Origin of the sequence: Spirosoma validum (genome assembly GCF_014699035.1) — a bacterium.
In the GTDB taxonomy this organism is placed as follows: Bacteria; Bacteroidota; Bacteroidia; order Cytophagales; family Spirosomataceae; genus Spirosoma; species Spirosoma validum.
The window spans coordinates 173015-230685 of the sequence record NZ_JACXAA010000008.1; the positions used below are offsets into that span (position 1 = coordinate 173015).

The window sequence follows — 57671 nt, forward strand, 5'->3', positions numbered from 1 at the left end:
CCAGCAGAATGACTTCTTCAGGATTGCAATCGCCGACGAGCATGTCCCGTAATTTCTCCAGATAATCGGCGTTTGTGTCGACATTGAACAGATGCGAGAGAGTATCCGGAATGGGATAAGTAGCCCGAAATAGGGCTGCCAGATACGGCTGAAAGCCATACAGCGACGGAAACCCCTGTAATTCGATTAACTGAGGGGTCAGTTCACCGTCTTCGTTTTTACAGACCGCAAAATCTACCGCCAGGAATTGCGTATGTGCATCCGGTCCGTCGTACGGTTCGTTCGGAACACGCTGTCCATTCGGAATTGCATTCTCCGTCAAAACCATGAAATCTTCGCGTGTGATTACGTCAATGATGTCGTCACAGGCTTGAAGAAGCTTGTCCGTCAAGACTTTTGGCACGAAGACAGGTGTTTCGGCTACACGAAAATCTAACTGATTGGGCAGGTCACTATTAATTTTATCCAAAAAAGCCCGGTAGCGTTCCGGGCTAAAAGCTTGATTAAAAGTTTGACGAACGGGCTGGATCATAGATTTTCTTTGAAATTTCTTAACCACAAAGGCACGGAGAACACAGAGATAAATCCAGTATGCTAAGTACCTCTGTGTTCTCCGTGCCTTTGTGGTTAGTGACTAATTCTGTTCAATGAATTGTTCAGAGGGAGCTAAAGCGGAAATAGCTTGCCGCAGAAAACCGGGCAGAATAACTGATTCGGTAAGGGCTATCTTATCCGGGTCCTGCAAATACGCGACCATGTCGTTGTACTTAGCTTCGCCGAAATTCGTAACAATCTGATTCCGCTTCTCCTCTGTCATGAAGTAACGTAACATACCTTCGTTATCGGCCTCCGGGTGAAACTGTGTACCAATAATTTCCGGCGAGAATCGAATGGACATGATGGCGCGGTCGAGTGGTACGTGTGGACGGATTTTTTCCAGACCCAGGATAATGGCTCCCTGCTCATCCATACGGTCAAGATTGGGCTCCGTGATCTGATAATCCCGCGAATCTACCGCGTAGAATGGATCGGGCAATTTCTTAAGCAGAGGTTCCGAGCAACCTTCGTCTGTTTTATGGACCGGAAAAATACCGAACGAAGTCGATTTACGCTTGCTAAGCACAGCCAGATCCAGATGGCGAACTACCAGCTGAAACGAGTGGCAGATTAGAAAGACAAACTTTTTCCGATCATTACGCTGGTTCCAGGAAAAAAGCTGGTCGATCAACGCAAAGTAGGGTTGTTCCCAGGGCTCGTCTGATTCCAGTGGACTACCAGGCCCCCCCGACGAGATATAAATATCGTACTCCAAACCAGGAATTTCGTTCTTAGCCCGAACATTGAAAACATCAAATGCTAATTCAGCATGATCATTACCCTGTACGTTTCGGATCAGCTGCATAATGCAACGCATACCCTCATTGGCATGCCCATTATTCATATCCAGAACGGCAATTTTTGCTAAACTCATAGGTGTAAAGCGGCTGGAAAGCCGCATTGCTTATTATAGAAATAGCGGCTTTCCAGCCGCTTTACACACAACTACCTGATTCCCAAAGAAGTTTCCTCGACAATGTAATCAACAACGCGTTTCAGGTCATTGTGCTGCTGAAAAACAGCTAATTGACGATCGGCGCCAGTACCCATTTCGAGGATTTTCAGTACGTATTCACACTCCGCACGGCTACCCAGATCATCAACGACGTCGTCAATAAAATTGAGTAGTTCGTGAATAAGCTGGTGCGTCGGAACTTCTTCCTGCTTTCCGAAATCGATCAATTTTCCCTCAATGCCATAGCGCGCAGCCCGCCACTTATTCTCATTGATGAGAATGCGCCGATAGGGCCGAAAATTCAGATTTTGCTTGTGTAGTTTATAAATTTTAGCGACCAACGCCTGCATGATGGCGGCCAGACAAATTGTTTCATCGGCGCGCATGGGTACGTCGCAAATACGGAATTCAATGGTGTCGAAGAACGGGTGTAGCCGAATGTCCCACCAGATTTTTTTGCCGTTATCAATACAACCCGTCTTGACCAATAGCTCAATGTATTCGTCGTACTCAGCCGCCGACGAAAAGAAGTCTGGAATACCCGTACGTGGAAACTTGTCGAACACCTTAGACCGATAGGATTTAAAACCCGTGTTACGTCCCCGCCAGAAAGGGGAGTTCGTCGACAGTGCATAAATGTGCGGCAGAAAATACCGTACAGCATTCATAATCTGAACCCCTTCGTTCCGACTTTCAATCCCGACGTGAACGTGCAGACCAAAAATCAGGTTGGACCGGGCCACATCGCGTAACTCTTCAATAAGTCGGTCGTAGCGTTCATTAGGGGTTATCAGCTGATCCTGCCAGTCCGAGAAAGGGTGCGTGCCTGCTGCTGCAATTTTCAGGTTTTGATTATCTGCCAGTTCAATAATCATTTTGCGGAGATACGTTACCTCCTGACGAGCATCCTGAATATTATTGCAGATATTCGTACCGACTTCAACCACTGCCTGGTGCATTTCGGCCTTTACGCGTTCATGCAGGACAATCTGACCACCATCGACAATCTTTGACATGTGCGACCGTAACTCGCCTGAGCTAGGGTCAATCGTTTGAAATTCTTCTTCGATCCCGAGAGTAAATACTGGCATTGATGGTATGATTTAAGGTGGTCGGGCCACGCAAACGGGCCATAACTACGGGGTAAGATACAGATTTTTTATAAACCGGATGACATTGAGATGGTTTTCATCATGAACAGAGGATTTAAATGGAAAAGAAGGTATGAGAACGCAACGTGAGAAGAAACTGATTACGAAATACTGGCTCTTTGGCGGTGGTGGAGCTATGTTATTAGGTAGTGGATTAGCTGTATTATTGCATGGATCAAAGCTCAGAGAAGTTAACGCAGACTCCTGGTTCTGGGTTAGTACGGGCGGGTTTGCCCTGATCATGTCAGGTCTGGGTTTTATTGGCGATGCTAATCGATTTAGAACACTAGCAGACGTGTTGCGGGAGTTGGATACACGTAGTAAAACCTAAGTCACGAAGCCAGGAAACGTTTAGAGTAAAGCGTTAGTTTGACCGATATGGCTGAACCTCCCAAGCGAACAATTATCGAGACAGTGAAACAGTACGGAAATCGGCTGTCTCGGTTTATTCGTGGGCAAGTGAAATCAGACGAAGATGCGGAAGATATTTTACAGGATGTCTGGTATCAGCTCAGCCGGGTTGTTGATCTCGATGGCATTGAAAGCATAAGCGGCTGGCTGTTTCAGGTAGCCCGAAACCGAATAACCGATACGTATCGAAAGAAAAAAGAAGATGCGTTATCGGATACAGAGTTTGACGATGAGGATGGCAACATCAGTTTTCGGGAGATTCTGCTGGCTGATGCTGAAACCCCCGAAGATCAGTTTTTTAAGGATATATTCTGGGACGAACTAATGCGCGCGCTGAACGAACTGCCTGAAAATCAACGTATCGTGTTTGTTCAGAATGAATTGGAAGACAAAACCTTGCAGGAAATTGCTGATCAATCGGGCGAGAATCTGAAAACGATTATTTCCCGAAAACGCTACGCCGTTCAACACCTCCGAAAACGCCTGCAAACTCTATACGACGAACTCGATAAACTATAAGACAATGAGAACTCCTTACGGACGAAGACGATTCAGGTTTTTTCCGGTGCTTATTCTGCTCGCGCTGGCGTTCATTTCGTTTGTGGTATACTGGCTCTGGAACAACGTATTGGTAGCAGTTACCGGCGTCAGAGCCGTTACGTACTGGCAGGCGATTGGCTTGTTAATTTTATCGAGAATCCTGTTTGGAGGGTTCAAATTCGGTCGACCAACGGGTGGAGGGCCCTATACTGGTAGCGGACTTCACTGGCGTGAAAAATGGCGCCAGATGAGCGAAGAAGAACGTGCGAAATTTAAGAACGAATGGCGAAGGCGTGGGCGAGATGAAGACAGAGCGTAAACTTAGGAAACGATACGTATATATTGTTAAGCAAATAGTGTATACGCCCAGGATTTTTTGCCCATTCACTTATTTGTTTGAATGATTATAGACAAATTGTTTAACAAAGCTTATCAACGGTTAGTTAAAAAATAAGAAAGCAGGAAACTGCTTTTGTTGGCTACGTGTGGTGAAAGCTACAGTAGCCAAATGGTGTGGATAGAATCGGAAAGCCTGGCTGTTATGCGGCCCGGCTTTCTTGTTTGTAGACGTAATTGGTTTCCTGCTTTCTCTTTGTTCATATAAGTTAACACTAGTCTTAAAATTTTTAATGATTAGAATTGACTTACCAGCCAATTACACAACAGGTAATTGACCTAGCTACTTAATGTATTTTCGGTTTTATATATTGGGTAACTTAACTTTGTTTAATTAGACTGTAATAATTATATATAGACACTTTTTTTGTTGAAAATTGACTAAACGGTAGCTTGTATAACTAGTAGAGTAAATAGTACGCGCTAATTTTCTATGTATTTAATCAGTTGGCTACAAGGTAATTTTTGTGAGTGGGAAAAGACGTATAATCAGCTATTGTAACTTTAACGAAACTAAATAGGCTGATTAGTTGAATTATCGACTCAATTGTAGGTAGTAATGGAAATAATGAAAGGCTACTAATCAATCCACTAGTGGGTTGGCTATTTGCTATGTACTACAGAAGCTTCTAAAGGGGTGTTCAGTCGGAGCCGCGCCACGCGTATACCTGACATATTTTTGTGCCACTGAACATAATCACTTAGTGGATCGGACGTAATAACGACCGCGCCCAGATCGGAGGAAGCGTGCATCAAATGAATCCGACCATCGGGGTGACGGACCGCCAGACCGACATGTTTCATATCGAGACCAGGGCGAGAAGCCATGAGCATAATAATATCTCCTTCACGGAGCTGCGCTTCGGCCTGAGCAATGTTTTTCTTCGGGATAAACGAAAAAGACTGTTGACCCAGCGACGCTTCCGTTTGAGCAACCTGCTTATACACATCCGGATTGCTTAACTGAGGATATTTGTACGTAGCTGTGGTCATGTAAGACACCGGCTTGATGACCGACATACAGCCCGACAGCTCCTGAGTTACATCGTTTAACAGCCCTTTCCGCTCATTATCGCGGAGCCAGTCAGAAAAGTAATGCAACCGACTGGCATAGCCATTAATCTGACCGTCCCGATAGCGAAGTTTAGTCAGATACTTCCGAAATGTCTGTTCAAAAAGCGGGGAATTTTGCTTGCCCGGCACATCATGCCAGGTTAGTGAAAGCGCCAGTACCGTTTCCAGATACGTAGTGCAGTCAAATTCACGAACGCTAACGACCAACTGTTCGGTTGGATTGACATCGAGTGTATGCGGAACATAAGGACGACCCAGAAACTGCCTGCCAATAGTGACCGTAGTTTCAGCCGCTGATTTGCCTTCCACAAGCGTCAAGGCTTGTAATTGAGTAAGAATACCATCCTGCGCCTGCCCTAAAAAAGGGGTGAGCAGAAGCAGAAAAAATCCAGTAAAAAACTTTAACATAAATAGGTGGGTACATTTGAGCATAGTCTATAGACGAGACATAGCTCAAAAAGTACCCTAAATCTAGGATTTAATTTCCAGCACACGAACACTTCTTGGTGACAAAAGCAGCGGTACGCCCGCTAAGCCAACGCCATTGACTTCCGTGTTAGTTAGAAAAATATCGGTAAACCAGTACGTATTCAGAGCGTCTAGCCCCATCGCGTCAAACGCCTGACCAGGAATTCGTACAAGTGTGTCGTAGGTATGCTGACTTGAGAAGTTGCAGACAATGAGTAGTTTCTGCCGATCCGTATAGCGAAGGTAACTGTAAATCTGATGTGCGTCATAGCCTGGGCTTTGGCCATTGTCGTTGACGTACTGCAGATCGTAGAAATAACCATTTTGAATCGCGTCAGAACCCGTAATCAGGTAGTTTAGCTGCTGATAAAAGGCCCGTAGGTTCCGTTGTTCGTCGGTAAGCCTTCCGCCGTCGTAGTTTCCTTCGTTAAGCCAGCCCTGCCAGCGGGGTAAACCCCAGTAATCGAAGATAGTTGTTCGCCCATCATCACCGCTAAACCCTTCGGCACCCTCTGCCCGAACGCCTACTTCCTGCCCGAAGTAAATCAGAATAGGCCCTGTATTCATGGTAGCCGTTAGTGTCATGCCGGGTATAGCTGCCCAGGGATCATTAGCGAAAAAGCGAGAGGCAATTCGTTGTTCATCATGATTTTCCAGAAACCGAAGCATGTGTTGCGAAAAATCGCCGGATTCCTGCTGCCACACGCGCGTGAGGCTGTAGCATGAGCCATGCCCCTCCATCAATTCCCGAACCGAATCGTATAAGCCTACCTTGTCGTACAGGTAATCAAAGCCGCCTTCAAAAATAAAGGACCGATACAGCCCCGGATCGTAGATTTCAGCAATAAAAAGCAATCTGGGGTATTTTCGTTTGACCTGACTAGTAGCCCATTTCCAGAACTCGACCGGTACGTAATGGGCCATGTCGCACCGAAACCCGTCGATCCCTTTGTTGGCCCAGAACAAAAGAATATCGAGCATTTGATGCCAGGTAGCCGGAACAGGATCGAAGTGATGACTTCCGTCGAAAACATTAATGCCATAGTTTAATTTGACCGTTTCGTACCAGTCGTTGACGTCGGGCGACGACGTAACGGAGCCGCTACCCGTGACTTTAGCAGGATACTCATGCAATGCATTCGGAGCCTGTTGATTGTTGCTACGTTCCGGCGACACAAACGTTTCACCAGGCAGGTAGAAAAAATTATTGTTGGGTGAAAAACCAACGGACGTATCGTCGTTCTGACCTAAATCAATAACGCCCGCTGGTTTGGCATCGGACTTATACTGTCGAGCCACGTGATTCGGTACAAAATCGATGATTACCTTCAGTCCGTGGGCATGAGTTCGTTGCACCAGCGCGTCGAACTCCACCATGCGATTAGGAACTTCGACGGCCAGGTCGGGGTCGACGTCGTAATAATCTTTGATGGCATAGGGCGAGCCAGCTTTCCCTTTTACTACGGTTGGATCATCGGGAAGAATGCCATAGGCGGAATAATCGGTTTGGCTGGCATGTTCGATGATACCGGTAAACCAGACGTGTGATGCGCCGAATTGCCGGATGGCTTGCAGAGCTGCATTGTTGATGTCGTTGAATTTTCCGACGCCATTTTCATCGCGTGTGCCATGTGGCCGATTCGTTGTATTCTGATTACCAAACAATCGGGTGAAAATCTGGTAGATGATTAATTTGTCTACCACCGGGACAACAGAGGATGTGTACATAGAGTAGGGTTACTTCGGATTACAGCATGTGGCCGGATGTGCTTCGCAAAACTATGGCCTTTTTTTACGAAAATCGTGGGTTATTTTCGCGTTCTTGTTGCATTTTTCCCTGTTTAAGTGATAATTCAACCGATTTATTGTCGACCTATACATGAAAAGAAAATTGTTTACCCTTCTAATTATTCTGCTGACAGTTTTCCGATCAGCCTTTGCGCAACCGGCGCAGATTCAGCGCATCAACCCCACAAACTGGTGGGTAGGAATGAAGAACCCAGCGGTTCAGCTACTTGTGTATGGACCCAACGCCGGAACGCTGGCCTATACAATCAACTATCCGGGTGTGAAGCTGGTGAAGGCGCATACGGTTGAAAATCCAAATTATGTCTTTCTGGACCTAACGGTTTCCCCCACGGCCAAACCGGGTACGATCAATATCGTTGGAAAGCGTGGAAGTCAGACGCTAACGCAGCCATTCTCGCTACGAGCTCGTGAAACAGGACGAAAAGGCGGGGGCGTTACGGCGGCTGATTTTATTTACTTAGCCATTCCCGACCGGTTTACCAATGGCGATGAGAGTAACGACAAATTTTCGGATATGGCCGATCCTAACGCCGACCGCTCCAATCCATTCTATCGCCACGGGGGTGATCTGGCAGGAGCTGCGCGACGGATAAATTACCTGAAAGATCTGGGTGTCACGGCGATCTGGTTTACGCCCGTTCTTGAGAATAACCAACCGCTTACTAACGAGGGAGGATCAATGCGCTCGGCCTATCACGGATACGGATTCACCGATCATTACGCCATCGACCGACGAATTGGTAGGAATGAAGGCTATCTGGCCTTCATTAAAGCGGCTCATGCGGCTGGCCTGAAAGTAGTACAGGATGCAGTGTATAACCACGTTGGCATCAATCACTGGTTTATTAAAGACATGCCCAGCAAAGATTGGGTCCACCAATGGCCGACCTATACCAATACGTCTTACAAACAACAGCCGATTACAGACCCTCACGCGTCGGAGAGTGATCGAAAAGTCACGGTCGATGGCTGGTTTGTTCCCTTTCTGCCCGACCTGAATCAGAGTAATCCATACGTAGCTAATTTTCTGATTCAACACGCGATCTGGACGGTGGAAAACTTTGGGATCGATGCCTGGCGTGTCGATACGTATTTGTATAACGACATGCCATTCATGAATCGCTGTAATCAGGCGCTGATGGATCAGTATCCGAAGATTCTCATTTTCGGTGAGTCGTCCGTAAGCAACGTAGTGGACCAGTCTTACTATGTCCGGAACAAAATTGACTTTCCGTTTAAATCGAATCAGCCCGGTGGTCTCGACTTCGTCGTCTATAATGCCATCACGAACAATGCTCTGAAACAAAAGAACAGTGATGCGTTTCCACTCTATGAAACGCTGGCGCAGGATGCGGTTTACGTCGACCCAACCAAACTGGTTACGTTCCTGGACAATCACGATTTAGACCGTTACTTCTCGGTCATTGGGGAAGATTTCAATAAATACAAAATTGGCCTGACCTGGCTCTTGACAACGCGTGGTATTCCGTCGATGTATTACGGTACGGAGATTCTGATGAAGAATTTCAAAGACCCGTCGGATGCCGAAGTCCGTCGTGATTTTCCCGGTGGTTTTCCTGGCGATAAGGAAAATAAATTTGAGGCCGCCGGACGTAACGATCGGGAAAATGAAGCCTTTCTGTTTGTACGCAGACTGGCTACGTATCGGCGCGATAATCCAGTCATGCATACCGGGAAATTGATGCAGTTTCTGCCGCAGGAAGGTACGTATGTTTATTTCCGCTACGATACTAACAAAACGGTAATGATCGCTACCAACACCGGCGATAAGGAAATTTCGCTTGATACAGTTCGCTTTGCCGAACGGATGAAAGGCTTTACGTCCGCCAAAAATATTATGACCGACGCGACCATGAGCGACCTGAAACTTATTAAACTCCCTGCTAAAACCGCCCTGGTGCTGGAGTTACAGAAATAGACAACGTAACCGCGCTGTAAAACCTGTATTTTTGTGGTTCGACAATCTGAAACCTCATGCTTACAAAAGCGTTTTTATTTGATCTCGACGGCGTTATTGTCGATACGGCTATTTATCACTACCAGGCCTGGAAACGACTGGCGAATGAACTTGGATTTGATATTTCGGAGGAATTTAATGAGCGACTCAAGGGCGTTAGTCGTACCGAATCGCTCGATTTGATCCTGGAACACGGCGGCTTGTCATTACCTGATGAGAAAAAGACCGAACTGGCTACGCAGAAAAACGAATGGTATCTGGAACTGGTTAGTCGTATGACGTCCGACGATATTCTGCCGGGTGTGGCTACGTTCTTTGCGCAGGTACGAAAAGCCGGATTACGAACGGCCCTGGGTTCGGTCAGCAAAAACGCACCGTTGATTCTGGAACGTGTCGGCATGACTGATGCCTTCGATGCTATCATCGACGGTACGAAAATCAGTAAAGGCAAACCTGACCCAGAGGTATTTACGAAAGGAGCCGCTGAACTGGGTGTTTCTCCGTCCGAATGTGTGGTGTTCGAGGATGCCGTTGCGGGTGTTGAAGCGGGTAAACGAGGGGGTATGTTTGTCGTGGGAATCGGCTCGCCGGACGTACTGACACAAGCTGATCTGGTTGCTCCCTCGCTGGAAGCCCTGACGGTAGAAGAAGTTTTGGCAAAAAGTAACGCGTAATCGTTTTCTACAAATTCTTCTTTGGGAAGAAATCGTTGACAAAGCAGCTGTTCATAAATATGGATCGACATCAGCTTTGTCAACGATTTTTTAAGCTGCTTCAGCCAATCGTAAGGGTATGCTCGAAGGGCGTAACGCCTGTAAAATACACATGCAAACCTTCTGTACGCAGGCTGCCGAAGTGCGACGAATAAAGTTCGCCTTCCAGACCCGTTATTTTCGGACGGCCTGAAACGCCCGGTCCAAATTTTATGGAATCCTGCCCAGACCGATATTCCGCTGACCCAGTTTCTAAAGCATAATTATCAGCAGATTCATTCAGCTTCGTTACGCCGGTCAGTGTGCCGCCTTCCTTGAAGCAGAATTCAATGGTTACGTGGACACCGGCTTCGCTTTTTACCTCAAATGTCAGCTCGTTCGACCCGTTCTTTTCGGAAACGGTAATGGTTGTTTCCAGGGTTTTTACGTTGCTCTGGGGTCTATGCTCGAAATCCATTTTATTCCAGAAACGGCCGTCCGTGCTTTGCGAATGCGCATAGTCGCCATTGGCTTTTCTCAGATTGGCGGGTAAAGGCTGATAATACGGAACGTCTAGTTTCTGATGCAATACGTATTTCCCGGATGAATGCGTGATACCCTGACTATGAAAATAACCCGTACTGAAAAAATCGGTTGACAGCCGCATGTACTTCAGAATGGCCGCCCCTTTTCGGAAGCTAAAAAAATTAGGACTGGTCGATCGACCCGATGCAATGATGATGGGAAAATCAGCGCCCCCAAACAACGTAGTGGTCGTTGCGTTACGTCTAATCCGGACGAGATTCGTTTGTTTAAAGAATTCGTCAAAGTTAACCGATGGTGCTTTGGGTGTTGGAACTGGTTTTTTATAAAGTGGATCTTCCAGGTAAGAAACCAACAAATCATTAAGAATCCGGCTGGTAAAACCGGGCAGCGTTTCAATAAACCGGGCGATGGCCGCAAACTCAGGATTGGTATCGTGAATGGCCAGATACAGGTAGTCGTGGTAGAAATTCAGGATCGTAATGGGCGCAAACTGATCCTGCCTCCTCGAATCGACCGTGACCAGCTCGCCGTTCGGTTCGCAATGGTAATACACCAACTCAAGATTTTTTCGAACGGGCTCGAGCAATTTCGGCTTGGAAAGCAGACGGGCCATCGTAACCAGCGCCCGGTCGATAACCGCCGAATAATTCATGCTACGTTCGAGATAATTCCCTTCGTCATCAATAAAAACGCCTTCGGCCAGCCACTCATTAATCCGAATCACGTAGCCCGGATCGGGATATAGGGCGTTAATCTTTGCCAATGCTGCGGATACGACCCAGCGGTGATTGGGGGTATGCACGCCACCTGTTTTGAGAGATTCCCCGGCTTTTACGATAAACTCTTTAAGCCCGGCTTTTACGTCATTCAGGCCAGTGGTGGTATTTTTTTGCAGGATGGTAGCCGCTGAACAAAGCGGTTCCAGGATAAAGGCGGTGTCGGGAGGAGAAGCCAGATTGCCAAAATCGAGGGTACCATCGCTGTGCTGCGCCTTTAAAAGAAAACGGATAATTTTCGACATAAACGGCAGCAGTTCCGCTTTCTGATAATAGCGGGAAGTAGGTTCACAGAAAGCCGCTACCAGATTGGCCAGATCGTAGCCCGATCGGCGTTTCACTTCGGTGATCTCAGGTTCTAAGGCCGTCAGTAATTTGGCAACCTCTTCGTTATTAGCCGCTACTATTTTTTTATAAGAAGTGTCATCGGTAGTTTTTTCATTCCAGGCGTTTGCCAGGAACGGCGAAAACGTAGCCATTGTCGCAAGCCCTGCGTAGTGCAGGAATGCTTTCCTTGAAATGTTTTCCATGTTTTATTGAGCAGTGAAAGGCTTCATACATTTAGTAGCCACAGAGCGCTCCGTGCCGCGACGGTGGAGCGCTCTGTGGCTACTAATCAATAACCAGGATTCTGCGTCAGGGCTGGGTTTACGGTGAAGGCCGTTGTTGGGATGGGGAAAATCCGGTGATTCACATCCGCATCTGTTTTGAAACCCCAGGCTCCTTCATATTTGCCAAACCGGATCATGTCGTTCCGATGCCAGGTTTCCCAGGCAAACTCGCGGCTTCGTTCGGCATAAATACCATCCAGCGTTATACTCGATAAAGCAGTCGTCGTCGTGCGATTTGCGCGTAACTGATTCACCAGCGAAAGTGCCGTCTGTCCCTGTGTCGCCGTTCCACCCCGAAGAATGGCCTCGGCTTTCATCAGAAGAATATCGGAATACCGGAACATGGGTACGTCGTTATTCTGGTTACGCGATGTCGACGTATTATCGGGATAAAATTTAATGTTTCGATAGCCCATGTTCCAGGCAATTTCGTCGTTGCCCAGATCGAATGTCGCTACGTCCTGACGCAGAACGATCTGTGGAGTCAGGTTCACCTGGTAGGTATAGGCAGCCGCTCCGTCCGAGCCCGTATAGGTCTGGTCGTAGCCTTTTTTGGTGGTCGTTACGGTAACGGGCGTCACACCGTCATTCATGTACTGAAGTCCAGTAAGCCATTGCCCATTCCGGACGTCATTAGGATCGTTAAAATTTGCGTAAAACTCTGGGAGCGTGCTTCTGGGCGCACTGGGCGTAAAGGGAAGACTGAATTTTCTGGTTTCCGAGCGGGGAACATCATACCGCGCATGGTACATCATGCCATTCGTGCCCGACATGGCCCCGGCCGCTGGGTCGTATGGAATGGCAAAGATGAATTCTTTCATGGATGGCCCGTTGTTGGGATAAAACATCTGCAGATACGAGGATCGGGGTTCCAGTGCGTAAAAGCCCGAATTGATGACACTATCACAGGCGATTACGGCATCATTGTAGCGCTGCGTGCCCGTGTAATACTCTGCATTCAGGTACATTTTCGCCAATAGAGCAAAGGCCGTGAATTTATTCGCTCGTCCGTAAACAGCCTGCCCGGTCGTCCGACTCAGGTTCGGTAAGGCTGCTTTTACTTCATCTTCAATAAACTTGAATACCTGTGCACGCGGTACGGTAGGATGAGGTGAAAAATCGCCATAGGTCGCTATGATAGGCACATTACCGTACAAGTCCATCATCATGAAATAAGCCAGTGCCCGCACCATTCTTAATTCGGATAGATTCGTTGCCTTGGTAGCCGTCGAAGCCGGAATAGTCTGATCCAGAATGGACAACGACTGGTTTGTAACGCCAATCACAGTCGACAGCCAGCTCCAGGCGCCGTTGGTGGAGCCATGGTCCTTGGTCCAGTTATGGTAGTGGAGCATCCGATAGTTTTGGTTGTCATACCAGTTACCACCACGAGCGGGCAAGATGGCCTCGTCGGAACTCAGGGATTGCATGAACCAGTAATCCAGCGAAAAATTACCCCGAAGAGCCGCATAGGGCGGGCCGGATGCCTGAATGAACTGCGACGAATTCTGCGGAAAAATATCGGGTGTTAGTTCGGTGTTAACCGGTACGTTTATGTCGTGACAGGCTGTGGTCAGGTAAACAAACAGCGCCAGAAACGCGCTGGACGTGAATATTTTTTTCATGGGTAGTTTCGCTAAGGTTTTAGAATGACACATTGACCCCCACCAGAAGCGTCCGGGTTTTCGGATAGAAATTGTTTGCATCAACACCTGGTGCGATTCCGCCCTGGTTGATTTCAGGATCAATGCCTTTATAGCCCGTGATGACGAACGCATTGTTGACGGTGGCGTAGACTCGCAACGATTTCACATACTCGCCGGTGTTCTTAAAATTGTATCCCAACGTAGCATTGTCTAAGCGCACGTAACTCCCATCTTCAATAAACCGGCTGGAGTATTTGTACGAGTTAACGTCGGTAGCTTTTTCGTCGGCTGCGTCGACCAGAATGTTGGTAAACTGTGCCGTACTGGGCCGGAACAGATCGGCGCGGGTAGCGTTGAAGATTTTATTTCCGAATACTCCCCGGAAAAACAGATTGAAGTCGAAGTTTCTGTACCGTAGCGTGTTCGTCCAGCCGAGCAGCAGTTTCGGTTGTGGGCTACCAAGGTATTTGTAGTCGGCTCCAATAACCGGCGTTGTCGTGAGATCGCCTTTCTGGTTCACGTATTGCGAAACGCCTTTTTCATTTTTCCCGGCGTACTGAAGCGAGAAGAACTGACCCAGGGGCATCCCCGCCTTTAGGATCTGTAACGTACTGCCTGTTTGACCGTTGCCTTCGGGCTGGGTAATCCGTACCGAATCTCCCCCAACAAATAGAGGGTTTGTCAGGCTGGTAATTTTGTTGGTGTTGTGAGCCAGATTAATACCGGTTGTCCAACTGAAATTGGTGGTACGAACGGGCGTAGCGCTCAAACTAAACTCAATCCCTTTGTTATTCATGCTCCCGCCATTGGCGATAATGCTACCCACCGGCACCAGCGTCGGGTCAACCCGGTACGAGTAAATCATGCCGGTGGTATTCTTATCATACCATTCAACTGTGCCGCTGAGTTTGCCTTTCAGGATAGTAAAATCGAGGCCGATGTTTGTCGTTGCCGTTTTCTCCCACCGCAAGTCGGGGTTGGCCGCCTGCGTTGGTCCGTAAGCAGCCGTCTGAACGCCATTGTAGTAATACGTACCGAGGCTACCCGAAATGAACTGGGCTGTGTAGGCATTGAATCCTGTTGCATTACCCGTAACGCCATAGCTGGCCCGTAGCTTCAAGTCATTAAAGAGGCTTTGGTTCTGCATGAAGCTTTCCTGACTCACGCGCCAGGCAAATCCAGCTGCTGGAAAATAGCCCCACTGGTTGTTCGCGCCGAATACCGAACTACCATCGCGCCGAATCGATCCCTGAATCAGATATTTGTCTTTGTAATTGTAATTGAGTCGGGCAAAATCAGAGATCAGGCGGTTTTCCTGGTAGATACCGTCCGGACCAAAATTCACCCGGTACGATGAAATGGCATATGGATTACTCAGGGCAAAATTGTTGTAGCCGATGTTGTCGACGGGAAAGTTCGTGCTCGACGTCTGGAAGCCATCGCCCGCTATGTTTCCCTGCCACGAGTACCCGAGCACGGCATTGATCGTGTGATCGCCGAACGATTTATCCCACGTTAGAAACGTTTCCAGGACTTTACGCGTAGTCTGATACGTATTCCGCAACGCCGAGCCGTTTGTGCCGAAATTCAGCAATGAGTGTACTGCCGGTGGATCAGGATTGTTGTAAAAGTTCGCGCTGTTATACTGTGAATAATAACTGTCGTACGATTCTCCATGCAGCGACGTATTGTTTTGGTACGATAAATTCAGATCGTACGAAAGGCCGAACGGCAATTGGACGTGCGTATTGAAGGAGCCAACCAGGTTATTGTACTTCGTATTATCCTTCGCATGGTTGATCATGGCTGCCGGATTGAAATAGCCCGTATTCTGAAAGTTCTCAAAATAACTGCCATCTGGGTTGGTTACGGGCGATACTGGCAGGTGGTTGATCATCTGCAACAGTACGTTGTTCCGCAGCGGAGTGTTGTTGGCGTTGCTATTGGAGTTCGTTACGTTCAGGCTAAATCGTACTTTGTCGTTAAAGGCGTACTGATCGACGGCCAGCCGGGCAATAACCCGGTTCAGCGAGCTTCCTAGCAAAATCCCCTGCTTGTCCAGATAGTTGAGGCTGGCGCTGTACGTACTGTGTTCCGTTCCGCCACTGATCGACAGGTTGTGGTTATGCGAAACCGCCGAACTTTGCTGAACGGCATTTTGCCAGTTCGTATTAGCGCCTTTGTCATCAATGGGCGAAAACGACTGACCATTCTGCGTCAGAAAGGCTCGTAACTGGTCAGCATTCATCATCTTCAGGGTGCTGGAAACGCTTTCAATCCCGGCATAGCCACTGTAGGCGATCTGCATCTGACCGCGTTTTCCCCGCTTCGTCGTCACCATAATCACGCCATTGGCAGCCCGGTTACCGTAAATGGCCGTAGCGGCTGCATCTTTCAGTACGTCAATGGAGGCAATGTCATCGGGCGCGATAATCGAAATGTCAGCGCCGGGTACACCGTCGATCACATAAAATGGACCTTGTGAGCTGTTAATGGTCGATGCGCCCCGCAAAACCACCGCAGCAGGCGCATTTGGATCGCCATTGGCCGAGATGTTCAGACCCGGTACTTTCCCCTGCAATAACTGCCCGACATCACTGATAGCGCCCCGGTTGAGTTCTTCGGGTTTAATGGTGCTAATGGCGCTGGTGAGGTTTTTACGCGACTGGGTACCGTAACCCACCACCACGACTTCGTTCAGTGATTTCTCATCGGCCGACAATCGAACCGTGATGGCGGTCTGGTTGCCGACCCGGATTTCCTGGGGCTGATAACCGACGAAACTAAACACTAGAACCGCCGAATTATCAGGAACTGCCAGCCGAAAATTACCTTGTCCATCGGTGGTCGTTCCTTTGGCACTACCTTTTATCAGTACGTTCACGCCCGGCAGGGCTTCGCCTTTGGCATCGCGCACCGTACCTGTCACAACCTGATCGGCAACAGTCATTTCTTTCGTGTCGGGCGTATCCGCTACGTTGACAGCGATGGCTTGGTCGATGGGAGCAGACGTACCGGCTGGGTCGGTGCCGACTACACGAACGGAGGCCGTATTGTCTTTTTCTTTTCCCGCTTTGGCAGGCTGAATCAGATAGGCATTCTTCTTTACTTTTTTGTAGCGAAGACCTAGCGGCTGTAACAACTGCTTCAGTTCAGTTTCAATAGGACGAGCGAAATCCTGAGCGGTTGTTTTGTAGCCCTCCACAGTTTTATCTTCGAACAGCAGATCGACCTGGTAAGCTTTTTTTAATTGAGTAAGAGCTTCTTTGAGAGACAGGTAGGTTGCTGGAATCGGTTTCTGTAGCGGAGTAGCTCCGCTTTTCTGATAGCGTTTGGCCAGCACTTGTCCCGATGCTGGCCAGGTCTGAAAGGCCAGCAGAAGCACAAAAAAAGGAGTAACAAGTAAGGGATTTTTCATAAATAGGAAGCATTAAGAGGTATTAAAAATGTCAGGGATTTAGCGGCTTGGTGAACGTAATCTGATTGCCTTTCTGGCTGACAGCCACATCCAGCAGATCGGCAATGACCCGGCTCAATTCAGTAGCTGTTCGCGTGCTGAACGTACCCGAGACAGTGCGTTGCGCCAGCGCAGAATCGGCAACGGTAACCTGCATGCCGTAAGTCTTTTCCAGTAGCCCGGCGATTTCGCTCAAAGTAGTCTGATCAAATTCATGCTGGTGTTCCTGCCAGGCCGCGTAGGCATCCGGATGGGGTAGGTGTTTCATCGATAGAAATCCCGACGAATCCAGACTGATCAGATCGCCCGGTTTAAGGGTAATATGTCGGGCCGACCGATGAGCAGTCTGAACAATCTCTACTTTTCCGCGCTGGAGAACCACTTTGGCGCCACGAGGGCGAGAGAAAACGCTAAACACGGTACCCAGAACGATTACGTCCAGATTATGCTCCGTACTAACGACAAATTGAGCCTGGTTACTGAGGTGTTTTACCGCGAAACTGGCCTCGCCCACTAAATGTACCCGGCGCGCCTGATTACCGAATCCGAAACGGGCATATCGTATCGACGAGTTGGCATTCAGAGTGACCGTGCTTCCGTCCGGAAGATCTACCTGGCGTACTTCACCATAGCCCGTATAAACGGAACGATACTCTATATACGAACGGCCTGTGTAAAGCCCTCCCAACAGTAAAAGCCCAGCAAAAACCGCGGCCCATTGCCATACAGAGAGAAATCGGTTCGGACGATTCGGGTCAACCTGAGGATACAAAGGTGTTTGTTCCGTGATTAACCTGCTTACAGATTGCTGAAGTTTGGTTTCCACCTCAATAGCATATTGAGGATTCCGATTTTCCCATTCCTCCAGCCACGCGTAATAATGCTCCTTGTTCTCGGGGTGCTGGAGCCATTCCGCAATCATCTGACGCTGGAGAGCCGTGACCCGATTTGCAAAATGCTCAAAAATCAGTTGTTTGTTGACAAGATTGTCCATACGATAATCAACAGCTAAGTACAGCGATCCGTAACTATTTTAGCGTATCAGGTCGCCCAACAGGAATACAAGCCATATGGAAAAGAGCGCCGTTCGGAGTAGACTCAGCGCTTTCGTAATGTGCATTTCAACGGCCTTCACCGAAATAGATAGTTCATCCGCAATTTCTTTATGCTTTTTACTTTCAAAACGACTCAGTAGAAAAACCCGCTGACACTGAGGAGGCAGCCCGCTCACAACCGTCTGAACCCGGTGGTAGAGTTCCGTGTACTGCAAAATCTGCTGTGGGTCTTCTGTTTCGGCAATGTCCATCAGAAAATCCTCTGTCGGCCGCTGATGTGCAAACTCATCGCGCAAATGATTGTAAATTCGGTTGCGTAAAGCCCGAAACAGATAAGCCCGAATCGACGTAGTGATGTGTAGATGAAGCTGCCCCTTCCAAAAATTGGAAAACACCTCACTCACCAAATCTTCGGCCTGTTCTTTCGATTGAACAAAGCGGACGGCATGATTGCACAGCGGTCGGTAATAACGCCTGAAGAGTAGTTCGTAACCCTCACGGACACTGCGGTCAAATGCCTGCCGAATAAACAGCTCCGAATCGACGACTCGACTTTCGCTGTGGTCGGGATCAGTTACCTTTATTGGTTTTCCCCGCTGATCTGGATAAAGTGGTTGTAGCTGACTCATGGATCGGGCTTAATACATACGAAGACACGAAAACAAACAGATACCCTAGGTGGTAATTTGACTATTTGACGAAAAATTTTAACCGTACGGTTAACCATACGTCAAAGCCAGCTGGAATGTTGCCAGAATTTAACTGGTCAGTCAGTAATAATGTGAATACGGGACTTGATAGGACTCGTAAGGCCGTACCAACGTAGCGTCGCTAACTAAACATGCCAGAACAACTCAATGGACCGAAGGTTGAGCGTTCTGGCATGTTTAGTTAACAGGAATTCTAATCTAAGGTATACTCATCGGCACGAGTCATTAATAGGCCAGAATTTCACAGTTATATCCAAATGAATTAACAGATTCGATGATTTCGTCAGGAGAGAAATTGTCTCCTTCGACACGTAGTACTTTATCGCAATCTTCCAGGTCAAAACTTATTTTGTCTGCCTTAAAGCGGTCAAGAAGTTTTTGAATCAGCATCGTTGATATGGCTACTTCCTGAACATTTGTTTTGAAAACTTCCACCATACGCATCATGGCTTTATCCAATTGGTTTCGATCCTGTGAGGAGTCACAGGGTTTGATTTTTATCGTAATTCACGATCCAGTTTATTCCGAACTTATCGGTGAACGCGCCGAATTTAGCACCCCAGAACATATCAGCTATAGGATCAATAATTTTCCCGCCGGCTGATAACCGGGTAAAGAACGTGGTTAGTTCTTCTTCGGAACTACAATTAATGGATAACGTAATGGAATTGCCTTTGATCAGGCTGGTTCTGTTCATGTCGGAACCCATCAATACAAGATTTCCTTTCGTGAGGCTGGCGTGCAAAATTTTTTGTTGCCATTCGGCGGTCATTTGCGCGGCTACCGGCGACTCACCAACGGTTTGCAAATAGAGTTCACTGTCCAAGCATTCCTGGTAAAATGTCATAGCTTCGCGACAATTACCATCGAAAGTCAAATAAGCATTAATTTGTGTCATATTTTTAGATAAATTTAAGGTTCATTGATTTATTGTTTCGACTAAATAAGTGCTGGTTACTAAGTGATTTTTTGAGAAGATCACTGCAAAAAAAATAGTATTTATCTTCATTAAATGAATTGAGCATTAATTGTGAAAAAAAGCTATTGAAAAATTCATCTAATTAAAAATCCTTCTGACGTTTTTGTCTTTACAAATATAGTTCTATCAATTCTGTTTTATCAGGTGAGAATCCGTCAAAATAGGGGGTTGATTACGACAGCAATTTCCTTTATATTTGACCTATGAAGCATGTATCTATTCTTATACCCGAAGGCCATATTAGTCTTACGAATATCGACGGAACGTATCAGATTCTTTCTGAAGTAAATTCATTTCAGATCGCCATGGGCAAACCGCCACTTTTTGCGGTTCAACTAGTGGGACTGTCCAAGGAAGCGAGTTTACGCAATGGGTTATTCACCATTAAGCCGGACGTCTTGATTGACGAGATCGAAAAAACTGATCTGATCATTATTCCGGCCCTGTTTGGCGAACATGAGCAAAGCATGGCGCTGAATCAGGAGTTTATCCCCTGGATTATTCAACAGCGTGAAAATGGGGCAGAAATCGCTAGTTTCTGTGTCGGTGCCTTCTTTCTGGCGGCTACGGGTTTGCTGAACGGGAAACAGTGCGCAACCCATTGGCGTCTAGCTAATGAATTCAGGGCTGCGTTTCCGGATGTTAATCTGGTCGATGATAAGATTATGACGGAAGAAAACGGGCTATATACCAGTGGAGGGGCTTATTCCTATTTAAATCTTCTCCTGTATTTAGTTGAAAAATATGCGGGGCGCGATACGGCTATTTTAATTGCCAAAGCGTTCATGATTGATATTGACAAAAACAGCCAGTCTCCCTTTATTATATTCCAGGGTCAAAAGACTCATAATGATGAGCCGATTAAAAAAGCCCAGGAATTTATTGAGACCAATTTTCAGGAAAAAATAACAGTTGATCAATTGGCTGATATGCTGGCGATTGGTCGCAGAAATCTGGAACGAAGATTCAAAAAAGCGACGAGTAATACAGTTTCAGAATACATTCAGCGAGTAAAGATTGAGGCCGCAAAAAAAAGCTTCGAAACAGATCGAAAAAATATAAGCGAAGTGATGTACGATGTTGGTTATTCAGATATCAAAGCGTTCCGGACAATATTCAAAAAAATCACGGGACTTTCACCAATCGATTATAGAAATAAGTATACGAAAAAAGTAGAAAAATTAGAGGTAGCTTAAAGTCTATTGATGCACTAATAAATCTGTTGAAATTAGATCTTTGACAAAGTTCAAAATCGCTCCGCTTCGGCGCAGGGCGGCCTGTGCCGTCCGACGGCGGCCCGGTTTGTCAAAGATAGTATCTGGCTACCTGACCTGGAGTGATACGTATCACTCCTTCTTTTTTTGTTGACGGGCTTTATACTCTTGAAAACGCTTATTGTATTCATCCATCTGGTCAGGCTTGTAACGTTTCTGGTATTCGGCGGGTAAGTCGAGCCGTTCGGGAGACAGTAGGGGTGCCTGATCGACGAGCGTATTTTGCCCTTTGCCATTCTTGAGCAGCTCAAATGAATCGTATTTCTCACCCGTCACGGTATACGACTGATACGTCAATTTATCGCCGTTAATGGTGATGGTCTGATAGAGTTGTGTGTTCGATCCCGCCCGATCCATCCAGTTCTGAAGGCCAAGATCGTACATCTTCGGGCCGCTGACCGATACCACGTAAATTGGACCATCGGGATGCTTCCGACTCTTACCCAGCGGCATATTCAGTCCACGCCCATATGTATGGTCATGCCCCTGCAAGACCAGATCGACGCCGAATTTTTTATAAATCGGTTCCATGCGTTCCCGCCACTCATTGTTGTCTCGCCCTTTGGCTGTCGAGTAAATTGGATGGTGATGCGTAACGACAGTCCAGCGATTCGGGTTATTGTTTAAGGTTTGCATGAGCCAATTGGCCTGCGTTGTCATGGCCGATGAGTCAAGCAAAGCCAGTTGTGAATTCAGAGAAATAAATCGAGTGCCCTGATAATCAAAAAAGTAAGCGGTTTCTTCAAATCCCTTCGGACCGTTTTCGGGTAAAATAAAGGACGGACGCCAATGCCTTGAAACACGAGATTTGCCTTGCTCATCTTTAAAATATTCATGATTGCCGGGCGTGGCCAGCGTAGGAACCATTCCGTTGATCCAGCCACCAGCTTCAAACCATTCAGCCCATTGCCAGTCGGCATTCGACGTAGTGATCAGATCGCCTGCGTGAATCATCAGACTAACCGTTGGCAACGTGGAATAAGCGCCACGAATTGCCCGTGACCAGAGAGAGCGTATATCGTTCTGAGCGTCGCCGAAATACAGAAATGAGAATGGAGCCGAATGATCCTTCGCTGTCTTGAACTGGAACCACTCGGTCCAGTGAGTGCCATCACCAACCCGATAGCTGTATTTCGAATCTGGTTTCAGGTTTTTGAAATGAACAGAGTGATAAAGAATCGTTTTTCCGTCAAGTACGATACGTTGGGTAGTCGCCGGAACCAGCGTAGCTTTAGAAACGACATCAGGGGAAGGATCAGCTTCAGCAATGACCCCAGTTGCGTTGACGACGGTTGAATCGGTTCGCCAGTTTACGGACTGCGACGTAGCAGGATTGTCCTGCCAGCCCAGAATTACCCGATCCGGATAAACCGTGGCTGGATAGTCTTTGTGCGTTTGTGCCCAGCCTGAAGCCGTTAGTCCGACCAGAAAAAGAGCGTAAAAAAGAGGTTTCATAAAGCAACAGGGCTTTTAAAGAGTCGACTGCTAACCGCGAACTATGTAGGGTTTATGCGCGGAGTAGGCGAAGACATACAGTCTTGCGACCTTTGCGAATAAACTCAGCGCCCGTTGCGATTAATGATCAAGCGGGAAATTTTCTGCAAAGATTCTGTATCCACGGCATTTAATAAGCCAATCCTGTATTAAGAAAATTTGAATTCCTGACCCCTAACTCGCTACGTTTATTGCAAAGCCAGTCGAATGTGAGCCAGATGGTGCTGCACGTGCCAGGCCGACATAGCCAACGCCTGCGCCTGATTGATCGTGATCTGCCGAACCGGATGGTAGTACGTAATGGCCAGCATGGATTCCGTAAGCGTTTGGGCCAGATAAGCGTACCGCTGATGAACTCCCTCGAACATCATCAACGAATCCGCAACCGGGGCGTCGGTGGCGTCGGGTGTATTGGCCCAGCGGTCCATATCGACCAGCGTAACGACTTTATAATCCGGTTCTGTCAACGCTTTCTTCATCCGCAGGTAGTGCAGGAACTGCATGTCGCTAACATGATGCACTACTTGGCGAATGGTCCAGCTACCTTCCCGATACGTCCGGGTCAGATCGGCTGGTGATAAATGTTCGACCAGCTGACGGTACTGTGTCGGGCTGGTTTTGATAATGTGAATAAAGTGAGCCAGCTCGTCTGCCGAATACGTGTGCTGTAGGGCAAGCGGCCCAATCGGAAATTTACGACTGTCCATATCTACGGTCTGATAAAACTTGCCGAAAGATGAAAACTTTCAGCAAGTCCGCAAAAACTTCATTTACCAACCGGCCCGCTAATTACGCCCAGATAGCGTCCCATCCAATAGGGAAGGAGCCAGATGTCGCCCGCGCTGTGTTCCGACGTACCGTTGCCACGAGCGCGGTCCAGCGTAAACATGTTGCCGTTGTGCCGTTGAATAGGCCGTTCATTGGGTGGTAAGACTTCTTTCGTCGTTTGCTTGCGGAAGTTTTCGGGAACAAATTCGATGTCTTTGCGATGACTGTTCATGATCTGCCAGTCAATTAAATCGAGCGGATATTCCTGCAAATACCAGATGGCCTCGTTCAGATCGAAGGTTTTGGTGCCAGTCAGAGCGGTAAAAATGTTCCAGGCCCCTTCTTTTTCAGGACGTTCAACGGCCCAGTGGTCGATAATGGTCTGTTTGAATTTCGCTTTCAACGTATCGTTTAAGGCGTAGCGATACAGTCCCCAATAGCCCACAAAATACATTTCGTCATCAGAGTGATTCCAGCCGTCCGACATGTGTTTGCTATGCTCATCCGCATCATCGGGTGCCTTTCCGATCACGCTCATCGGTCGCATCAGGTTTTCCAGATAGCCATGTTTTTGCATCAGGTCAAACGCTTTGGCTCTATACTTTTCTTTTTTCGTAAAATGATAAGCCGTCTGAAGCATCGCTACGATGTTGGACGAATTCAGCTTCCGGTCACCAACGTTGATCGGAAAAGCATTGACGTACTTTGGATTCCATTTACCCCACATCGTCGGTTTCCCGTCGAAATCAATCAGATACAGATCGTGGCTAATGATGTGGCTCATGAGCGTATCGATCAACGTAATGGCCCGGCGCTGAAGGTTTTTATCGTCGACCAGTTCGGCCATAGCCCCGAACGCAAACACATGCCCGATCACTTCATCACTGCTCGTGGTCGATTTCCAGTCCCAGCCGGGTTGGGGCGAATGTTGCCAGCGATCTGCATCGTGGAGTTTTGCCATGAGGCCAGCCCGCTCGAATGACCGCGCCGGAAAGCCAGGAACGGGCGTAATGGTATAGAGCCGTTCCATCGCATCGAGCGATTCGCGGCAGTTTTGCAGAGCGTCCTTGTCTTTTGTAACGGTGTACCGGAAAATTTCGCCAGCCAGATACATCGATGTCCACAAACCGTCATTGTCCGAATCGTCCAGATAACCCGTGGCCAGATTGCCTTTTTCCATGCGTTCCAGCGACGAATTGAAGCCATTCCGAATATGCCTGGTACGCACCTGACGATCATAAAACTGCGCTTTTTCGTGCAACGTCATTGGCTTCGTTTCGAGTTTAGCAAGACCTGCTGTTGTCAGAATTAGTACGGCATTTTGAGGCCCGGCTGTAATCTGCGTCACCTGATTGCCGGGCAGCCAGCGTTCGCCGTTGTAGTAATCGAATTTGCCGTCGGAACGTAGTGAGAACGCGCCTTTTGTTGAGCCAAACCAAAGATTATCATTGACCTCCGCCACCGCCGTGATTTCCGGGCAAGGCAAATTTCGGTGTGCTGATCCAATCTGTTTTTTACCGGCCGGATCGAATTCAATATAGCCGTCGTTCGTGCCAATGATGACTTTCTGAGGTTTCGTGGTCAACGCAAACGACGTAAAATCGGCTCCGTCGAAAACTTTGTTAACCTTAAAGTCTTTAGCCGAAAGTGTAGACAACGATTTTTTGCCCAGCAGCCAGAACAGATTGGCGTCTGGCTGAAACCGAATGCCGATCAGGTCATCGTCTGGAACAGTACCTTTCCAGGCAACTTTATTGTCTTTCACTACGTGGATTGCCTTGCCGTCTGAAACCAGGAACGTACTGTTTGTGGCTCCGGCAAACAGTTTTGCCTGAGGAAGCTGGTGTTCGGCGAAGAGTTTCCCCGCCCAGGCGTTGCTCAAAATCGCCCGCTTGTCGAGATAAATAAATTGCCCATCGTAACTGTCCAGGGCCGTTACGGTCATGTCCTGCATTGGGCGATACGTTCGGTCGGAGGGGAGTGTTCCGGGCGATAGAAAATACCCATTGGCCGGACGTAAGAGCCCATTGGATGAAAGCACCTGGATGACACCGTTTCGGTCGCAGGCCAACCCGGTGAGGCTGGCATCCGGTTTGTCAAGGTAGTATTTTACGCTATAAATCTGGTCGAAAGGTTTGTCCTGATAAACTGTCTGAGCCAACGTAACATCGTTGCCAGAAAGAAACGTAACGGTTAAAAAAAGTAAGTAACGGAGTCGTTGCATAAGCATCGGTGATTCAGTTCGGGTTGAGTTTTTGTGGGTCAACAACTACGTATTGAATGGACTTGTGTTGCTCATCGGGATGGTGAGAGTACGTCATGTGCAACAAGCCATCGGTAGTTTGAATAAGTGACGGGTAAGAATATCGGCCCTGATCGACCGGGTGATCCTCAATGCGGATTTTCCAAGCCCAGGTTTTGCCTTCATCATCGGATAAGTACAGGCTAAGCCGATAGCGGCCATCATCAACGTCATTCCCCAAAAACGCCCACCGACCATCCTGAAGAACCAGTGCTTCGACACTGGCTGTATTGGGAATATCTGTTTTCGTGGTTGCCGTCCAGCTTTCGCCCTGATCTGTCGACTCGCTCACCTGGACGCGTATGGGAGCGTCTCCACTGTCGCGCATGTACGCAACCAGGTGCCCATTTTTCTTACGTACCAAAGCCGGTTGAATTGGCCCCCGACCAACGACGGGCAGACCAGGTCGCCAGCTGGTTCCGTCATCGTCAGAGATTGCCATGAGCGACAGGTTAAATCCGTCGGAATAGAGGGGCAAAACAATGCGGTTATTCCCCAGTAATAGCGGTTTGATACGTGTCATCCAGCCGATGCAGCGTTTCCCGGCGTCGCGACTTGCCTCTTTGATCAGATCGTCGTAGCGGGGTGCGTAACCGCCCCAGCCAACCGTACTTTTCGGCAGATCCTTGAATTTGACTGCGATTTCTTTCGCAAATTGCTCATCGGCTTTAAGCAGAATATTATCCTGCCAGGTCCAGACGGGTGGACCACTTTTCAGATAATCGGTAGACGTTCTGAAGCGTAGAATGGACGATTCCCACTGGTTCGCCTGAACCGCAATCCAGACCAGAAACAGTTTGCCCGTATGATTCAGGAATAGAACCGGGTTGCAGTCGGGCAGGTTGGGCGTATCGGCCATTGGGAACGGCTCACTCCAGGCTATTTCGCCTTTTTTTAACCGCGCTCCCATGATTTTGACGTCGTCGGCGGTACGTTCACCACTGCCATAGAACCAGACGGCGAGAAAATCGCCATTTGACAAACTGACCAGACTGCTTCCGTGCACGTGCTTTTCCTGCTCTGGAAAGATCAGCCCTTTCCGCACAACAGCGGGGTTCGTGGATTGAGTAAATCCCGTTGTGCCCAGGTTCAGGAGCGTCAATAGTAAACCAATGGTTTTCAACAAGGGCATATAGTCGATTTCGTTATCATATAAAAAACTCCAGCTGTACGACCCCACCGGGGTCACATATTTGTAGGTTAACCAGAATTCTACAGACATTCGACCCCGGTGAGGTCGGACCTCGCAGCCGATGCAATCGACTGTATCTGATGACATTCTGTTCACTGGTCCACCCGTTTGTCTACAGCAGTCGGTTACTATACGCCATATCAAATGCTTCGGGCTATTCAAAAGGGGGATGAATTTTAATACAGTTACCGAGCCAGGCGAGTTAAGAATCCGGGGTAGAGGTTTTAGTCCTGTTACGCTAAAATGAAATTTATCTATTTTGCGCAAATAGAGGGTAATTTTACGCAAAGTGCGAAAAGGCCAGTAGGAGTAATCTATATATTTGTTTGATAGAGAGAGTGATGTAGTTTGAAAAAATAGATAAGTGAAGTTGAGTTTAGTACAAGGAATACACGTTTTGAGTACGATCCTGAATTGTTAATACAGATATATAAAGTTCATCCGGGTTACGAGGTTTAGGGGTTGAGATAGAGTGGGGGAAGGTGGATTGGAAGACCCGTTTGTCCTGAAAGGGGCACTGAATTCGAGTGAACATACGGCTTACACAGATATCGTTTTTGTACTCACCTTTTCGTTCAACCCCTATGGCCTTTTCTCTATCTATTCTTCTCAATGACGTAATTCAGGGTGATCAAGTTGCTTTTGGTAAGCTATACCGGCATTACCGTACGCCAGCCCTTAAATTCTGCGTCTCAATCCTGAAAGACCAGGAGGAAGCCGAGAATATGGTGCATGACGTATTCATCAAAATCTGGGAAAAACGAGCGCTTATTAATCCAGAGCTCAATTTCAATTCATACTTGTTTACGTGCCTGCGTAACCTGGCGTTTGATTATCTCAAACAGCTCGACAAGAATCAACTGCTTCGGCAACGCTATCTGGAACGCATGGAACACGTGCAGCCAGATGAAACCGAAGATCCGGAAATCCAGTTCAAAGTTCTTCAGACAGCTATCAACTCCCTCTCTGAGAAACGGAAACAGATACTGCTTCTCAACGTAGAAGGCGGAAAATCGTATCAGGAAATTGCCGAGTTGCTCCGTATCTCAAAAAACACAGTCAAGAACCAGCTCGTCAAAGCCAAGCAACTCCTGCGCGAAAAAATCGATTTTGCGTTAGTGTAAAGTATGGTGTACGGAGTGATGTCGGACGTTCGCCCGCAGGCGTTCTCAAACCCGGCAGCACTCTACACAAATAATTAATACGTAGTGAATAGTCCTTTCTCTGCGCGTGCCGGTACTATAGGCGAACTGCCTAAACGATAGGGTGGGATGGCACAACAGCGCAGCAACTACTTAGTCGATCAGCTACTCAGCAACAAACTATCGCGAGCGGAGTTTGACGAATTTTTGGCGGGTCTCCACAATCCAGACGATTTACAGATTTACTCGGATGCGCTGGAAACATATTTCAACGAGCTGGTAAATGACCCCGATCCTCCACCCGACTCCGATGAAAAGACGGAGCCATTCCTGAACGAAGCGAAGACCAGGCTCTGAATTTCCTGTCCTTCACGTACTGCTTACTTCTCTATTGAATCTCTCTTAATTAGCCACGCATGAACACAATCTCTATCATTTATCAACTACGGAAGCACACGCTGGTCGTCACTTTGCTGATGGGCTTATGCGTCACGCACGTCCTGGCCAATAGGTTAGGGAACGCCAAGCCAGCCAAAACCATTACCGGAATCGTTACGTTAGCAGCAGATGGCCAGCCGATTGCGGGTGCCAACGTTCTGATCAAGGGTACACAAATGGGTAGTATTACCGATAAGCGGGGGGCCTACTCCATCTCTGTAAATGGCAACGATGCGGTATTGGTTTTCTCGTTTATCGGCCACAAAACACAGGAGATAACGGTTGGCAATCAAAGTGTCATCAATGTCGCCCTGGTCGAAAATAACGAAGTGCTGGGCGAAGTGGTCGTAACGGCGCTGGGTATCAAGCGGGAGGCTCGCTCGCTCGGATACGCGGTCGGTGAAGTGCAGGGAAAAGACCTGAGCCGGGTGGCGCAGGAGAACGTACTGAATTCGCTGGCGGGGCGCGTGCCGGGTGTTCAGATTAGTTCGACCGGACCAACGGGTTCATCCGTGAGCATGATCATTCGGGGGGCGAAGTCGCTCAATACTGATAACCAGCCGCTGTTCGTGGTCGATGGGGTTCCGATAAACAACTCATTGAATAACGTAAGCCAGATCGGTAGCGACAACCGGGTCGATTACGGCAATGCTATCTCGGATATAAACCCCGAAGACATTGAGAATATTTCGATTCTGAAAGGGCCCAGTGCCGCAGCTTTATATGGCTCACGGGCGGGGAACGGCGTCGTGCTGATTACCACGAAAAGTGGGTCTAAGTCGCAGAAAATGACCGTATCTGTTACGTCGAATACGGTTCTTGATCAGCCGTATCGATACCTGAAAATGGGCAACCAGTTTGCAACGGGGATTCTACCGTTTACGCCCGATAACAACCCCTATCCGGGCGGGGTTCTGATGATCGACGAGAGTTCGGCGGGGGGCGTTGGTCCTGAACTCGACAAAGGCTATAACGCCATTCAGTGGAACAGCCCCATTGGTCCCGATGGGAAACCGATACCGACTCCGTTGGTCTCGCATCCGAATAATGTCCGCGATTTTTTCAGAACCGGCGTTACGACCACGAATGGCGTATCGATCTCGAACAATTCGGAGAAAGTAACGTATCGGTTGTCGTATTCAAACATGAACAGCAAAGGGCTTATTCCAAACTCAGATTTATTTAAAAATACCCTGGCGATCAGTACGTCCTTACGAGTCAATGATAAACTGACGATCAGTACGAACCTGGATTTCAGTCGCAATAACTCCAACAATCGACCAGCGGGCGAGCGGGGGACAAACCCGATGCAATGGGCGTACGCGGTTGGCTCGCACATTGACATCAACGAACTGCGGGATTACTGGGTGCCGGGCAAAGAAGGCTTACAGCAGAAATCGCAGAGCATCGGCAACTACAACAACCCCTGGTTTCTGGCGTATGAGGTCAACAACAGTTTTGTGCGGGATCGGCTGTTTGGCAACCTTAAAGCCGAATGGCAGCTAACCCCCGAAATCAAACTGATGGGTCGCTACGCGCTCGATACGTATTCGGAGCAACGCGAAACGAAAATTGCGAAAAGTTACACCGGCGAACCCAATGGCGCGTATGGGCTGATCAACCTGAAACGCTACGAACGTAACGCCGACTTCCTGGCTACCTATACCAAGCGGTTCAACGCGCTGAGCGTCGTGGTATCGGCGGGCGGAAACAACCGGTACTCACAATCCTCCGACATCAGCAACAGCAGCAAGAACGGAGCTGGGCTAATTATTCCAGGACTGTATACCATCCAGAATATTGCACCGAACAATCTGCAATACAACAATTACCTGTATAAGAAAGCTATTTACAGCGTGTACGGAACAGCCAATTTTGGCTATAAGGACATGATTTATCTGGACTTGACTGCCCGAAACGACTGGTCGAGTACGCTGCCAGTGAACAATCGTTCCTATTTCTATCCGTCGGCCTCGGTGAGTTTGCTGCTCAACGAAATGGTGCATATTTCTAACAGCGTCGATCTGTTGAAACTACGGGCGGGTATAGCCCAGGTAGGGAATGATGCAAATCCATACAGCCTGTATCCGACGCTGGGCGATGCAGGGGCCTGGAATGGCGTAACGCGCCTGAACAAGCCGGGTAGTATTTTGCTGCCCGACCTGAAACCCGAAATTGCTACGTCGTATGAAGTCGGTATTGATTACAACATGTTCCGGAACCGACTCCGGTTTTCGGGCACGTACTACGTATCGGAAAATCGCAACCAGATTCTCCCGAGCCAGATTGCGCCCTCGTCCGGCTTCACGACCAAAAACATCAACGCGGGTCTGCTCGAAAGCCGGGGCGTCGAACTGTCGCTTGGCGGTACGTTGGTTGACAAAGGCGGGTTGCGCTGGGACCTGACGGGCAATTTCACAAAGAATGTAACTCGTATCAAAGAACTGGCCGAAGGTATTCCGTATTACACGCTGTGGACCGACGCCAAGGGTGGTGCCTGGACGTACGTGGGCGATAAAGTTGGCGATATTTACGATACTGAAATCATTACCGTAACCGACCCAACCTCAAAATATTACGGCTATCCGATTCTCGACAATGACGGGTCGTGGCAAAGCCGAAGCGCGACCAACGTAAAGAACAAAATCGGAAACTTCAATCCAAACTTCATTCTGGGCGCGCAAAGCTCGCTTTCGTATAAGGGCTTCACACTCAATCTCTCGCTCGACTGGCGGTCGGGTGGCGATTTTGTCTCGCAAACGTATCGCTACAGTGAATCGGATCTGCGATCGCAACGGTTCCTCGATAACCTGATCAACCCCGGTGGACGAACTGGCGATGTGCTCCGTAACTACCTGGTCGACAATGCTGATGAGTACATCAAAATTCACGGAAATTACTTCCCGATTGTGGGTGGTCCAACGGCGGCCTATGGGGGCTATCCGTTTGAATTCGGCGGAAAAACGTATGCTTACGGTGTGTTCAATCCGGGCGTTATTGCCCAGTACGACGCGCAGGGGAACATCACAGGATATACGGAAAACCTGGGCGGAACAGGTACAAAAATTATTCCTTATGGCGACAATTATCCCTGGAGTTTCACCCGGGCTGCTACGTTCGACGCGTCGTTTGTGAAGCTGCGGGAGGTATCGTTAGGTTACGATTTACCCGCTAAGTTCGTCAAGTCGATTGGCTTGCAGAACGCTACGTTCTCGGTCTACAGCCGCAACATTATTTTGTGGACAGCCGCCAAAATCAATATCGATCCAGAAATGGCATTCCAGCCCCAGGCGGGTCCGCAGGCCGGTACGCAGTTCAAGCAGGGCATCGAGCGCTATAACGTAACGCCCTGGGTTATTCCGGTTGGTTTCAGATTGGGTCTCACGTTTTGAGGCAGAGGGTGATTTGTACATAACCTTTTACCCTATGCCCAACTCCCTCTGCCCCATACTATCACGAAAATCTTTCAACTATGAACATCTTATTTAAAAAGAACACGGTCATCCTCGTTCTCTTTCTCTCACTCTTTTTTTCCTGCAAAGACCTGACGGATCTGAACGTCAACCCCAACGGCGTTCAGCCGGAAACGGTCAATCCGAACCTGATTATGCCGACGGTGCTGAGCGAGACGGCCAAGGCTTTCGTGAATCTTGGCTTTCAGGATATTGCCGGCGTGGTGCAGCATACGCAGAAAGACGCCTGGTTCAACGGACATAACGACTACGACTGGGGGGGCGATCAAAGCTGGACCAGTTACTACGATCTGTTACGTAACAACGATCTGCTCTATCAGCGGTCGGTTGCGCTGAATATGGACTACCAACAGGGCGTCGCGCTTGTCATGAAATCCATGATTTTCGGCCTGATTACCGATTTATGGGGCGATGCACCATACACGAGTGCGCTAAAAGGCGAACAGGGCGGAGTCGACTTCATTGCGCCCAAATATGACGATCAGGGGGCAATTTACTCCGGTATCCTGTCGGATCTGGACAAAGCCGCTACGTTACTTTCCAAACCGAAAAGTGCTTATTCGAGCATTGTAGAAGCCGCCGATTTATACTACGCAGGTGATCCGACAAAATGGCGGAAACTGGCCAATTCCCTGAAACTTCGCTATTTCATGCGGATATCGGCCAAGCAGCCAGACATAGCGAAAGCCGGTATCGAAAAAATCGTGGCTGATCCGACGCAATACCCGATTATCGACGACGCATCCGCCGATGCGACGATGGCGTATGTGGGTAACAATTCGGGCGATGCCTGGCCATCGAATACGGTTTTTGACATCAGCGGCAGCAATTACCGTCGGATCAAAATGAGTGCTACGTTGGTTAAGCCCATGCAGGCCACGAACGATCCGCGGTTGGCAATCTGGGCCAAGAAGGTGGAAATTCCGTTGAAGGTTGATGCTACGTTACCTGCTGGAACGGATAAAATTGTCAGCGGGGTTCGCTACTTATCGCCCGATAAAGTGGGTACGACGCAGATTGATACCGACCCGAATTACGTGGGCCTGCCGCCAAGCGTATCACAACTGCCATCAGGTTATAATTTCAATCCCACGCCGGGGCAAACGTCGGTGAATCCGCACGTATCGTACCTGAACGAAATCTATATGCAGGCTAAAGGTACACTGCTGAAAGCCAGGCTGGTATCGGCGGCTGAAGTGCAATTTATTCTGGCCGAAGCCGCACAGAAAGGCTGGGCCGCGGGCGATGCTAAAACGCGTTACGAAGCCGGGGTGAAGGCATCATTGACAGCCTGGGGATTGACCAGCAGCTACGCTACGTTCATTGCCCAGAAAGGCGTGGCTTACGACGGTACGTTGGCGCAATTGATTGGTCAGAAATGGGTTGCCAGCTGGACCAGCGCGACCGAAGCCTGGTTTGATTACCGCCGGACGGGTCTACCTGCCTTAACCGCCGGACCTGCGGCCAAACGCAAAGCGCTGCCGCTACGCTTCTACTACATGCGCGATGAGTTGAACCTAAACAAAACCAACTCGGGAGCTGCCGTTGAGAAACTGGAGACAACCGTAAATTCTCAATCAGATGGGAAGAACAGCGCTTGGTCGAAACCCTGGCTGGTTCAGGGAACAGGCAAGCCCTGGTGATTAGACAATTGTTGTTAAATTAACGGATTGACAGAAAGTAATCTATGTAAGTTGATTTACGGGTTTGACCCCGCTGGGTTCCAATGCTTATAGAGCTTGTCATTGCTATAAACATTGGAACCCAGCGGGGTCAAACGGAATGATAAGGAATGTCCGCTGGATGAAAAACCTGCTTGTGCTTCTCCTATTTTTAACAACGTTACTATCCGTTACTGCGCAGGATTTTAAAGCCGGTGCGGCTATCCGGTTGATTACACCTGATCCGTTATTGCCAGTGTCGGGTGGAATTGGTACGCCGAAAAAAGCCGTCGAGAAAAAAGGAGAGTTGTATGCCAGAGCCTGTGTTTTTGAGAAAGGCCGCATTCGCGTGGCCATCGTTAGCGTTGATAATCTGGGCTGGCCGTCAGTGTTGGGGAATAAGTCGCGGGCGCTGATCAAAGGGATTCCGCCCCAGAATATTCTGATTGGCGCTACCCATACCCACAGCGGACCCGATGCTTATGGCTTTCCGAATGAAAAAGGAGAATCCTTCGCCGATCTAGCTTACCTGGATAAATGTGTTCATGCTATTGCCGATGCTGTCAACGAAGCCGTACAACATCTGGCTCCCGCTACGTTAAAAGTGGCTGTCGGCGAGGCCAAAGGACAAATCGCGTACAACTACTATGCGCCTGACTTGTATGATCCGCGTTGTGGCGTTATTCAGGCGATAGCAGCGTCGGGGAAGCCTATCGTTACGTTAGTCAATTATGCTGTTCACCCAGAGGTGATTGGCTCGGGGCGTGGTATTCTCAGTCCCGATTTGTGCGGTCCGCTTTATGACCGGATCGAACGTAAAGTCGGTGGTATTGCTATGTTTGTCAACGGCGCGCAGGGCGGCATGGTCACAGCCGACAACCGACGGGAAAATGATAAGGAAGCTACTACCTGGGAGGAGTGTATTCGAATTGGTGAACTGCTGGCGGATGAAGCGCTACGTATCGTGAGTACAACTGAAGCGCAGGCAAATCCGTCGCTTTTCTGTATGGCTCGAAACGTTACGTTCCCGATTGAGTCGGAGGTAATGAAATACATCGTCAGGAAATCACCACTGAAGTACGACGTGGCTGCTGGTGACAAAGTAGTGGCGCAGGTGAATTTGCTTAACCTTGGCAACGCGCAGATCCTGACGATTCCGGGCGAAGCGTTGCCCAACGTTGGGTACTACGTGAAACGACACATGCATACGAACGTACCGTTTCTGTTCGGCCTGACCAACGATGCCTTTGGCTACATGCTGACGAAAGTGGATTTTAACAGCTTCAAACGGTATGAGTACATCAGCCGAACCAGCTTAGGCGAAAACACAGCCGATATTTACGTAGATGAAGCCCTAAAAATAATCGCCGATTCGCCCAAAGCGGATGGCTATAAATAACCTGGTACCACGGATGAAGTCCGTACTTACTTGTATAAACGGACTGAAGTCCGTGGTACCTAAATCGTTCAGCCAATGAAAAAACACCTTAGTAAATCCCTTGCTTTCGCCGGACTCATCACGGCCCTTTTCTCATTCGATTTGCCAAAGCCTGCTGAAGACGTAACACCATCTACGGCGCTGGACAGTTATTTGAACAATGGCGATCAGACATTTAAATGGAAAACCGAGCTTACCTATAAGTATGACGACATTGCCGTCTACGATGTCTTGCTGACGTCGCAAAAATGGCGGGAGCACACCTGGAAGCATCAACTCACGGTTCTTGTACCAAAAGAGGTCAGTTCGGATGGGGCGTTGCTGTTTATTACGGGTGGGTCTCTGGCGGATGGCGAACCAAAATGGAGCAGCCGGGAAGATGGATTCAACCGGGCCATGAGTGCAATAGCGGCAAAAAACAAAGCTATTGTGGCAGTACTTCGGCAAACGCCTAATCAGCCTTTGTATGATAATTTGAAAGAAGATGCCCTGATCTCGTACACTCTGCATCAGTTCAAAAAAGACGGCGATTATAGCTGGCCGTTGTTGTTCCCAATGGTGAAAAGTGCCGTTCGGGCGATGGACGCGGTGCAGGAAGTAGCGAAACAAAAGATTCAGAAAGACATCAATCGGTTCGTTGTTTCGGGTGCTTCCAAGCGCGGCTGGACTACCTGGCTGACCGGCGCCAGCGATAAACGGGTTGTGGCGATTGCGCCAATGGTGATCGATATTCTGAACATGCCCGTTAATCTGGACTACCAGATGAAGATCTGGAATAAATACAGTGTAGAGATCGATGACTACGTTAAGCTGGGTATTCCGCAAACGGTCCATACTAAAGAAGGAGATGCTATTACCGAAATGGTTGATCCATACTCGTACCGAAAAAAACTGACGATGCCCAAAATGCTGTTCATGGGCACGAATGATCCTTATTGGACCGTCGACGCTGTTAAACATTACATCGGGCAGATTCCGGGTGAGAACTACATTCACTACGTTCCCAACGTCGGGCATGACTTGGGCGACAAGCGGCAGGCGCTGGAAGCGCTGAATGCCTTTTTCGGAAACACTCTTGCGAAACAAGCGTACCCCGCCTGCCAATGGAACGTATCGACTACGGCAAAAGGCGTAAACCTGAACGTAAAAGCAACGTCTGACCAGCTTGAAGATGTCACGGTCTGGTCGGCCAATTCGCGGGATATGATTTTTCAGGATGAAAAATGGGTGAGCAAAAGCCTGGGAATTAAAAATAAAACCAACATTTCGCTGCTTGAAACCTACCCAGCGTCGGGTTATCGGGCGTTCTACGTCGATCTGAAATATAAATCGCCAACCGGTGGTACGTATACCGAAAGCACCCGAATGTTCCTCACGGATAATGATGAGTTGTTTCTAAATTGAGTTTACCGTAAAATAAGATAGTTTCTCATTGATTTCTGGTTCGTTCTAGTTTTAAGAAGTTAAGTACGTAACGTATTCATCCTTCCTAAATCGATAATAACCATGAATGAGGAACATATTATTCTTCGCGCTCCTTCCGTCTCGACCCGCGATATATTTCTGGGTGGTGCTTCGCCAACGAGCGCGGGTACACTCGAAGCCCGGGCTGCGGGTATGACCGTTGCGGTAGAAACGATCAATCGGCGAGACTTGTCTGAGCTGGCCCGTAGTACTGACGTCGTAGCCATTGCGCCAACGATTCCAATGAAACTGGTCGAGCCGCTCGATGTACAAGCTGTGTTGCAACCAGCTGCGCCTTCTGTTGCCTGGGGTGTGCAAGCCGTCGGTGCCGATACGTCCCCGTTTACGGGCAATGGCGTTGTGGTGGCCGTACTCGATACGGGGATTGACGCGACCCATCCTGCCTTTGCGGGCGTGAATCTGATCCAGCAGGATTTTACGGGTGAAGGAAATGGCGATCAGCACGGGCACGGTACGCATTGTGCAGGCACCATTTTCGGTCGTGATGTCAACAATACCCGCATCGGTGTGGCAAGAGGTGTTCAGAAAGCGCTCATTGGTAAGGTGTTGGGTGCAAACGGTGGGTCAAGCGCCAGCATCGTCAATGCTATTCAGTGGGCTACGCAAAATGGAGCCAACGTTATCTCGATGTCATTGGGGATCGATTTTCCGGGTTTAGTGAAACAACTGCAAGCCAGCGGTTTACCGCCCGAACTGGCTACGTCTCGTGCGTTGGAAGGATATCGGTCCAATGTTCAACTATTCGAGAAAATGGCGCAGTTCATTCGCGCGGGCAGTCCGTTCTTTCAAACCACCATTCTGGTAGCGGCTGCGGGTAACGAAAGCCGACGGGATCAGCGAGCTGATTTCGAAATTGCGGTCAGTCCGCCCGCTGTTTCAGACGGGTTTGTGTCGGTCGCAGCTTTGGGGCAGAGCGGAACCAATTTCTCGATTGCCTCATTTTCCAACACGGGTGCTATTATTGCCGGTCCGGGTGTGACTATTCAGTCGGCTAAGCGGGGTGGGGGATTAGTTAGCATGAGCGGTACGAGCATGGCCACACCACACGTAGCGGGCGTAGCCGCTTTATGGGCTGAGAAGCTCCGCGGTATGGGCTCACTAACGCCAACAGCGTTAACCGCCCGCCTGATTGCCTCCGGCATTACAACGAATATGATAAGCGGTTTCGATCCATTCGACGTAGGAACGGGTATGGCGCGGGCACCGCAGTCGTAATGCATTGTCATCCAGGCGGTACGTTTCCACTCGTTAGAGCCGAGCCGGTAAAAACATTGTACATTCTTCGTTCAATTTGGGATTAATTAGTAAAGAGCTAACTTTATCCTTGCACCCGTTCATCCCAACTTATATGGTAAAGAAGCTTTTCACAATCCTGGCCTGGCCATTACTTAATGCTTGTAGCCCACCGGTGAGCATTGCTCCCGCCTTAAGCATTGCCGGCACGTATAAATTCACTCAATACAGTACAATTAGTAAATCAGACCGTGCTCCCCTTGGACTGGTTACCATTACGATGGTCGATGATCAGCATGTCGATCTGATCGCTAAGGGCACTTCTTACAAATCTAAAATTGCCTATTCCTACCGAAATGTAGCTGTCGTTAAAACCGATCGTAACTATTTGGGAGAAGATACCTTTAGTTTACGCTACAAGAAAAATCAGATCGGTATTATCAATAGCGACGAGCAAGGGCACTACGTTTCCCTAACGCCTAAGCCCTACGTAACGCTAGTGGCAGAGATACCACCAGCAGAAGATTACTAAATAAGTTATAACGATCCTGCTACTCAGCTTGTAGCACTGTATATTAAAAAAGTACACTATCTGACTACTAATCAAAATAGTCAGGTAGTGTACTTTGTCAAGAGTATTTTATAGCTGATTTCGTGTAAAGAGGCTATTCACCTATCGAAGCTGTATTGGTCTTATTAAGAGAAACAACCCTATTTTAAGAGAAAGTTGATGCCAACGCTTCCCTGCCAGCGTTGATAGGACAGCGTTTTGGTAAGTTCCGTCCAGGCTTGTTCACCAAGCCCTTCTAAACCCCAACGCCTAGCTATTCGGAAATGAAGGCCTAATCCGGCGGATGTTTGCCAGACTATACGTCGCTCGTAAGAGGTTACGGGCAAATACGAAAGGGCTGTCTCTAAGGCTTGTTCAGAGAATTTACGGGCTATTTCAATCGGTAGTTTATCCCAACACTGGCTTGCCATCGGTTGAAATCATCCGGTGGTGTCAGGTAATACCCACCATTGGAGTTGCGAGACCAGCTTCGACCAACCATCGCTTCCACAGACCACCGCTTGCCCACTCGATAATGAGCGCCTAGCCCTACCTCCGTTTGCCAGGTATATCCCGTGCCGGCAGGCGCGTCCGACTTCATCCGAAGCGTGCTTTGACCGTAGGAAGCCCCTGCATGGGCAAACATCGCTAAGCGTTTGCCCCGTAGCAAATAGTAGCGCGTCGATAGACCACCCCCCTTCAACCGATAGTCGGGCTTATCCACGGTTTGGGGGTAGACGTTACTGACCAGATAACGAGCTTCGAGCGCAACTGACCAACCGTCGGTGATAAAATAGTGAAGCTGGGGTGACACGTAGGTCGTGGTTGGATAGGTACCCCGGTAGCCCTGCCCAATACGAACCCCTACGTTGATGTGTCCTCTTCCTAACAAGTCTTGCTGATGGTCATTGGTTTGGGCTCTTGTTGCAAAGGGGAGAATCAGGCAAAGCAAGCATACATACAGTCTCATCGTACACATAGTTTAGTTGTTACGAAGAGAGGTTTGGGCTTGATATAGTTGTAAAATCTAGTTGCATTTAAGCCTTTTTAACATCCAGAAAGTGCGAAAAGGCTATTGTGCACGTAGCTACGGTTCGCCATTGCGCCAGGCTGCCGTTGCGACTCCAAAAGTCAAAATAGCTGTGAACCAACAGGGTAACTCGCTAAAGTCGTGTATGTTGATGTGACTCCTTACCGCAACCGCAAACCGTGAAGTTCTGCATAAAACCACGGGAATTCTTACGAACTATTGTATCGTTTATCACCCACCAGTTTCTATTAAAAATGCGTTTTTCAGATAAACAGAAAAGTCAGGTAGACTGCCTTTGGGACGAGGTTACGGAGCTATTTTCCCATCCATTTTTTGAACTCCGTGGCTCGTTCGCGACTCACTAGCACCTCGTGCTCAATAACGGGTTTTAGTGTTAGTTTAAGCTTGTTATTGAAATGGTTATGAATCTGCTGAACGGCGGTGATATCAATGATAAACTGACGATTGGCCCGAAAAAACTGCGCAGGATCGAGCATGGTTTCCAGCTCGTCGAGCGTGTAATCGAGCGAAAATTTCTGGTTGGTTTTGGAGCGAAACAACGTAACGCCGTCTTCAGAAAAGAAATACGCAATGTCGCTCACGTCAATTGGCATCCATTGCATCAGGTGCCGAACCAGAAACCGTTTCCGATGCTCGGCGGGCTGAAGTTGCTGGCGAAGCTGCTGGACTAACGTATCGAACACAGCCCGATCCTGAGATTGGGGAGCAGGACGGTCCATCAGGCGTTTGTGTTTGACCAGGCTGGCTTCGAGTTCATGACGCTTGATGGGCTTGAGCAGATAGTCGATGCTATTCACTTTGAAGGCTTTCAGCGCGTATTCATCATAGGAAGTCGTGAAAATGACAGGCGACTCAACCGGTGTCTGCTCAAAAATCTCAAAGCTCTGCCCATCGGCTAACTCAATGTCCATCAGGATCAGGTCGGGGTGGTTCGGGTGGCCAACCTCATGATCTTTCAAAAAACTGACGGATGCCCGTACGCTGGCGGCACTGCCTACAATCTGAACGGTTGGGTCGATGTCCTGAAGCAGTTTCGAGAGTTTGCGAACGGCTAATTCTTCATCTTCAATCAAAAGAACATTCATGGCGGTTTAACGTAATGTTTCTTTTTAGTCAGCAGGTCTTCGGTTGTAATTCGTAGTTGACGGGAATTTCCTCAAAACGTCGTTTCTACTCAACAGTTACTGAATGACAAAATAGGCCGGTTAACGACTGGCCTACAAGGCCTATCTTCCTGAAACGGTAGGAACATCCTGTGAACTGTCAATTCTGGTGCCTTAGTGGACGTGAGGAGTAACAAAGACGCCTGAAAGCTAGCTTGACGTACCGTTCATACCAGATAACATCGCAGTCTGCAAAACCCGGATTTAGTACGCTTCGGCGACGCTTTTTGCTGCTTCAACGACTTTGTGTTTGCATACGGAGCGTGGTCAGTCCCAATTTTGATTCAGTCGTAACAAAAGACTTTTCTCAAGCACAGTAATAACTCGATAGCGACTGATAGAACAACCCCTATTCCTTTCATCATGGCTTACGCAAACAAAACCATTTCGAACAACGTAACCGGTCAAACGATTCGGTTCATCAAAACGGCAAAAGACACGGACGGAGAATTGCTTGAAATGGAGTCTACCTATACCGCTCAATCGACGGAACCGGCTGAGCACTATCATCCAAAGCAGGTCGAAGATTTTACGGTTCTGTCGGGCGAGTTAACCGTTCGGATTGATGGAAAAACGAAAACGCTCCGGCCGGGCGACAAACTGCATGTTCCTCAGAATACGGTTCATTCGATGTGGAGTCAGACCGATAAAAACGTTGTCGTTAACTGGCAGGTGCGACCCGCAATGGATACTGAATACTTCTTCGAAACGGTTATGGGGCTGGCTCAGGACGGCAAAGTCAGCGCAAAGGGAATGCCGCCTATCTTACAGGTTGTGCTGATGGTTACCCGATTTTCAAAGGTGTTTCGGCTCACCAAGCCAGGCCCCGTCGTACAGAAAATTGTCTTTACGTTGCTGACTCCCTTAGCGTATCTGGCTGGTTACCGACCAACGTACCGGAAATACCTCGACTAAAATCTGCGTACTGTGGTTGACCTAACGTAATAACCGGCTAACTGCCAACGAACAGATTTGTCTCAGAACACACTCGTTCTGACCATTCTGTGTAGGTCAGTGAAAATACACTAGGTTATCTTTGTCATGCTGATGAAGGAAGCATCTAACGCATCATCACATTTAAGTAAGGAAACTTTAAGATGCTTCCTTCGTCAGCATGACAAAACCATTATCAAACAAGCTAAGTTGCTAAGGTAATTTAGTCTCCATACTTATGAGCGTTCAGGTATTTAAAAATGGTCCTTTACTACTCTTGATTAACAGGTAGTTATTGGCTGAACTTTGCGGGGTAAACAACGAACTAAACCGTTTAACCTGCATGAACTTTTCAACCAATGGGCAACGTAGCCACGCCATTGTTGGTTGCAACTACCAAGGCGGGCCAGATATCAAATAGTCCGCCATACGTCAACCGAAAAGGTATAAATCAGGACTATAATAGCCGTTTCAGACAACTAAAACTATACGTTTTCATTTGACTTTAGGAAAAGCCAAAAGGAACGTTTACGCTTGTCTATCCACGTTTTGTATTCTACCGCATCGGCCGGTTCAGCCGCTGGCCGCTTTGGAAGTTGCAATTTACATCAGTGTTTTGTGTACTTTCTTTTGCTGCCTTATTCTGATTCCACTCCGACGCTGGTATCGGATCAAGAAGCTTCAAAATAAGCATCGCGTAAGCCACCACTGCAAGGCAACGATGATCGTCTTGCCACAGAGTAATGTATAGCACCAGGAGCTACTCGCCGTAAACCGCTCACTGTTCCCAATAAATCCGCTAAAAGGTTGATAGATAGGAACCAGTTAAGGATTTGTACATATATTTTGACCGATCACAAGCAATTAATAATCCTCTTATTGTTATGAGTCTGGAAGAAAACAAACAGTTTATGACTTCCTTTATTGAAGAAGTCATCAATCAGAAAAATTTGGCGGCCGCTGATAAGATGGTAGCCGAAGATTTTATTGAACATCTGCCCTTTCCTGGACAGGGGCCTGGACGGGAAGGGTTGAAATTTGCCCTCAATTCCATGTTTATAGGGTTTCCCGACATGAAGTGGACGGTGCATGAGCAAATTGCCGAAGGGGAAAAGGTGGTTACCCGATTTAGCTGGACGGGCACTCACCAGGGGGATTTTATGGGTATCCCGGCAACCCAAAAGCGCGTTGACGTGTGGGGCGTAGTCATTGATGTGGTTAAAAATAACTTATTTTCTGAAAGTCGGATTATCATGGATACGATTGGCCTATTGCAACAATTAGGTGTGATGGGATAATCTGGGGTTTTCTTAGTAATAGGTTGCAACTACCAAAGCGGACTATTTGATATCTGACCCGCTTTGGTAGTTGCAACCTAACGGGGATAACGGTGCAACAACGGCCGGGTGGTCAACTTCTGTCGCTCAACGCGGATCCCGTGGTCGATGCAACCGGGCGCGGTTCGCGTAGTCAGCACTGGCTAACCGAACTGGGTTATGAAGCTCCACCGACGTACGACATCGTTCGTAAAAGTGAGCCGCTAACGGAGCCTAAAGGGTATAATTTTCCGTCGAGCCTGCGCCGGCATTACGAAAAATTGAAGCGCTTTCCGTTGGGCTATTTTGTTCTGGGCTATGCTATTTCCAGTTTCAATCCTATTTACGGGCAGGGCATGACATCGGCGTCAATGCAGGTTGCCGCTTTTGATAAGCTGCTGTCCAGTAGTCTGCCCGAAGCTAAACTGGCGAAGGCCTTTTTTCAACAAGTCGCTAAAATTGTAGATATCCCCTGGCAACTGGCTGTGGGTGAAGACTTTTGTTATCCTGAAACGGTTGGCCCAAAACCAGCGGGTGTTGATCGCATCAACCGATACGTTTCCCGAGTCCAACGTGCTACGCAACGGGATGAAGTGGTTTGCGCGGCTTTTCTGCGTGTGATGAGCATGCTCAAACCACCTACGTCGCTGTTTCATCCGCGTATTCTCTGGCGGGTAATGACGGCCAACTGATAGAACTGCTGCCGTCTGTCTACAACCGGCGAACGGCAGTTTATAACGTATCGATTGCCTGCGGTGGCGGAAAAATAATGACGAAATCAGGAGATAAGCACGTAACGTTTGCTTTACCTGTTATTCCTTGCTTTTCATTCTTCCGATTGTGTATGGCTAGAGTTATTCAGGTTGGTTTGGTAGGCTTTGGTTTATCAGGGCGCTATTTTCATTCACCGTTTTTATCCGTTAATCCACGATTTCATTTAAAGAAAATTGCCAGCAGTCGGCCCGAAGCTGTTCGTCAGTTCGATCCGTCGATTGACTGGGTCGCTACGGCCGATGAATTGTTCGCCGACGAATCGATTGATCTCGTTTTCATTTGTAGTCCCAACGAAACCCATGTCGACTACGCCCGAAAGGCACTCGAGCATGGGAAAAACGTGGTTGTCGAAAAACCATTCGCGTTGTCCGAACGTGAGGCAGTAGAATTACTGGAACTGGCCCAGCGAAAGGGTCTTCTGGCTACGGCTTATCAGAATCGTCGGTGGGATTCTGATTTTCTGACCATTAAACGCTTGCTGGCAGAGAGCGCTTTGGGAACATTGATTGACTATGAGTGTCGCTATGATCGCTATTCTCCCGTTCCCCCTGATTCACAAAGCTGGAAAGAGCAACCTGGCGCAGGTAGGGGAAACCTTTATAATTTAGGGCCGCACCTGCTCGATCAGGCGCTTCAGTTGTTTGGTAAGCCCGATACCGTTCAGGCCACTGTCCGCATTATTCGCCCGAATAGTCACGTGCCTGATTACTTTGACATAAAACTGGGTTATGCCGATAAAATCGTCAGGCTTGAATCCAGTTTGATGACTTATCACAATCAATTGCGTTACAGCCTTCACGGCTCAGAAGGATCGTTTATTAAAGGCGGTTTAGATGCGCAGGAAGAACGATTACGCGTAAATCAGTTACCTGACCAGGCAAATTGGGGAGCCGAACCTGAAGATCGATGGGGAACGCTTTACCGCAACGGTCAAGCAAACGTGATTGAAAGCGATCCAGGGAATTACACGCCTTTCTACGATAACCTGTACGAAGCCATTGTAAACGGTGCCGAACCCGCCGTAACACCAGCTGATATTCAGCAGCTTGCCCGCGTGATCGATTTAGCCCAGGAGAGCAGTCAGACTCAACGTACTCTAGCCTTTTCATCATGACCAATTACCGCTGGCGAATCGTCGGATTACTGTTTGTGGCGACGACTATAAACTACTTAGATCGGCAGGTTATCAGTTTGCTTAAGCCAACGTTAGAGACCGTTTTCAACTGGACCGAGACCGACTATAGTCATATCGTCATGGCGTTTCAGGGCGCCTACGCACTCAGTTACGTTGTTTTTGGTCGACTGATCGATAAAATCGGAGCTAAAGTGGGCTATGCACTGGCAGTCTGTTTGTGGACGATCGCTGCGGCTCTGCATGCGGTGGCTACCAGTACGTTCAGTTTTGGCGTATATCGTGCCTTGCTTGGTTTGGGTGAGGGCGGGAATTTTCCGGCCGCCATCAAGACCGTAGCGGAGTGGTTTCCCCGGCAGGAACGGGCGCTGGCGACGGGGATTTTCAACGCCGGAACGAACATTGGCGCTGTCGTAGCGCCCGTTATGGTGCCCTGGATATTAGGCGTATATGGCTGGCAGGTTGCTTTCCTGATAACGGGCTTGATCGGCTTTATCTGGGTTATTTTCTGGTGGGTGGGCTACGAAATACCTCAACGTCATAAACGGCTGTCGAGCCAGGAATTGGCTTACATTACTAGCGATGCGGATAATACCGGAGACGAATCTGTCCAGATGAAATGGCTTGATCTGCTGCGATTCCGGCAAACCTGGGCGTTTATTCTGGGTAAATTATTGACGGACCCCGTTTGGTGGTTCTTTCTGTTCTGGCTGCCTTCTTACTTCGCTTCTTCGTTTAACCTGGACCTGAAGAAACCGAGCCTGCCACTCATCTTTGTTTATACAGCCGCTACCATCGGCAGTGTTGGGGGCGGTTACCTGTCGGGCTATTTCCTAAGCCGGGGCTGGACCATCAATCGTTCCCGAAAAACCGCCATGTTGCTGTATGCCCTATGTATCGTACCCATTGCCTTAACGCGCTACGCGACGAATATCTGGGAAGTTGTTGGGCTATTGAGTCTGGCGGTTGCCGCTCACCAGGCCTGGAGCGCAAACCTGTTTACGCTGGTGTCGGATATGTTTCCGAAACAGGCCGTTAGTTCGATCGTTGGGCTGGGCGGTATGGCTGGTTCGGTAGGTGGGCTTCTCTTTCCGATCGTTGTGGGGTCTTTGCTGGATACGTATAAAGCTGCGGGCTCCATAACCATTGGGTATAACTATCTCTTTATCATTTGCGGAAGTGCGTACTTACTGGCCTGGTTGTGTATTCATTTATTCGCGCCCAAAATTCAGCCGATCGTCCTGAAAAACACGGTTTTGGAAATCACTACGTAGCAAAGTGAAAAAGTCCTTGCAACAGTGCCGGACACAAACACAGGTAGAGCAAAACAGCAGTCAGATACCGAAGCACTGACTGCTGTTTTTTAAGCTTACTTTCCTAAATCAATAGACGCTACGGTCTACCGTTCTGGAAGCTACCTATGAACGCCTACGTAACATTGATTAGGCCGAGTGTATTGTCAAAGATCGTTCCGGTAATCGTATAATTAGCTGTGCTGGCATTACCTTCTTCATAGATAAATCCTTGACTGGCTACGTTGTCTTTACCAGCTACTACATCAGCGTGTAACCAGACAATCGCGCCATTCGGCACACCCAGCGAACCTGGATCTGCGGTTTCAGTCTGGCCGACCGGAAAGCTGCCGCCCGCCTTGGAGGTTGCTCTCGTGCCATCTTCCCGCATATAATCAAATTCAATTTTAACGACAAATCCTCCGCCGTTATGGAGCGACATTTTTCCAATGGTTTGCATGATTGTAGGGAGTTATAGGGTGAAAAAAGAGTAGATAATTATTGTTTTACAGGGAATAGGTGATGTTTTAATCTGACTGGAATTACCAGGAAAACAATCTGCCACTTTTGTTGACAATTGTGTGCCCAAACGACTCAACGTCAACGGAATAGTCGAGCTCTTCCTGACTGAAATTAGCGGTTAATGTTACCGTCGCTTTGGCGATGCCGACTGATCCACCCAACGTAACGGAAGGATTGGATGGGTTAAGAACTGCCTGGCCAATCGACACGCCTAGTAACGAAGCTCCAACGGCAATCTGAGGAACGCTAAGGTCCAGATTCCAGGTGATAGTCAGAGGGCCGAAGGAAATAGAACTACTGGTAACACTTCCTAATTGAGCAGCTTCAGCGGCTGTAAGTTGATAGGCTTCCATCGAATGAATTGTTTAAAAGATATCTGCTGAATTGGTGCAGCAGACCAACACCAGTTTTGGTAAAAAGAGGAAGTCTAATTGGGGTAATGGATCACTTCGTCCACGGCTATAATCGTCCTGGTGCACATCGGATGACTGGTAACCGTCGGCTTCTGCTATCTCATTTACCTATCGAGAATAAACAGGAATTAAACGCTTTAAACTGTAGCCTTTGCTGATACGTGATGGAATGGATCTGATTATGAAATAAGATGCAACTCCCGGGTATGGCTTCAGTCAATGTGTTTATTCACTACGTAGTCTGCGACCGATTAGTAAGACAAAATTCATAGATGGACGACGAATGAAACAGACTAGAAACACCTGTTCTTGAAAATACGTGTTTACAGGGGAGGGTAGTGTAAACAGGTAAGTAGAATCGGTAAACTACAGGAGGATACCGTATAATAAATATTGTAAGCATATTAGATTATAATATATGCACAGACCAACTAACTTCTGAACGAGTTACAATTAGTTTAAAATAATACACACTTTTGTGTCGGATTGCTTAAGCCGTTTTTTGTAAGACCGGAACGATTCCGGAAGTCTGTAAAAAATATGCAAAGCAGGCCAATAAATATCCTCTTATCTCCCAAACTACTATAAACATGGCACAAACAAGTGGTATCATTAAAGACCAGGATTTTTTAAACTGGACAAACGCCTGGAGTGAAAGTGAATTCAGCAAGTCAGGTTTTGCTCACCTGTTCGCACAAAAACAGGAGGGCGTCCAGTTCAGTGACGAAAGTATGTTTGATATCGTATCAACTATAGGATTGGATACGATTCAGGTACGCTTTGGTCTCAATTCTGATGATAAAGAGAATCAGTTTCAGGTTTTCATGTATGGAATAGATGGCCTGGGCACAAGAGTTACACCGTACTATGGTTCCAGTCCCATAGTGTCCTCTGGAGAACTTGGCGATACCCCTCATGAAGTACCTGATGTGGTAGCTCAACAATGGATGGACCTCTGGAAGAAGGCGCTTCAGGAAGACTCTGTTAATGCCTCAAGTTTCAAGACAAATTACGGTTACCTGAGGGGCTATGGTTACGCCATGAGATCCGTAGTCGATACGCTTTTTCCTGGGCCAGATGTTAAAGCCAATATAATCAATGTTTTCTTTGGATTACATCAATATCTAGGGCGAGCAGCTGATCCTGAAAATCCTACATTTACATTTGGCTTGATTCTTCATAGTCAAATCGTTAAGCCCGGCGATAATCAAAAGGTGCTTGGGAATGACAACGACGAGAGCGTTTACTATGACTTAAGTACTCCTTGTCCACCTACGTGTTAGCGTTTACTCTCTGTTGACAGACAACAATGGTGTATACGCTTGAGCAGATTATTGTTTTTCTGGCTTCACTACCGGCTGTACTTGCGGCAACGTTTGTTGGAGCAGTACGGTTCAGGTACGTTACGCCTGCACTTCGTACGCTCTGCCTCTTAATTTCCTTTGCATTTCTCACCGAAATTGTATCGCGAGCCATGTGGTTGACTAAAACGTCCAATCTATTTCTGTGGCCAGTTTATACATCGGTTGAATTTGGCTTACTTATATGGATGTACAGCCTGAATTTAGGAAGCGCTGTACTGGTGCAGTTTCGGATTTGGCTAATCGTTGCTTTTGTCAGTACTGTGGTCGGTCTGGAGTTTTTCAGTCCGACCCATTTGCTGATTAGCAATGCGGCAAGGCTAATTGAGAGTGTAGGTGTTATCATACTCACATTGGTTTTTTTTTACAGAACCTTTCAAGAGTTGATCGTACGGCGTCTCGAGCGGGAACCTATGTTTTGGGTATCGAGCGGGTTACTATTGTTTTTCTCTGGTAATCTCTTCGTTTTCATTTTTGCCAATTTCGTTCTCAATTATTCCCAGAAACTGAATTATCAACTATGGATCGTTCATGCCGTGCTTAACGCATTTTTATATAGTGCCTATACCTACGCGTTATGGATAAGCCCGAAGAAGTAGAGTTTGCCAAGTTGCTATTCGGAGGAATCGCGGCTATGATTCTGCTGGCTCTGGCGATTGTTCTGTTTGCGATTATCTACCAGCGCAAACTGTATGCGCAGCAAGCTCAACTTCATCAGCTCGAACTGAGCCGTCAGAAGGAGATAACCGAGTCGGTGGTTCGCTCGCAGGAGCGGGAGCGCGAACGTATTGCCCGCGATTTGCACGACGAAGTAGGAGCCTCGTTATCGACCGCTAAATTGTTTGTTAACCAGATTCAGCACGAAACGGCCGTCGACGATATAAAAGAACTGGCGCAACAAGCGGGGGGTATTCTGGGCGATATGGTGCAGGATGTTCGGCAGATTGCCCAGAACTTATCGCCTGTAATTCTGGATAATGTAGGCTTATCGGACGCCGTTAAACTGATCATGAACCGGCTACAATTATCCGGATTGCAAGTCAGCAGTCAAATTGAACCGGTCGATAAAGAACTGGATAAAGAAAAACAGTTAGCCTTGTATCGCATTGTTCAGGAAGTTGTCGGGAACATTGTAAAACATGCCGGGGCAACCCATGTCGCTTTGACTCTTGCCTGTCAGGACAATACGATCCGGCTGCAAATTGACGACGACGGACGCGGGTTTCTGTATCCCCAACCCGATTTGTCAGCCAGATCCGGTATGGGCATGGGTAGTATACGGGCGCGGGCTGGCTTATTGAATGCACAACTTCATATTACGTCGGCGGTAGGAAAAGGGACCCGGATAGAACTGAACATCCCGGTGCTGCCGCCATCTGTTTCGTAATCCTCATTTGTCAGACACTCAACCATGAATCTAACGAAAATTGCTATTGTCGATGATCACAAACTATTTCGTCAGGGTCTGACCCAGATTTTAAGTCGATCCAGTGATTACGAAGTCGTGCTGGAAGCTGCTTCAGGCAGAGAGCTACTGGAAAAAATCGATACCCATATGCCGGATGTGGTCTTGCTGGATCTCTATATGGATGACATGGATGGAAAAGAAGTTAGTAAGATTCTGCTGGAAAAGTATGAACAGCTAAAGATTATTATCCTGTCCATGACGTATTCACCTGAGCTGATTTTTCAGATGACGAAACTGGGAGTGCACGGTTATTTACCTAAGGATATTGATCAGACACTGCTCCGTGATGCGATCAATCAGGTAAGAACGAAAGGGTATTATATTAACGATGAAATTGCAAAGGCTCTGAGACAAGGTGTGCAGACCGGCGACAAAAAATTCACGAAAAACAAAGTCTCCCTTACGTCTATCAACGTCGATTTGACTGAGCGGGAGATGGACGTACTGAAACTGATTTGTCAGGGGTTAAATACCGGTCAGATAGCCGATAAGCTGTTCATTAGTTATCGAACCGTAGAAGGACATCGAAAAAACCTACTGGAAAAAACCGGCGCAAATAATTCCGTGAGCTTAGCGCTTTTTGCGGTCAAACATCATTTGCTGACACCGGTCGAATAAGGATCAAAGATTTACCTCATTCAGTACTGAACCAACCCCTTACAATCGGTACAATTCGTTCCGCATTTCATACACTTTATGCTTTGTATTCTACTGTTGGGCCAAAATCATGTTTTTGAATCGTAGCTGACATGACAATTTTGTTACGTCAACTCACAAAAACAAAGCCCTTAACGACATCATTCAGGGTTTTGATTCGCTCAAATAGAAATCAAGAAACAGACATAAATAGGTTTAAGAAGTAAGGGTTAGGTTACAGAGCCTGGATACGTATCCGGGCTATTGTTTTTTTTACACTCCATACTAACCACGAAGCCGCAGCTACTCTTTATAACTAGTGCCTCACTGAAATTTCGGTAAGCTCGAACGGCAGGGGCGAAACGTTTGCCGTTTCGAGGAAGGGAGACGTAAGGAAATAGCCACTTACATAAACAGATAAGCTATCTTTTTGGAATGATTGAGGTAGGTTACAGGGACCCAGAGGAACAGGATTGTATCCGGTGGCAGGAAGTAGCTGATAATTTCCTGGTTGATTGCCAACCGTCAAAATAATGGCTGGAATAGCCTTATGTAATCCGTTTCGACGTCGCATATCGGGATCGGAATACGTACAGGGCGTGACGACTACGCTTACCCGGTCGTTATGGCAACTGAGTAGTGTGATCAACAGAAAAAATAAAGGTAAAGCAGGTCTCATCTCGCATGTTTAGGATAGGACTCCACTTCGTTCCTATTCGTTGTAATAGAGTCAGCCTCAGCCGCGAACTTACAACTTACTGACTTCGATAGGGGTATGAATCGAAACCTACTTACCGGGGCGTAGCGAAATCCGTAACCCAGTAATAATGGTATTTGCCACTGGTGGTGTAGGCAAGACCAATACCGATTTCCTTGACGGAGCCATCCATCAGGTTTTTACAATGACCGGGCGATTTTATCCAGCCATCGACCACCTCACGAGCCGTCATCTGGCCCGCGGCAATGTTTTCTTCAACCAATGACCATCGATAGCCCTCCCGGTTGATCCGGTCCCAGGAATTGGCAACGTCGCGTTTCGGCTGCGTATGGCTTAGTTTTTGGACAGAAGCCATCCAGTTGGCATGTTGTTGAGCCGCTGCCGTCAGCTTTTCGTTGTAAGCCAACGGGGCTACCGCCGGGTATCTTTTATTGCCGCATTGGCAGGATTTTGACCGGGCCTGGTTGATATACGTAAATACATCCTGGAGTACTTTTTCGGGCGAAGTAGTCTGAGCCGCCGAGGGCAACACCACGCTGGACAGGGTAACCAGCAGCGCAAAGCAAAACGTCTTTTTCATCGATAACTTTCTTGATTAACTAACGAATGCGACCTGTCTTTATCGTATATCGCTGGACTTCCTGTTCTGACTAAAACGCACGGCTTATGACTTTTGCTTTTCAGGATGCTGCGCTCAAAACAAGGGCGAAGGGGCTGATACTTGATCAGTTTACTGGTTTGAGAAAAAGGTACCACGGGTTTTAACCCGTTCGGGAATTGTCCCAAAAACGGGTTAAAACCCGTGATACCGGTAATGAAAATTAAATTAGTGTAGTACCGGTATCAATCTGGACGCTCGTTTTTCGATCGGACTCACGGGCTGTCTGTTACCTGATGCAGCCTGTCAAATTTAATTTGATCATTTGCCACAACACTCAGGGCCAGTGCGTAAAGACGAATAAAAAAGCTGGAGAAGAAACGCTACGGGATGCTATGAAAAAACAGCTACTTCTGGTTTGGTTTATTGTCATATATAGTTCACTCAGTTACGGTCAGCAGGTCGATTGCAGTAATCTTGGTTTTGAGGAAGGAACAACCCGGGGCTGGATTTTGACCAGCGGTACGGTTGCCGCCGTCAATCAGGTAGTAGCTTATCAGGCCGAGACAGTAGGGACGGTTGAAAATGGCCACTACGTTACGTCGCTGAGTGATGGGAACGATCCAAAAATCACGGGCGATAAAATTCCAATGGTGGCACCCGGCAGTACGCATTCCATTCGGATTGGCAACACAACCCGTGGTTCGCGCTTCGACCGGATCAAAACAACCTATCTCGTTACGCCCGATAATACGTTGTTTCAGTACAAGTTCGCTGTCATTCTGGAAAATCCCGCTCACCAGGATTACCAGCAACCCGCCTTCAGTGTTCAGATTACCAACTCAACTGGCCAGACCATCTCGTGCAGTTATTACAACGTTACGTCGTCGGGCTCGATTCAGGGGTTCAAAAATCAGGGCGATATTCGCTATCGGGACTGGACGACAGGGGCCGTTGATCTGCGGAATTACGTTGGGCAGACAATTACGATTGAAGTAACCGCTCATGGCTGCACCGAAAGACGCCACTTCGGCTATGCTTATTTCGACGCGCAGTGTCTGAAGGCCGAAATCACGAAAGATATGTATTGCGCCGATGGCGATCAGCCCATGACATTACGTGCCCCCGACGGCTTTGCGGCTTATGTATGGAATACGGGCGCTACGACGCAGACCGTTCAGATTAAACCCGTTCGGGGAGCTAAGTATTGGGTGAAAGTGAAACCGTTTTCGAGCCTGAATGAGACCTGCGAACTGCAACTCGATCATGTTGTTGATTTCGAAGCTCCCCGCGCCCCAACGGTACAAACCGCTTCGATCTGTGAAGGTGATGCCTACGTGGTTGGCGACTCCTCATACCGTCGGGCCGGTACGTATCAGACGCGAATCAGCCGGGGTACGGGACGTTGCGACAGCCTGGTTCAAACGACGCTGACCGTTCGACCGCTCGCCCGAAGTGTACAAAGCCTCACGTTCTGCGAAGGGGAAAGCTTAACGGTTGGTGATACCGTTTTCCGAACGAGTGGCACCTATGTGCAGCGATTACACCGAAATGCACCGCTGTGCGACAGTCTCGTTGCGACGCAGGTAATACTCCGGCGATTCGACCTGGCAGTTAACCGGGACGTATTGATCAGTCCAACTGATAGTGTGCAACTCATAGCCACTGTGCAACCCGGTGGAAATTATCAGTTTCGCTGGTCGCCAGCCGAAGGATTGTCGTGCCCCACCTGCGCCGTTACGTGGGCTAAACCGTTCAATACAACCCGTTATACCGTGTCGGTAAAAAATCTGGATGAAGGATGCCAGAAAGAGGTTTCGGTTACGGTATCTGTAGGAGCCTGTACGGTGTATGCACCCGATGCGTTTTCGCCCAACAACGACGGCGTCAACGATGTTTTTTACATTATAGGGAGCGCCTGCACGCAACGAATTGCCGAGTTGACTATCTACGACCGGTGGGGCGAAATTATTTTCCGGAAAGAAAATTTTGCGCCGTCCGACCCCGCATCGGGCTGGAATGGTATGTATCAGGGTATTCTGGCGGGAAGTGGTACGTATGCCTATACGCTGCTGGTCGATTACATTGATGGAATGAGCAATCGTTCTAAAGGAACTGTCATGCTGGTTCGGTAATAGCAAGAGCAAGTTGTGGTGTCGGTTACGAATAACCAACCCGTGAGGTTTCTCAAAACCTTTTGTTTCGTTTGGTTTTAAGAAACTTCACGGGTCAGCTGTAAGCCTCTGACCTCACGCTGCATCGTTTATACGTAGCTCTGGGCCGAACCTTCTCATACATATGTAAAAGGATTGCCTGACGGAATGTAGGAAACCTTGATGCCGGGAATTTTAGGTTGCAGCCAGGAAACCAGCCATTCCATCCCAGCCGCTTCACTCATGATGTGTCCCAGAATGACCAGCGAGAGTTTTTGCCCTTGTCGACGGGCGTCCCGAACGTATTCCGGCGTTTCCCACTCGCTGGATTCGCCACACAAAACGACATCGGGTTTGGTACGTTCGATGGCCGCAATCTGATTCCGTCCACCCGATGCACCGACCAGCAATAATACGCGCTGGCACGATTGCGTCATATCGCCAACCACCCGTACTTGTTTAATGCCCAATTTGTCTTTAGCATGGGTAATGATCTGACTCAGTGGAGTCGCCGGTAAGGTAATAATCGAAGGAGTTTTCTCATCAGCCTGCTTTGTCCAATCCAGCGCTTTTAAAACGCCTGCGTAGATGCCGTCGGGGCGGTGCGAATGCCAGTAATCATGAAAGCGCCAGACCGCAATACCGTGTTTGGTTAACAGCTCGTGTTTGTGACGAAAGACTGCATCGTCTTTCAGCCAATCGGTTTCGTCGGCGTGATTGTAGAACGTTGGTTCGTGAACGATAATGAAGTTCGCTCCGGCAGCCGCGGCTTTTTCAATGACCTCTGTCGTGGCGAACATGGTCGAAACAATCCCGGTCACTTTCTGCGACGAAGTGCCTGATTTTAACGTATCGACAGTTTTGGCGAACGGCGCGCCCGGTATGGTTTTCAGGATCAGATCCATCACCTGACCGACGGTCATGGGTTGCTGGCCTGACAAAAGCGATTCCGCATGGGTCAGGCCAGGCGTGATCATCACCATCGACGTACCTACGGCTTTGGTCAGGGTCGTAACGAATGTTCGTCGGCTGGTGTTTTCGTGTATGTTCATGGTTTCGGATTTATGCTGATTGATACGTTGGTAAAATACTTGCGAGTTAAGTTACAGAATTACCCAGGTCAAAGCCTACTTTTGCCACAAACCCATTCGCTTATGAAGTATTTTCTGGTGGCCAGTATGCTCCTTCTGTGGGGGTGCGGTACGTCGACAAAAACGGACAGGCAGCCTGAATCCGGAACACTGGAGTCGAATTTCAAACTGCCTTATCAGCTTAGCGCTCCTACGGAGACCTACAAGTTACCGAAGGAATTGAAGGAAATATCGGGCCTGAGTTACTACAAAGATGATAAACTTCTCTGTGTGCAGGACGAAGAAGCCGTGGCGTATGTATTCGATACGAAGAAAAAAGAAGTCACTGAGAATTTTGGGTTCGGAGGTTACGGTGATTTTGAAGGGATCGAGTACGTCAATGGGGAGATTTTTGCGCTCGAAAGTAACGGCAATCTGTTTCGGTTCAAGCCAGAATCGACGCAGATTGGTCGGACTAAAACCGATTTGCCCAAGCATACTGAAGTGGAAGGACTAGGCTATGACCCGAAAACAAAACGACTGCTGATTGCCGTTAAAAATGGAAACGAAGCCAGCGATAAAGCCGTTTATTCCTTTGATTTACGCTATAAAGTCGTTTTCAAAGACATGAGCTTAAACGACGAGCAACTCAAAGCCGCTGGTGTCGATCCGAAAACCTATAAACCCTCTGGCATTGCCGTACATCCCCTAACGGGCGAATGGTACATACTGACGTCCGCTGGTAAACGGTTGCTTATCACCAGCCGAAAAGCTAAAATCATCTATTCCGAACCGCTCGATCCGAACCTATTCACCCAGCCTGAAGGTATTTGCTTTGCCCCCAACGGCGATCTGTTCATCGCCAGCGAAGGCAATAAGAAAAAAGGGTATATCCTGAAGTTTCCGTACCGAAAATAATCACTCCTCTTTTGTCTATTAACAGATCGCTTCCAGCAGGGCATTTTCTATCTCAAACAGTTTCATTGAAAATCAGTGCCAACGGATCACTGCTGAAAATAATCAACCTTGTCGGCGTCGATGTTGTTGGTCGGCTTGCTGTCGACACTATTACTGCCAAGTACTGTGGCGCTTATGGTTAATGCGCCGGTTGTAGCCCCTGGGCTGAGTGATCCACTTAAACCAAGACTTAGTTTGTCTCCAGGCTCAATTCGCTGGGTGGTGGTTAGTACGTAGTAACTGGCATCTGAGGAAACAAAACTCCAGACTCCATTCTGCACAGATCGTCCTCCTAAGCTTGTCAGGCCAGTATCGAAGTTAAGTCCCACACGGGAGTCTTTAGTGATTTTGACCGTAACAAGGCCGCTGGTTGGCCGCGAATTAAGTTCTACCAGGTCCAGCACAACCGAAATGGATGAGTTACCATAACTTGGGGAGGGCCGTACATACATAATTGGTGTTAAATCGGGTTCGATTGGTAACGTCTGGAAGGTATTCAATGAACTGGAGAAGTCGGATGTCTCGGTGGCAGAACATAACGTACGGACTTGCCATTCGTAGATCGTGTTACTGGTTAATCCCGTTAGCGTAAGGGGGCTTCCAATAGTTGCAGCCGGCAGGTTATTTACTACCGTCCAGTTGGTAGTGCCCCAAATTCGGTAACGAACCTGGTAGCTCGTCTCGGTGTTGGCAGCCCAATAACTCCAGGACAATTGGGCCGAACTGGTTGTGACATTCGTTACCTGGAAACTAGAAGGTGGAGCGCATGAGAAAGTAGTAAATGTATATAAAGATGAAAAATCAGAAGTGGCTCCGCCGTTATCGCACACCGTTCTAACCTGCCATTCATAGGTCGAACTACCGGTTAAGGCCGTGATATTGACCGACGTACTGGTCAAGTGATTAACGTTGATCCAGTCATTTGTTCCGGTCGTCCGATAGCGGAGGTCATAGCTTGTATTCAATCCGACTTGTTCCCAACTGAGAACAGCCGAGGTAACCATGGGTGATACAGACTGATTGTAGGGTACCTGAAGTTGACATTGAATACCCGTCCTAAAACGAACAGGACCTGAATACGTATCATTCCCGGCTGCCCGAACCTGCCACTCATATTCTGTATCCATACTGAGCTGATTAAGCAAGTAAAACGGCTCAGTAGGAGTATTGTCCGACGTCCAGTTCGCTACGCCCACCGGACGCCATTGCAACTGATACTGTGCGCCTTCACCCAAGCTATTCCAAACCAGTTGGGCGCTGGTTTGCGTAATGTCGGTTGTGATGAGCCCAGTTACCGGAGGAACGGGCAACGTCAGGACCGAGGTAATGGAACTAATGCTTCCCGTTGTGCTATTAGACGGACGAATTCGATAGTAATACTGGGTTTGGGCAGTAACCTTCGTATCGACAAATCTTGTTTCATTGGTAGCCGTTCCCCCGATGGGAACAAAATCGGTGGTGGGTGAGGTAGACCGTTCGATAAAATAGCCCATTTCATTGTCGGCGTTATCCTGCCAGGTGATCACAACCGCGACGCCGGTGCTGGTCGCCGTCAAATTACTGGCAGGCACTACGTTAGTCGCTGGAAAATCGAGCGTGTAGGCGGTATGACTTTGCCGAAGCGCCAGGGCTGCCTGCATGCGCTCGGCTTGTCCCTGCGTGAAATCATGGGTACACGTCATGGAAACGTAATACGACATCGCATTGGTGGTCATTGGATCAAAAAGATCCCCATTGGCATCGCGGGCTGTACTGGTCGGATTATACCGGGGACAACCATTAACGTAGCTGACGCTTATTCCGGCCATACCAT

General features: G+C 48.2%; 50 protein-coding genes (2 of these 50 running past the window's edge). 25 read left to right on the top strand and 25 right to left on the bottom strand.

Features of this window, described 5'->3' with window-relative positions; translation table 11 throughout:
• The 3 genes from IC230_RS21085 to IC230_RS21095 form a co-directional block, all read right to left on the bottom strand.
• A protein-coding gene (locus IC230_RS21085) for a hypothetical protein (protein WP_191041034.1) crosses the window boundary here: on the bottom strand, positions 1-532 show its start. It extends 680 nt beyond the left edge of the window; only the first 532 of its 1212 coding nucleotides appear in the window; it begins with the start codon at positions 530-532; its stop codon lies off the left edge, out of view.
• 102 nt (positions 533-634) lie between these two features.
• Entirely contained in the window at positions 635-1471 is an 837-nt protein-coding gene (locus IC230_RS21090) for a type 1 glutamine amidotransferase (protein ID WP_191041035.1), read from the bottom strand.
• 71 nt (positions 1472-1542) lie between these two features.
• The gene (locus tag IC230_RS21095; RefSeq protein WP_191041036.1) at positions 1543-2643 is read right to left on the bottom strand and encodes a carboxylate-amine ligase; all 1101 of its coding nucleotides are present in this window, start codon (positions 2641-2643) and stop codon (positions 1543-1545) included.
• Positions 2644-2776: 133 nt separating this feature from the next.
• Here IC230_RS21095 and IC230_RS21100 point away from each other — a divergent pair, with 133 nt between their 5' ends.
• Genes IC230_RS21100 through IC230_RS21110 form a run of 3 tightly spaced genes read left to right on the top strand, consistent with a single transcriptional unit; the run spans position 2777 to position 3973 of the window.
• Entirely contained in the window at positions 2777-3034 is a 258-nt protein-coding gene (locus IC230_RS21100; RefSeq protein WP_191041037.1) for a hypothetical protein, read from the top strand.
• 47 nt (positions 3035-3081) lie between these two features.
• The gene (locus tag IC230_RS21105) at positions 3082-3633 is read left to right on the top strand and encodes an RNA polymerase sigma factor (RefSeq protein ID WP_191041038.1); all 552 of its coding nucleotides are present in this window, start codon (positions 3082-3084) and stop codon (positions 3631-3633) included.
• Positions 3634-3637: 4 nt separating this feature from the next.
• On the top strand, positions 3638-3973 hold the full coding sequence (locus tag IC230_RS21110) for a hypothetical protein (RefSeq protein WP_191041039.1): 336 nt from the start codon (positions 3638-3640) through the stop codon (positions 3971-3973).
• A 680-nt stretch (positions 3974-4653) separates the two neighbouring features.
• Here the strand turns inward: IC230_RS21110 and IC230_RS21115 are convergent.
• Together IC230_RS21115 and IC230_RS21120 are read right to left on the bottom strand one after the other, a co-directional pair.
• Complete coding sequence (locus IC230_RS21115) at positions 4654-5532, bottom strand: N-acetylmuramoyl-L-alanine amidase-like domain-containing protein (RefSeq protein ID WP_191041040.1); 879 nt, start codon at positions 5530-5532, stop codon at positions 4654-4656.
• Between the two features lie 63 nt (positions 5533-5595).
• Entirely contained in the window at positions 5596-7320 is a 1725-nt protein-coding gene (locus tag IC230_RS21120) for an alpha-amylase family protein (RefSeq protein ID WP_191041041.1), read from the bottom strand.
• A 151-nt stretch (positions 7321-7471) separates the two neighbouring features.
• Between IC230_RS21120 and IC230_RS21125 the strand changes: the two genes are divergently transcribed.
• Together IC230_RS21125 and pgmB are read left to right on the top strand one after the other, a co-directional pair.
• Positions 7472-9340, top strand: a complete 1869-nt coding sequence (locus IC230_RS21125) for an alpha-amylase family glycosyl hydrolase (RefSeq protein WP_191041042.1) — start codon at positions 7472-7474, stop codon at positions 9338-9340.
• A gap of 56 nt (positions 9341-9396) precedes the next feature.
• On the top strand, positions 9397-10053 hold the full coding sequence (gene pgmB / locus IC230_RS21130; RefSeq protein ID WP_191041043.1) for a beta-phosphoglucomutase: 657 nt from the start codon (positions 9397-9399) through the stop codon (positions 10051-10053).
• Positions 10054-10153: 100 nt separating this feature from the next.
• Here the strand turns inward: pgmB and IC230_RS21135 are convergent, their stop codons facing one another.
• The 7 genes from IC230_RS21135 to IC230_RS21165 form a co-directional block, all read right to left on the bottom strand.
• The gene (locus IC230_RS21135) at positions 10154-11923 is read right to left on the bottom strand and encodes a hypothetical protein (RefSeq protein ID WP_191041044.1); all 1770 of its coding nucleotides are present in this window, start codon (positions 11921-11923) and stop codon (positions 10154-10156) included.
• 86 nt (positions 11924-12009) lie between these two features.
• Positions 12010-13629 (bottom strand): RagB/SusD family nutrient uptake outer membrane protein, encoded by a 1620-nt coding sequence (locus tag IC230_RS21140; RefSeq protein ID WP_191041045.1) that lies wholly within the window; start codon positions 13627-13629, stop codon positions 12010-12012.
• A 19-nt stretch (positions 13630-13648) separates the two neighbouring features.
• On the bottom strand, positions 13649-17068 hold the full coding sequence (locus tag IC230_RS21145) for a SusC/RagA family TonB-linked outer membrane protein (protein WP_191041046.1): 3420 nt from the start codon (positions 17066-17068) through the stop codon (positions 13649-13651).
• 31 nt (positions 17069-17099) lie between these two features.
• On the bottom strand, positions 17100-18101 hold the full coding sequence (locus tag IC230_RS21150; RefSeq protein WP_191041047.1) for a FecR family protein: 1002 nt from the start codon (positions 18099-18101) through the stop codon (positions 17100-17102).
• Positions 18102-18140: 39 nt separating this feature from the next.
• Positions 18141-18791 (bottom strand): RNA polymerase sigma-70 factor, encoded by a 651-nt coding sequence (locus tag IC230_RS21155; protein WP_191041048.1) that lies wholly within the window; start codon positions 18789-18791, stop codon positions 18141-18143.
• A 306-nt stretch (positions 18792-19097) separates the two neighbouring features.
• The gene (locus tag IC230_RS21160) at positions 19098-19331 is read right to left on the bottom strand and encodes a hypothetical protein (RefSeq protein WP_223860750.1); all 234 of its coding nucleotides are present in this window, start codon (positions 19329-19331) and stop codon (positions 19098-19100) included.
• A 22-nt stretch (positions 19332-19353) separates the two neighbouring features.
• Positions 19354-19770, bottom strand: coding sequence for a VOC family protein (locus IC230_RS21165; protein WP_191041049.1), 417 nt, complete (start codon positions 19768-19770; stop codon positions 19354-19356).
• A gap of 284 nt (positions 19771-20054) precedes the next feature.
• On the opposite strand from IC230_RS21165, the gene IC230_RS21170 reads away from it, so the two are divergent.
• Entirely contained in the window at positions 20055-21047 is a 993-nt protein-coding gene (locus tag IC230_RS21170; RefSeq protein ID WP_191041050.1) for a GlxA family transcriptional regulator, read from the top strand.
• Positions 21048-21197: 150 nt separating this feature from the next.
• Here the strand turns inward: IC230_RS21170 and IC230_RS21175 are convergent, their stop codons facing one another.
• From IC230_RS21175 to IC230_RS21190, 4 genes are all read right to left on the bottom strand, one after another.
• Positions 21198-22580, bottom strand: coding sequence for a purple acid phosphatase family protein (locus tag IC230_RS21175; RefSeq protein WP_191041051.1), 1383 nt, complete (start codon positions 22578-22580; stop codon positions 21198-21200).
• 227 nt (positions 22581-22807) lie between these two features.
• Positions 22808-23326 carry a DinB family protein gene (locus IC230_RS21180; protein ID WP_191041052.1) on the bottom strand — a complete coding sequence of 173 codons (519 nt, stop codon included), beginning with the start codon at positions 23324-23326 and terminating at the stop codon, positions 22808-22810.
• 59 nt (positions 23327-23385) lie between these two features.
• Complete coding sequence (locus IC230_RS21185) at positions 23386-25611, bottom strand: ligand-binding sensor domain-containing protein (protein WP_191041053.1); 2226 nt, start codon at positions 25609-25611, stop codon at positions 23386-23388.
• Between the two features lie 13 nt (positions 25612-25624).
• The gene (locus IC230_RS21190) at positions 25625-26911 is read right to left on the bottom strand and encodes a sialidase family protein (protein ID WP_317171813.1); all 1287 of its coding nucleotides are present in this window, start codon (positions 26909-26911) and stop codon (positions 25625-25627) included.
• A 554-nt stretch (positions 26912-27465) separates the two neighbouring features.
• On the opposite strand from IC230_RS21190, the gene IC230_RS21195 reads away from it, so the two are divergent.
• The 8 genes from IC230_RS21195 (at position 27466) to IC230_RS21230 (ending at position 38283) form a co-directional block, all read left to right on the top strand.
• Positions 27466-28005 carry an RNA polymerase sigma factor gene (locus IC230_RS21195; protein ID WP_191041054.1) on the top strand — a complete coding sequence of 180 codons (540 nt, stop codon included), beginning with the start codon at positions 27466-27468 and terminating at the stop codon, positions 28003-28005.
• 147 nt (positions 28006-28152) lie between these two features.
• A complete protein-coding gene (locus tag IC230_RS21200) occupies positions 28153-28380 on the top strand; it encodes a hypothetical protein (RefSeq protein ID WP_191041055.1) in 228 nt (75 codons plus the stop codon).
• 119 nt (positions 28381-28499) lie between these two features.
• Positions 28500-31853, top strand: a complete 3354-nt coding sequence (locus tag IC230_RS21205) for a SusC/RagA family TonB-linked outer membrane protein (RefSeq protein ID WP_191041211.1) — start codon at positions 28500-28502, stop codon at positions 31851-31853.
• Positions 31854-31933: 80 nt separating this feature from the next.
• Positions 31934-33577 (top strand): SusD/RagB family nutrient-binding outer membrane lipoprotein, encoded by a 1644-nt coding sequence (locus tag IC230_RS21210; protein ID WP_191041056.1) that lies wholly within the window; start codon positions 31934-31936, stop codon positions 33575-33577.
• A gap of 160 nt (positions 33578-33737) precedes the next feature.
• Positions 33738-34994, top strand: a complete 1257-nt coding sequence (locus tag IC230_RS21215) for a hypothetical protein (RefSeq protein WP_191041212.1) — start codon at positions 33738-33740, stop codon at positions 34992-34994.
• Positions 34995-35069: 75 nt separating this feature from the next.
• Positions 35070-36437, top strand: a complete 1368-nt coding sequence (locus IC230_RS21220; RefSeq protein WP_191041057.1) for a PhoPQ-activated pathogenicity-related family protein — start codon at positions 35070-35072, stop codon at positions 36435-36437.
• 102 nt (positions 36438-36539) lie between these two features.
• Positions 36540-37733, top strand: a complete 1194-nt coding sequence (locus IC230_RS21225) for a S8 family peptidase (RefSeq protein ID WP_191041058.1) — start codon at positions 36540-36542, stop codon at positions 37731-37733.
• A 133-nt stretch (positions 37734-37866) separates the two neighbouring features.
• Positions 37867-38283, top strand: a complete 417-nt coding sequence (locus IC230_RS21230; protein ID WP_191041059.1) for a hypothetical protein — start codon at positions 37867-37869, stop codon at positions 38281-38283.
• Between the two features lie 179 nt (positions 38284-38462).
• Here IC230_RS21230 and IC230_RS21235 read toward each other — a convergent pair whose 3' ends face one another.
• The 3 genes from IC230_RS21235 to IC230_RS21245 form a co-directional block, all read right to left on the bottom strand.
• Positions 38463-38732: a hypothetical protein gene (locus IC230_RS21235; protein WP_191041222.1), complete on the bottom strand. Its 270-nt coding sequence runs from the start codon at positions 38730-38732 to the stop codon at positions 38463-38465.
• Positions 38693-39280, bottom strand: coding sequence for an outer membrane beta-barrel protein (locus IC230_RS21240; RefSeq protein ID WP_223860751.1), 588 nt, complete (start codon positions 39278-39280; stop codon positions 38693-38695). Before IC230_RS21240 ends, IC230_RS21235 begins: the two co-directional genes overlap by 40 nt.
• Before the next feature lie 365 nt (positions 39281-39645).
• Positions 39646-40437 (bottom strand): LytR/AlgR family response regulator transcription factor, encoded by a 792-nt coding sequence (locus IC230_RS21245; RefSeq protein ID WP_191041060.1) that lies wholly within the window; start codon positions 40435-40437, stop codon positions 39646-39648.
• A gap of 441 nt (positions 40438-40878) precedes the next feature.
• Here IC230_RS21245 and IC230_RS21250 point away from each other — a divergent pair, with 441 nt between their 5' ends.
• The 5 genes from IC230_RS21250 to IC230_RS21270 all read left to right on the top strand — a co-directional run bounded on the left by IC230_RS21250 (position 40879) and on the right by IC230_RS21270 (position 45944).
• On the top strand, positions 40879-41430 hold the full coding sequence (locus IC230_RS21250) for a cupin domain-containing protein (RefSeq protein WP_191041061.1): 552 nt from the start codon (positions 40879-40881) through the stop codon (positions 41428-41430).
• Between the two features lie 902 nt (positions 41431-42332).
• On the top strand, positions 42333-42746 hold the full coding sequence (locus IC230_RS21255) for an ester cyclase (RefSeq protein WP_191041062.1): 414 nt from the start codon (positions 42333-42335) through the stop codon (positions 42744-42746).
• A 92-nt stretch (positions 42747-42838) separates the two neighbouring features.
• Positions 42839-43456, top strand: a complete 618-nt coding sequence (locus IC230_RS21260) for a hypothetical protein (RefSeq protein WP_191041063.1) — start codon at positions 42839-42841, stop codon at positions 43454-43456.
• Complete coding sequence (locus IC230_RS21265) at positions 43363-44652, top strand: Gfo/Idh/MocA family oxidoreductase (RefSeq protein ID WP_223860752.1); 1290 nt, start codon at positions 43363-43365, stop codon at positions 44650-44652. Before IC230_RS21260 ends, IC230_RS21265 begins: the two co-directional genes overlap by 94 nt.
• Complete coding sequence (locus tag IC230_RS21270; RefSeq protein ID WP_191041064.1) at positions 44649-45944, top strand: MFS transporter; 1296 nt, start codon at positions 44649-44651, stop codon at positions 45942-45944. The genes IC230_RS21265 and IC230_RS21270 overlap by 4 nt, the downstream gene beginning before the upstream one ends.
• Positions 45945-46098: 154 nt before the next feature.
• Here IC230_RS21270 and IC230_RS21275 read toward each other — a convergent pair whose 3' ends face one another.
• Positions 46099-46422, bottom strand: a complete 324-nt coding sequence (locus IC230_RS21275; protein ID WP_191041065.1) for a hypothetical protein — start codon at positions 46420-46422, stop codon at positions 46099-46101.
• Between the two features lie 82 nt (positions 46423-46504).
• Entirely contained in the window at positions 46505-46837 is a 333-nt protein-coding gene (locus tag IC230_RS21280) for a hypothetical protein (RefSeq protein WP_191041066.1), read from the bottom strand.
• Positions 46838-47487: 650 nt separating this feature from the next.
• Here IC230_RS21280 and IC230_RS21285 point away from each other — a divergent pair.
• Genes IC230_RS21285 through IC230_RS21300 form a run of 4 tightly spaced genes read left to right on the top strand, consistent with a single transcriptional unit; the run spans position 47488 to position 50344 of the window.
• Positions 47488-48180, top strand: a complete 693-nt coding sequence (locus IC230_RS21285; RefSeq protein WP_191041067.1) for a hypothetical protein — start codon at positions 47488-47490, stop codon at positions 48178-48180.
• 26 nt (positions 48181-48206) lie between these two features.
• Entirely contained in the window at positions 48207-48857 is a 651-nt protein-coding gene (locus tag IC230_RS21290) for a hypothetical protein (RefSeq protein WP_191041068.1), read from the top strand.
• Positions 48836-49645 carry a sensor histidine kinase gene (locus tag IC230_RS21295; protein WP_191041069.1) on the top strand — a complete coding sequence of 270 codons (810 nt, stop codon included), beginning with the start codon at positions 48836-48838 and terminating at the stop codon, positions 49643-49645. The genes IC230_RS21290 and IC230_RS21295 overlap by 22 nt, the downstream gene beginning before the upstream one ends.
• Before the next feature lie 24 nt (positions 49646-49669).
• On the top strand, positions 49670-50344 hold the full coding sequence (locus tag IC230_RS21300) for a response regulator transcription factor (protein ID WP_191041070.1): 675 nt from the start codon (positions 49670-49672) through the stop codon (positions 50342-50344).
• Positions 50345-50678: 334 nt separating this feature from the next.
• Here IC230_RS21300 and IC230_RS21305 read toward each other — a convergent pair whose 3' ends face one another.
• Together IC230_RS21305 and IC230_RS21310 are read right to left on the bottom strand one after the other, a co-directional pair.
• Positions 50679-51041 carry a hypothetical protein gene (locus IC230_RS21305; protein ID WP_191041071.1) on the bottom strand — a complete coding sequence of 121 codons (363 nt, stop codon included), beginning with the start codon at positions 51039-51041 and terminating at the stop codon, positions 50679-50681.
• A 112-nt stretch (positions 51042-51153) separates the two neighbouring features.
• Positions 51154-51660: a CAP domain-containing protein gene (locus IC230_RS21310; RefSeq protein WP_191041072.1), complete on the bottom strand. Its 507-nt coding sequence runs from the start codon at positions 51658-51660 to the stop codon at positions 51154-51156.
• Between the two features lie 413 nt (positions 51661-52073).
• On the opposite strand from IC230_RS21310, the gene IC230_RS21315 reads away from it, so the two are divergent.
• On the top strand, positions 52074-53813 hold the full coding sequence (locus tag IC230_RS21315) for a gliding motility-associated C-terminal domain-containing protein (protein WP_191041073.1): 1740 nt from the start codon (positions 52074-52076) through the stop codon (positions 53811-53813).
• A gap of 155 nt (positions 53814-53968) precedes the next feature.
• On the opposite strand, the gene IC230_RS21320 is transcribed toward IC230_RS21315, so the two are convergent.
• On the bottom strand, positions 53969-54883 hold the full coding sequence (locus IC230_RS21320) for a Nif3-like dinuclear metal center hexameric protein (protein WP_191041074.1): 915 nt from the start codon (positions 54881-54883) through the stop codon (positions 53969-53971).
• 102 nt (positions 54884-54985) lie between these two features.
• Between IC230_RS21320 and IC230_RS21325 the strand changes: the two genes are divergently transcribed.
• Positions 54986-55819: an SdiA-regulated domain-containing protein gene (locus IC230_RS21325; protein WP_191041075.1), complete on the top strand. Its 834-nt coding sequence runs from the start codon at positions 54986-54988 to the stop codon at positions 55817-55819.
• Between the two features lie 86 nt (positions 55820-55905).
• On the opposite strand, the gene IC230_RS21330 is transcribed toward IC230_RS21325, so the two are convergent.
• On the bottom strand, positions 55906-57671 hold the 3' portion of the coding sequence (locus IC230_RS21330; RefSeq protein ID WP_191041076.1) for a fibronectin type III domain-containing protein. Its footprint extends 724 nt past the window's final position; only the last 1766 of its 2490 coding nucleotides appear in the window; its start codon lies off the right edge, out of view; the stop codon is at positions 55906-55908.

Excerpts from the sequence above, each read along its gene's own strand:
- pgmB (WP_191041043.1), top strand. The coding sequence starts at position 9,397 with ATGCTTACAAAAGCGTTTTTATTTGATCTCGACGGCGTTATTGTCGAT.
- IC230_RS21210 (WP_191041056.1), top strand. The coding sequence starts at position 31,934 with ATGAACATCTTATTTAAAAAGAACACGGTCATCCTCGTTCTCTTTCTC.
- IC230_RS21325 (WP_191041075.1), top strand. The coding sequence starts at position 54,986 with ATGAAGTATTTTCTGGTGGCCAGTATGCTCCTTCTGTGGGGGTGCGGT.
- IC230_RS21275 (WP_191041065.1), bottom strand. The coding sequence starts at position 46,422 with ATGCAAACCATTGGAAAAATGTCGCTCCATAACGGCGGAGGATTTGTC.
- IC230_RS21220 (WP_191041057.1), top strand. The coding sequence starts at position 35,070 with ATGAAAAAACACCTTAGTAAATCCCTTGCTTTCGCCGGACTCATCACG.
- IC230_RS21120 (WP_191041041.1), bottom strand. The coding sequence starts at position 7,320 with ATGTACACATCCTCTGTTGTCCCGGTGGTAGACAAATTAATCATCTAC.
- IC230_RS21320 (WP_191041074.1), bottom strand. The coding sequence starts at position 54,883 with ATGAACATACACGAAAACACCAGCCGACGAACATTCGTTACGACCCTG.
- IC230_RS21195 (WP_191041054.1), top strand. The coding sequence starts at position 27,466 with ATGGCCTTTTCTCTATCTATTCTTCTCAATGACGTAATTCAGGGTGAT.
- IC230_RS21230 (WP_191041059.1), top strand. The coding sequence starts at position 37,867 with ATGGTAAAGAAGCTTTTCACAATCCTGGCCTGGCCATTACTTAATGCT.
- IC230_RS21205 (WP_191041211.1), top strand. The coding sequence starts at position 28,500 with ATGGGCTTATGCGTCACGCACGTCCTGGCCAATAGGTTAGGGAACGCC.
- IC230_RS21175 (WP_191041051.1), bottom strand. The coding sequence starts at position 22,580 with ATGAAACCTCTTTTTTACGCTCTTTTTCTGGTCGGACTAACGGCTTCA.
- IC230_RS21100 (WP_191041037.1), top strand. The coding sequence starts at position 2,777 with ATGAGAACGCAACGTGAGAAGAAACTGATTACGAAATACTGGCTCTTT.
- IC230_RS21185 (WP_191041053.1), bottom strand. The coding sequence starts at position 25,611 with ATGCAACGACTCCGTTACTTACTTTTTTTAACCGTTACGTTTCTTTCT.
- IC230_RS21140 (WP_191041045.1), bottom strand. The coding sequence starts at position 13,629 with ATGAAAAAAATATTCACGTCCAGCGCGTTTCTGGCGCTGTTTGTTTAC.
- IC230_RS21250 (WP_191041061.1), top strand. The coding sequence starts at position 40,879 with ATGGCTTACGCAAACAAAACCATTTCGAACAACGTAACCGGTCAAACG.
- IC230_RS21300 (WP_191041070.1), top strand. The coding sequence starts at position 49,670 with ATGAATCTAACGAAAATTGCTATTGTCGATGATCACAAACTATTTCGT.
- IC230_RS21310 (WP_191041072.1), bottom strand. The coding sequence starts at position 51,660 with ATGAAAAAGACGTTTTGCTTTGCGCTGCTGGTTACCCTGTCCAGCGTG.
- IC230_RS21200 (WP_191041055.1), top strand. The coding sequence starts at position 28,153 with ATGGCACAACAGCGCAGCAACTACTTAGTCGATCAGCTACTCAGCAAC.
- IC230_RS21125 (WP_191041042.1), top strand. The coding sequence starts at position 7,472 with ATGAAAAGAAAATTGTTTACCCTTCTAATTATTCTGCTGACAGTTTTC.
- IC230_RS21295 (WP_191041069.1), top strand. The coding sequence starts at position 48,836 with ATGGATAAGCCCGAAGAAGTAGAGTTTGCCAAGTTGCTATTCGGAGGA.
- IC230_RS21165 (WP_191041049.1), bottom strand. The coding sequence starts at position 19,770 with ATGACACAAATTAATGCTTATTTGACTTTCGATGGTAATTGTCGCGAA.
- IC230_RS21305 (WP_191041071.1), bottom strand. The coding sequence starts at position 51,041 with ATGAGACCTGCTTTACCTTTATTTTTTCTGTTGATCACACTACTCAGT.
- IC230_RS21145 (WP_191041046.1), bottom strand. The coding sequence starts at position 17,068 with ATGAAAAATCCCTTACTTGTTACTCCTTTTTTTGTGCTTCTGCTGGCC.
- IC230_RS21285 (WP_191041067.1), top strand. The coding sequence starts at position 47,488 with ATGGCACAAACAAGTGGTATCATTAAAGACCAGGATTTTTTAAACTGG.
- IC230_RS21115 (WP_191041040.1), bottom strand. The coding sequence starts at position 5,532 with ATGTTAAAGTTTTTTACTGGATTTTTTCTGCTTCTGCTCACCCCTTTT.
- IC230_RS21225 (WP_191041058.1), top strand. The coding sequence starts at position 36,540 with ATGAATGAGGAACATATTATTCTTCGCGCTCCTTCCGTCTCGACCCGC.
- IC230_RS21090 (WP_191041035.1), bottom strand. The coding sequence starts at position 1,471 with ATGAGTTTAGCAAAAATTGCCGTTCTGGATATGAATAATGGGCATGCC.
- IC230_RS21110 (WP_191041039.1), top strand. The coding sequence starts at position 3,638 with ATGAGAACTCCTTACGGACGAAGACGATTCAGGTTTTTTCCGGTGCTT.
- IC230_RS21240 (WP_223860751.1), bottom strand. The coding sequence starts at position 39,280 with ATGTGTACGATGAGACTGTATGTATGCTTGCTTTGCCTGATTCTCCCC.
- IC230_RS21135 (WP_191041044.1), bottom strand. The coding sequence starts at position 11,923 with ATGGAAAACATTTCAAGGAAAGCATTCCTGCACTACGCAGGGCTTGCG.
- IC230_RS21290 (WP_191041068.1), top strand. The coding sequence starts at position 48,207 with ATGGTGTATACGCTTGAGCAGATTATTGTTTTTCTGGCTTCACTACCG.
- IC230_RS21150 (WP_191041047.1), bottom strand. The coding sequence starts at position 18,101 with ATGGACAATCTTGTCAACAAACAACTGATTTTTGAGCATTTTGCAAAT.
- IC230_RS21245 (WP_191041060.1), bottom strand. The coding sequence starts at position 40,437 with ATGAATGTTCTTTTGATTGAAGATGAAGAATTAGCCGTTCGCAAACTC.
- IC230_RS21280 (WP_191041066.1), bottom strand. The coding sequence starts at position 46,837 with ATGGAAGCCTATCAACTTACAGCCGCTGAAGCTGCTCAATTAGGAAGT.
- IC230_RS21215 (WP_191041212.1), top strand. The coding sequence starts at position 33,738 with ATGAAAAACCTGCTTGTGCTTCTCCTATTTTTAACAACGTTACTATCC.
- IC230_RS21255 (WP_191041062.1), top strand. The coding sequence starts at position 42,333 with ATGAGTCTGGAAGAAAACAAACAGTTTATGACTTCCTTTATTGAAGAA.
- IC230_RS21095 (WP_191041036.1), bottom strand. The coding sequence starts at position 2,643 with ATGCCAGTATTTACTCTCGGGATCGAAGAAGAATTTCAAACGATTGAC.
- IC230_RS21235 (WP_191041222.1), bottom strand. The coding sequence starts at position 38,732 with ATGGCAAGCCAGTGTTGGGATAAACTACCGATTGAAATAGCCCGTAAA.
- IC230_RS21155 (WP_191041048.1), bottom strand. The coding sequence starts at position 18,791 with ATGAGTCAGCTACAACCACTTTATCCAGATCAGCGGGGAAAACCAATA.
- IC230_RS21170 (WP_191041050.1), top strand. The coding sequence starts at position 20,055 with ATGAAGCATGTATCTATTCTTATACCCGAAGGCCATATTAGTCTTACG.
- IC230_RS21190 (WP_317171813.1), bottom strand. The coding sequence starts at position 26,911 with ATGTCTGTAGAATTCTGGTTAACCTACAAATATGTGACCCCGGTGGGG.
- IC230_RS21270 (WP_191041064.1), top strand. The coding sequence starts at position 44,649 with ATGACCAATTACCGCTGGCGAATCGTCGGATTACTGTTTGTGGCGACG.
- IC230_RS21315 (WP_191041073.1), top strand. The coding sequence starts at position 52,074 with ATGAAAAAACAGCTACTTCTGGTTTGGTTTATTGTCATATATAGTTCA.
- IC230_RS21105 (WP_191041038.1), top strand. The coding sequence starts at position 3,082 with ATGGCTGAACCTCCCAAGCGAACAATTATCGAGACAGTGAAACAGTAC.
- IC230_RS21180 (WP_191041052.1), bottom strand. The coding sequence starts at position 23,326 with ATGGACAGTCGTAAATTTCCGATTGGGCCGCTTGCCCTACAGCACACG.